The following is a 57671-nucleotide window of genomic DNA, read 5'->3' as shown; positions in this document are numbered from 1 at the left end:
TTCGTTTATGATGATTTAGAACAAACAATGGATGATCGACTCCCTAATGATACGACATTACGTAATTTTGATCGGACAGAGATTGTTCCTGGTTTGTTTTCTGAATATACTTATACGGGCACACGATCAATTGTGGTGTTGGGAGCAAGGGTAGATTATCACAATCTGTACGAATGGCAGTTTACACCTCGTGCGAATTATAAAGTTGACCTAACTGAAAACATGGATATACGATTGACCGCAGGACGTGGGTTTAGGGTTTCAAATTATGTAACGGACAACTTGTCGTTAATGGCAACAAACCTTCCATGGTATGTAGATAATGATATTCAACCTGAAGTTTCTTGGAACTTTGGAGGGAGTTGGATGTGGGACTTTAAGTTGTTTGACCGAAAGGCGACATGGACAGCAGACTTTTACCACACACTTTTTGAAAATCAGTTGGTAGTAGACAGGGACGAATCAAGTGAATATATTCGTATGGGGAATTTGGATGGTTCATCATTTTCAAATGTGTTTCAAACAGATATTAAATTCGAACCCATTACGCGATTCGAAATTAAAGCAGCGTATAAATTCTTAGATGTAAAGTCGACAACAGGAGGAGAGTTAGAGACAGTTTTAATGGTTCCTAAGCACAGAGGGTTTGTGAATCTTGCTTACGAGTCTAGAAACCGTAGATGGTCCTATGATTTAACACTTTCTGTTTTTGGTGCACAACGTTTGGCAAAAGTTAAACGTCCTGATGGTACTTTTACTGAAGATAACATGAGTGAAGTAGTGCCAATGCTTTCCGGGCAAATAACGCATCGTTTCAAGCATTTTGAAGTATACTTAGGAGGTGAAAACATGTTAGATTACAGGTTGAAAGATCCGATTATTGATGCGGCAAACCCTTTTGGGGAAAGATTTGACGCAACGCGAGTTTACTCTTCTATTTATGGTGTAAACGTTTATGCAGGATTTAGATTTAGTTTAGATAAAAAATAAAATAGTAAATTATGAAAATGAGATTAATGATGATGGCTGTGATTGCATTGGTGCTAACAGCATGTGCAACAGCAAAAGATGGTGAGCCAGTGAAAAGAACGGCTTTTATTCAGACCAATGCCCAGTGTGGAGATTGTAAAGAAAGAATGGAGAGTGTGTTGAATTTTGAATCAGGAATTATTTATTCAGATTTGAATATGGAGGACAAAAAGATGGAGGTGAAATATAATTCTAAGAAAATTTCTTTGGCAGAGATAAAAACAATTATCTCAAATATAGGCTATGACGCAGATGAGGTACAGGCTAATAAGTCTGCCCAAAGTAGTCTTCCTGCATGTTGTCAACCAGGTGGTCATGATTAATAAGAAAAGCGCTAGGGTCTAGTGTAAAATAGTAAGTAATTAACAATCAAATTCAATTTGTGGAAAAAATTAGCTTTTTATAAGTAGTTTAAGAAATAAATAAGCTATCTTTGCGCCCAAATTGAACATTTAAAAGGACAGGATAATGTCGGAAATCAAAGGACAAGTTTTACAGGTTATTGGACCTGTTGTTGATGTAAGCTTCGAGAAAGGAGTCGAGCTGCCAAATATTTACGATGCATTATATGTGTTGAAATCAGACGGTTCTAGAGTAGTTCTAGAAGTTCAGTCTCACGTAGGTGAAAATGCGGTAAGGACAATTTCAATGGATACCACTGATGGGTTTACTCGTGGAATGGAAGTGATTTCTACTGGAGATTCAATTCAAATGCCAGTGGGTGACCAAGTGAAAGGACGTTTGTTTAACGTTGTTGGTGATGCAATTGATGGTATAAAAGAAACTGACCGTACGGTAGGTGCTTCTATTCATAGAGATGCTCCTAAGTTTGAAGACTTATCAACTTCTTCTGAGGTTCTCTTCACAGGGATTAAAGTGATTGACTTGGTTGAGCCTTATTCTAAAGGAGGTAAGATTGGTCTATTTGGTGGTGCCGGTGTAGGTAAAACTGTATTGATTCAAGAGTTGATTAACAACATTGCAAAAGCGTATGACGGATTGTCTGTATTCGCTGGGGTTGGTGAGAGAACTCGTGAAGGGAATGACTTACTTCGTGAAATGCTTGAATCTGGAATTATTTGCTACGGTGAAGATTTCATGAAGTCAATGGAAGAAGGAAAGTGGGACCTTTCAAAAGTAGATGAAAATGAATTGAAAGAGTCTAAGGCTGCTTTCGTATATGGTCAGATGAATGAACCTCCAGGAGCTCGTGCTCGTGTTGCTTTGTCTGGATTGACTTTAGCTGAGTATTTTAGAGATGGTGACGGTGAAGGAACAGGTAGAGATATCTTATTCTTCGTAGATAATATCTTTAGATTTACACAGGCTGGTTCTGAGGTGTCTGCACTTCTAGGTCGTATGCCATCTGCTGTAGGTTACCAACCAACATTGGCTACTGAGATGGGGGCGATGCAAGAGCGTATTACTTCAACTAAGAATGGTTCGATTACTTCTGTACAGGCTGTATATGTTCCTGCGGATGACTTGACTGACCCTGCTCCAGCAAATACATTTGCTCACTTGGATGCAACTACAGTATTGTCTAGAAAAATTGCAGAGCAAGGAATTTATCCAGCAGTAGATCCATTGGATTCTACCTCTAGAATTCTTTCTGCTTCTATCTTAGGTGACGAGCACTACAATTGTGCACGTAGAGTTCAGTCAACTTTACAACGTTATAAAGAATTACAAGATATTATCGCGATTCTTGGTATGGACGAGCTTTCTGAAGAAGATAAGCTAGTCGTTCACCGTGCACGTCGTGTTCAACGTTTCTTATCTCAACCTTTCCATGTAGCTGAACAGTTTACGGGATTAAAAGGAGTGTTGGTAGATATTAAAGACACAATCAAAGGATTTAACATGATTCTTGATGGTGAATTAGATCAATACCCAGAAGCTGCTTTTAACTTAAAAGGAGATATTAACGATGTGATTGAAGCAGGAGAGAAAATGCTTGCTGAAGTTTAAAAAAGTATAAAATGAAGTTAGAGATAATTACTCCAGAGAAAAAAATGTTTGAAGGTGAGGTAGATGCTGTTCGATTCCCTGGAATCGATGGGTCTTTCCAAGTCCTTAGAGGTCACGCCCCAATCATTTCTGCACTTTCTGAAGGCAAGATAAAGGTTGATTTGTCAAATGATGATACCGATTTTGACGACTTCTCAGGGTCTATTGAACCAGATTCTACCAACTCTAGAGTCGTTCGTTTGTCTATCAAAGGCGGAGTAATGGAGATGCAAAATGATAAAATTATCGTACTTGCAGACTAATGAAATAATAAATTGAGAAAAAGGGAGTTGTATAAAGCAATTCCCTTTTTCTGTTAAACTACGTTAAGGTTATTCATAATTATAGGGCAAAAGTCTTTTTGTTATTGTAAATTCGTCGACTGATAAATTATAATGAGCCTGTTAAGTCAAATAAACCGTGAGAAGTGCCCCAAGCATATTGCCATCATTATGGATGGGAATGGACGTTGGGCAAAGCAACAAGGAGAAATGAGGCTCTTTGGTCACGCTATTGGTGTGGAAGCTGTTCGTGAAGTACTAAAAGCTTGTGTTGAATTAGGTGTTAGACACCTAACATTATACGCTTTTTCTACGGAGAACTGGAATAGACCTAAAGAAGAAGTTGACGGGTTGATGAACTTAATGGTTGAAACTATCGCAAATGAAATCTCAGAACTGGATGAGAATAATATTCGCTTGAGAAGTATTGGAGATCGTTCTGGTTTACCTGATGCTTGTAGAAATGAGTTAACTACGGCGATGGAGGCTACTAAGACCAATGATTCATTAGATTTGATCTTGGCACTCAACTATAGTGCGCGATGGGAAATCGTTGATGCTACTAAAAAAATTGCCAATAAGGTGAAAGCTGGAGAGTTAAATCCTTCCGATATTGATGATGAAACTTTTTCAAAAGCACTTTGCCTTGGTGATGTTCCTGATCCAGAACTCTTGATTAGGACCTCAGGCGAATGTAGAATTAGTAACTTTATGCTCTGGCAAATCGCTTATTCTGAATTGTATTTTACAGATAAATTGTGGCCAGACTTCAAAAGAGAAGACCTATACGAAGCGGTGATCGACTATCAAAATAGAGAAAGACGATTTGGTCAAGTATCAGAACAATTGAATGATTAATATGAGACAACTAACAATCATACTTTTAACTATTGCTATTGCGCATTTTTCTTTTGGGCAATCAATCGATTATGCTAATCCTAAGCAGTATGAGGTAGGGCCAATTACTATAAATGGAGCTGATAACTTCGACCACCAAGCCATTAAATTAATTGCTGGTTTGCGTCAAGGAAGTAAAATTAAAATTCCAGGTGAAGAAATTACTAAAGCCATTAAGAATTTATGGGACGAAGGATTGTTTTCTGATGTTCAAATAAAACTTGAAAAAACACTTGGCGATGTAGCTTACCTTTCTATTAATTTAAAACCTCGTCCTAAACTTTCACGTTTTAGATTTGAAGGTGCCAAGAAAAAAGATGCTGATAAAATTCGAGAGGAAATCAATTTGTTCTCAGGAAAAAACATTACTGAAAATCTTATTTTTAATACCCGTGCGAAAGTTGTAGGATACTATAGAGAAAAAGGATTCTATAATGTTAGTGTTGACATTCAACGTGTCAATGATACATTAATGAATAATTCTGAAATCTTCGTTATTTTCATCGATAAAGGAAAGCCAGTAAGAATACAAGAAATTAATTTCTATGGAGCTGAATCGGTTAAGCCTGGAAAGTTGCGCCGTAAAATGAAAGATACAAAACAAAAAGCTTTTTGGAGATTCTTCAAACGTTCTAAATTTACTGAATCCGCCTATGCTAGGGATAAAAAGTTGATGATGCAAGAATTCAAAGAAATTGGACTGCGAGATGCAACGATTATTCGAGATTCAGTATACCGAAAAGACGATAGAAATCTAATTGTTGATATTCATATCGATGAAGGTCAAAAATATTATTTTGGAAATATCTCATGGGTTGGAAATGCAAAGTATACTTCTGGATATTTGGATACGGTTCTAGGAATTAAGTATGGAGATCTGTATAATCAAACTTTATTGGAAACAAGATTATTCCAGAGTATGGATGGAAGAGATATTACTTCTTTATATATGGATAGAGGACATCTGTTCTTCCAAGCAACTCCTGTCGAAGTAAATGTTGAAAATCATCACATCGACTATGAAATTCGAATTATAGAAGGGAAGGAAGCTAGAATTAAAGACATCATTATTAAAGGGAATTATAAAACGAACGATTATGTAATTAGACGTGAAATCCGTACAAAACCAGGTGACTTATTCAATAGAAATGATATTATCCGAACACAGCGTGAGTTGGCTCAGTTAGGATATTTTGATGAACAAGCTTTTGAAATTAATCCACTGCCTAACCCTGCAGATGGTACTGTTGATATCGAATACGTTGTAACTGAAAAGTCATCAGATCAAATAGAACTCTCTGGAGGATATGGAGCAGGTAGAATTATAGGAACCCTAGGCTTAACTTTCAATAATTTTTCAATACAAAATTTGTTTAATAAACAAGCTTGGCAACCACTTCCTACTGGAGACGGACAAACTTTCTCTATTCGAGCGCAAACGAATGGTAAGTTTTATCAATCTTATAATTTATCATTTACCGAGCCATGGCTTGGAGGTAAAAAACCAAATGCTTTTTCAGTTTGGTTGAATCACTCTCAATTTGGAAATAACTTGAACAGATCTAATCCAGATTACCAAGGGGTATCAATTACAGGAACAGGGGTTGGATTGCAAAGAAGAAAGAAAGTCCCGGATGATTACTTTAGTGCTTACTACGAATTTTCTTACAATTATTATGATGTAACAAATTACGGAGATGTCTTTGACTTTGATAATGGATTTTCAAATAATATTGCATTCCAATACGTATTGTCGAGAAACTCTATTGACGCACCGATTTATCCAAGAAGTGGTTCCAGAATATCATTCACAGCGAAAGGAACATTACCGTATTCCCAATTTGATGGTATTTCAGATTATAGTTTAGTGGATGAACAAACAAGAAATAAATATGCTGAATACTATAAATTGAAATTGACAGGTGAGTGGTATTTACCTTTAACGCCAGACAGAAAGTTAATTCTTATGCCGAAAATTGGTTTTGGATTTATGGGAAGCTATTCCGCAGCCAAAGGACTGACGCCTTTCGAAAGATTCTATTTGGGAGGAAATGCCTTGACGGGGGTCGCTCGTTTAGATGGACGTGAATTGATTTCTTTGAGAGGTTACGAAGAACAAGAAGTGTCTTCTACTCTGGGAGATCCAATCATTACTCGTTACTCCTTAGAGTTAAGGTACCCCATTTCTTTGAACCCTTCTGCTACTTTCTTCGTTCTTGCATTTGCCGAAGCTGGAAATACTTATCCAACATTTGCTAAGTTTAACCCATTCAATGTTAAACGAAGCCTAGGAGGTGGAGTTAGGGTGTTCTTGCCTATGTTTGGTATGCTAGGGTTTGACTACGGTTGGGGATTCGATACGCTTGATCCGCACAGTAAAGGTGCAGGTAGCGGAAACGATATTTCTAGAATGGGAGGTAAGCCAGTTGGAGCATTTCAATTCATTATTGGTGCGAATTTAGGAGATTTATAATATTTTTGTTTAAAACGAGTTATCTACCTTTGACAAAGGTAAATAGAACAGTTTTATAAATATAAACAGATATGAAAAACATAATTTTTTTAGTAATCATTTTTTTTGGTACGGCATTTGCTTCTATGGGCCAGAAATACGCTTACATTGATTCAGACTACATTCTAGAAAGCATGCCTGAATATAATGATGCGAAAGCTGAATTAGATAAATACGCAACAAGATGGCAGAAAGAAATAGACGAATTGTATAAACAGATTGAAAAAAGAAAATCAGAATTCCTTAGGGTGGAAGCAATACTGCCGGCTGAAGAAAGAGAAAAACGCCAAGAAGAAATCAGCACTATGGAGTCTGAAGCTCTAGAAATGCAACAATTGAGATTTGGAGTAAGTGGCGATTTGTTTGCCAAAAGAAGGGAGTTGATAGAACCCATTCAAGACAAAGTTTTTGAAGCGCTCGGAAAAGTAGCCAGCAATAGAAATTTTGCCTTTGTTTTTGACAAGGCCAATCAATCAAATCTTATATTTGCTGATCCAAAATATGACATCAGTAAAATGGTGCTTCGAGAAATGGGAATTAGTGCCCGATAATTTAAAATAGAAAACAAAAAGAAAACAGAATCATGAAAAAATTAATGTTAATACTATTAGTAGCAGTTACAACACTAGGAGGTACTGCTTACGGACAAACTCCAGTTGCTCACGTAAATACACAGAAAGTATTGGATACGATGCCTTCACGTAAAAGTGCAATGACAGAACTCGAGAACTTTGAAAGAAGAGCTGTGAAGGAGTTACAAGAAACACAACAGCAACTCCAAGCTGATTATGAAAAGTTGCAACGAGAAAAAGCAACGATGAGCCCAACTGCTTATAAGTTTGAAGAAGAACGTTTAATGAAAAAGTCACAAGAATTCCAAACGCGTCAGCAAGAACTTGATCAACAAATTCAAATTCTAAGTCAAGACTTAAATGCGCCAATTTTAGATATGGTACAAAAAGCAGTGGCGAAAGTTTGTAAAGCAGAGAAAATCAGCTATGTTATTGATGAGTCTTCTCTTTTGTACAGCGGAGGTAGAGATATTACTGACCTGGTAGTGAAAGAAGTTTTAGTACTAGAAAAAGAAAAAGAAGCTGCAGCAGTGAAAGAAAGTAATTAATAAGAATTATACCTATATTAAAGCCGTTATGATTTTCATAACGGCTTTTTTTTATTTTTGTATATGCACAAATTATCCCCAATTGGTTTTTTTGACTCTGGTTACGGAGGGCTTACTGTCTTAAAGGAAGTTCAGCAATTGATGCCTCAATATGACTATTTATACCTAGGGGATAACGCACGTGCGCCATACGGAACCAAGTCCGTTGAAACGGTCTACGAGTACACTTGGGAATGTGTGAAAACATTATTTGATAAAGGATGTGACTTGGTAGTGTTGGCTTGTAATACTGCCTCAGCTAAAGCATTACGCAAAATACAACAGTTTAATTTAGTAAATTATCCAGGGAAAAGGGTGCTAGGAGTTATTCGGCCAAGTGCTGAAATTGTTGGAGATTTTAGTCAGAGCAACAAAATTGTTGTCCTGGGTACAGAAGGGACGATTTCTTCCAATACCTACATAGAAGAGTTTTCTTTCTTAAGCCCACAAACACAAGTGTTTCAATATGCATGCCCCCAATGGGTACCTTTAATTGAATCCCGAGATTATGAAAATGAAAAAGGAAAGGCTTTAATTAGAAAAGATATAGACAATATCTTGAACTTATATGATGATATTGATGTAATGTTGCTAGGATGTACACATTACCCTATTTTACAAAGACTCATTGAAGAGTATGTTCCAAGTACTATTCAAGTAATCAGTCAAGGAGAGATTGTGGCGGGTTCATTAGCATCATACCTAAATCGACATACGTGGATGAGGGATAAACTATCAGAAGGGAAAACAAGTTTGTATCTAACAACAGGGGACCCCAAAGAGTTTGAGGATATGGCATCTAAATTATTAGAAATCGAAGTAAATGTAGAATCTATCAAAATATAATAATGGCATTAATAAAAGAGTGTAGGGGGAAAAACCCTGAGTTTGGTGACAACTGTTGGTTGGCTGAAAACGCTACAGTGGTTGGAGATGTAAAGATGGGGAAGGATTGCTCTGTTTGGTTTTCAGCAGTAATTCGAGGAGATGTTAATAGCATTGAATTTGGAGATAACTGTAATGTGCAAGACGGTGCAGTAGTTCATTGTACTTATGAAAAAACAAAAACAAAACTTGGAAACAATGTTTCTATTGGTCATAATGCAATTGTACATGGATGTACCATAGAAGATAATGTTTTGGTTGGAATGGGTGCAATTGTTATGGATGATGTATATGTCCATGCCAATGTGTTGATCGCTGCTGGAGCTGTTGTTTTAGAAGGAGCAGTTCTCGAATCCAATTGTATATACGCTGGGGTTCCTGCAAAAAAAGTAAAGACACTTTCGGCAGATACATTCAAAGGAGAAGTATTAAGAATAGCAAAAAACTATGGAATGTATGCAAGTTGGTTTTCAGATCCGCATAAATAGACTTGTATATTTACAAACTACTTTACCAATTAACATATTTTATTAAACGGAAAATCGATTTACATTTGTTTGTAACAATTGTGTAATTGTGCATTAATTTTTAATGTTTGTTAAATTTTCTAAATGAAATTTTTCTATATTTACACTTTTTGAATAAATAAGTAAGAATAAATAAATAAATCTTATGATACGAAAACTCTACTTTTTGTTTTTAAGCATCACATTGTCAGTAGGTACTGCATTTGGTCAGGCTGGTAATGGTACGATAAAGGGATCTGTCCTGGACAGTGAATCAAATGAACCCATACCTTTTGTTTCGGTTGTTTTATACCAGGGGGGTATTATTAAAGGAGGAACTGACTCTGACTTTGATGGGAAATTTGAATTCCCTTCAATCACTTCAGGTACTTATGATGTTGAATTCCGTTCTCAGGAATATCAAGCAATGAAAATCGAGAATGTTTCTGTTTCTGCAGAAAGAATTACATTCCTTGACAAAATCAAGTTAACCAAACCTGAAGATGTTCAGCAAATGGAAGAAGTCCAAATTGTTGCTTATAAGGTCCCTCTTATTAATAAGGATGGTGGTGCTCAAGGGCAGACAGTAACAAGAGAAGATATCTCAAAGTTGCCTGTACGATCTGCTTCTGGTGTTGCTGCTACTGTTGGTGGAGTTAACGAATCAGAAGGTTCAGGAGAAATTAGTGTGAGAGGATCTCGTGAGGGTGCGTCTTATTACTATATCGATGGTATTAAAGTAAGAGGGTCTTCAAACCTTCCTAAATCTGCACTTGAAGAAGTACAGGTAATTACTGGAGGGGTTCCTGCAAACTACGGTGATGCAACAGGAGGTATTATTTCTGTAACTACTCGTGGACCATCTTCACGTTACTTTGGATCTCTTGAAGGAGTAACTTCAGGATTTTATTTTCATGGTAAAGATGATCTTGGTTATGATAGTAAAGTTATTGGTTTGGATCAGTTTGGATACAACCTTGTAGAAGGTATGGTTTCTGGTCCCCTTTTAATGAAAAAAGATTCGGCTGGAAATAAAACTGAACCATTATTGGGATTCTTGATCTCAGCTTCATTTAATGATCAAGCAGATTACAGACCATTTGCTGATGGGTCTTGGAGAATTACAAAGGAAGCACGTCAAAATCTTATTGATAATCCTTTGCGTCTTTCTTCTGATGGTCAATCAACTTCACCAAACTCTAACTTTTTGAGAGAGAGCGATTTTGAAAAGACAAATTATAGAATGAATTCACGCAGAACAACGCTTTCTGCTGCTGGAAAAATTGACGTGAATACAGGACCAACTGTAAACCTTTCTTTTGGAGGATCTATGAACTATAGTGGAGGTAAATTGTACAACCGTTATAATTCATTGTATAATTTTGAGAACTTTGGAAATAGAAATACACTAGACTGGAGAGTGTATGGTCGTTTCAGACAAAGTTTCAGAAATGATACTGAAGGGTCTAGTTCTAAGGTGAAAAGTTTTTACTATAACTTAATGGTTGACTATTCGAAAAGAAATGATAAGTATTTTGACGAGAACCATGAGTACAATATCTTTAACTATGGTCACGTTGGATACTACAATACAACTTGGAGACCAACCTATGGCTTCAATGGAGCAAATGATAGTTTAATTCATAACGGTTTTGAATCTGTTATCGTTGACTTCACTCCTTCAGATATTAATCCGACACTTTCTGCAATTACATCTCAGTACTATGAGCTTTATCCAAATCCACAAGGGAAGTATCAAAACTTAGACCAAATAAATACCTATGGTGCATTAAGAAACGGAGACCGTCCAGATAACGTTTATGGAATTTGGGGAAGTTTAGGAACACCTTACGAACAGTATTTCAAATCAGAAGCTGAGCAATTACGTATCACAGGTTCTGCTTCTATTGTTATTGGAGGACACAATATCTCTTTAGGTGTTGAGTACGAACAAAGATGGGACCGTGGATGGGGTGCTGGAAGTTTCTTCTCTAATGCTGGTGAAGGACCTGTTGGAATTTGGAGAGTTGCACGTCAGTATATGAACAACCATATTAGTGAATTAGATTTTAATTCTCCTAGTTATGATTTCTACGGGACATATCCGCGTGTTACTTATGAGCGTTTAAATACAGGTTATGCTGCAAATGCGGGTAATGGTGAATATGGAGGAGCTGTTAATAATGATGAACAGTACTTCTTTGACTATAACTTCAGAAAAGCATTAGGATTGAACCCTGCTGGAAATGACTATGTTAACATCGATGAGTACGATCCAAACATGTTTAGTCTTGATATGTTCTCACCAGATGAATTATTCAATCAAGGTCAAAGCTTTATTTCTTACTATGGTTACGACCATACTGGAGAGAGAGTAACAGGAACAACTGATATTAATTCATACTTTAATGATACAGACGAAAATGGTAACTACAAAAGATTTGTAGGTGCTTACCAACCAACTTACGTTTCTGGATACATTATGGATAAATTCTCTTTTGATGATATTGTATTCAACGTGGGGGTTCGTGTAGATGTTTTTGATGCGAATCAACCAGTTTTAAAGGATCAACACTTATTCTTTAATGCGCGTTCAGTTTCTGAAGCTAGAGCATTGAAAAATCAAGACCCAAATACTTATAGCTGGGTGAATATTCCTGAAAGTATGGGGGATGACTATGTAGTTTATGTAAACAACATAGAAAGTCCTACTCAAATTAATGGATTTAGAAAAGGTGAAGAGTGGTTTGATGCATCTGGTACAACAGTTCAAGATCCATCAACGCTACAAGGTAGTGCAGGTATCGCACCATGGTTGTTAAATCCTGGTCAAACAACGCCTACTGCTGATGCTTTTGAAGATTATAAAGTAGCAATTAACGTTATGCCACGTATTGCGTTCTCTTTCCCTATTTCAGATGAAGCAAGTTTCTTTGCTAACTACGATATCTTAACAAGAAGACCATCGGACGGTGTAAGATTTGACCCAATCGATTATCAATTTGTTACTTCTCGTACGAACAACACCATTAATAACGCAAACTTGCGTCCAGAGAAAACAATTGATTACTCTTTCGGTTTCCAACAAGTATTGACTCGTACCTCTTCATTGAAGTTGAGTGCTTTCTACCGTGAACAAAGAGATCAAGTTCAAATTCGTAACGTATTTGAAGCGTATCCTGCAACTTACAAAACTTATGGAAACCGTGACTTTGGTACTGTAAAAGGGTTGACAGTTGAATATGATTTAAGAAGAACAGGAAACCTAAGAATGACAGCTAACTATACATTGCAGTTTGCTGAAGGAACAGGTTCGGATGCTAACTCATCGTTGTCATTTGTTAACTCAAATCAACCAGATATGAGAACTGTATATCCATTCTCATACGATCAAAGACATTCATTCGCATTCACAGTTGACTACCGTTATGGTTCAGGAAAAGATTACAATGGTCCTGTGATTAAGGACGTTAATATTCTTGAAAATACAGGGATCAACATTGTAACTTTAGTAAATTCTGGAACGCCTTACTCTAAGCAAAAGAACATTACTGCTGCAGCGATGGGAGCAGGAAGTCCACAATTGACAGGAGCTTTAAATGGTTCTCGTAAACCATGGACGTATAGCTTAGATTTCCAGGTAGATAGATCTTTCGATTTAGTATTTGGTAAAGAAGATGAAAAACAAAAACGCGCTTACTTAAATGTTTATGTAAGAGTTACCAACCTTTTGAATCAATTTAACGTAATTAATGTATACAGAGCTACAGGTGTTGCAGATGACGACGGTTACCTAGCAGCAGCAGGTTCTCAAAATACGATTCAAAGTAAATTGGATGAGCAATCGTTTAGAGACCTGTACAGTATGGCAATGAATAACCCATTTAACATTAGTCGTCCAAGAACAATTAGGTTAGGTGTTAAATTCGACTTTTAATACATTAAAAAAAAACAATTAATTATGAGAGCACTTTTAATAATATTAATCGTATTAGGTTCAGTTTTTGAAGCTAATGCCCTTAGACCGCCTTCGTCTTCAAACGAAGCTCCTAAAGATAAACCACTTGGTGGTGGATCAGATGTTTATACAAAAGCAAACTGTCCTCCTTCTGATGCAAAGTTGTTTTTAGAATTTAATGATGTACGAGCTTTAGTAGAAGCGGGTGGATCCTTATGGCAAAACCGTCAAAATGGTTCAGCTTCTTACGAAGTTCCATTAGGTGGAGGTAACCATGTTATTTACTCTGGTTCTATTTGGATGGGAGGAAATGATGTTAATGGTCAGCTGAAATTAGCCGCAATTACTTTTAGACAAGGTAATGACTTTTGGACTGGTCCTTTATCGCAAACTGTTGGTTCTGGTTCGTACGATCCTTCTCAACCTGTTGGTGATGATGCAACAAGAGATTTCGGTGCAGCAACCATCGATCCTGATGTTTGTATTCAGTATGATAGATTCTTTACCATTGCTAAAGCTGAAGTAATTAACTATACTTTAGCTTGGGAATGTGATCAAAATCCTGAGTGTAATGATGAATTTCCTATTACTAATGATGCTATTCAAAGAATTAATAACTGGCCTGCACACGGTGATGTGTCTAGAGGGCAAGATTATTACTTAGCACCTTTTTATGACTACCCTTCTCAAGGTGGTGCTGGTGATGGTGTTTATGATCCTTCGCAAGGTGACATTCCTTGGTTTGATGATATCTTAGGTCGTGACGACGTTGTTTGTGGTTTTGATAGAAGAGTCACACTTTTTGGTGATCTAACGAACTGGTGGGTATTTAACGATAAAGGAAATATTCATACAGAAACAGGTGCCGATCCTATTGGAATGGAAATTCGTGCCCAAGCTTTCTCTTTCGCAACGAATGATGAAGTGAACCGTATGACATTTTATAACTATGAAATGATTAACCGTAGTACGCAAACTTTATATGATACTTACTTTACGCAATTTGTTGATCCTGATATTGGGAACTCAGAAGATGATTACGTAGGATGTGATGTTTCACGTGGTTTAGGATATGCTTATAACGGTCCTAACAATGATGATGGTCAAAGTGGTTCTCCAGGATATGGGGATAACCCACCTGCAGTTGGAGTCGATTTTTTCGAAGGACCTTATCAAGATGCTGATAACATTGATAACGTTGGACCAAGACTAGTTCAACAACAAGATGGGACTTATGAATATGTAGTGCCTACCGTAAATGAAGCAATCCAAGGAGATGGTATCGTTTATGAAGGTATCGGTATTGGTTATTCTGATGGAATAATTGATAACGAACGTTTTGGAATGCGTATATTCAATTACTTCAGTAGACCAGATTTAGCGAGTGTACCTGGTGTGACTGATGACCCGCAAACTGGAGGAGATTACTATAATTACATGACTGGATTCTGGAAAAATAATTCACCATTTGTTTACGGTGGAGATGGTTTCCCTGGAAGTTCAGGAGCAACATCTGTTCCTGCTGCTTATAGTTACCCTGGTGATTCAGACCCATTACATTTTGGAACTAATGGTCAAGATATGGGCTGGAACTGGTCTGAAAGAGATATTGACGGTAGTGGAAACTCTAATACAGCAAACGATAGAAGATTCTTGCAATCTGCTGGTCCTTTTACATTGACTCCTGGAGCAATTAATAACTTAACGGTTGGAGTTGTTTACGGACGTGCTTTTGAAGGTGACGCAGCAGCTTCGATTGAGGCGTTACGTACAAACGATACTAAAGCACAAGCTTTGTTTGATAACTGTTTCGAAATCATGGATCCACCAACAGCACCAGTGTTGGAGATTGTTGAATTAGAAAACGAATTGGTTCTTTTGATTGATAACCCTTATGGTAACAACGTAGATGAATCATTTGCTGAAGAAGACAATATCAATATTGTTGATCCTATTGATGGTTCACCAATTGATAAAGTGTACTCTTTTGAAGGTTACCAAATCTATCAAATGAAAAATAATGAAGCTGGTGTGAGTGATATTGGTGATAATGACTTCGCACGTTTAGTAGCACAATGTGATATCAAAAATGACATCACGCGTATAGTTAACTTTGAATTTGATGAAGAAATTGGATTCTCTGTACCATCGATTAAAGTTGAAGGTGAAAATAGGGGGATACGTCACTCTTTCAGAATTACGGAAGATGCATTTAGTGAAGGTGCTTTAGTAAACCATAAGACTTACTATTATATTGCTATCGCTTATGCTCACAACGAATATAAAGAGTATGATCCAAATGATTCTCAAAAATTAGATGGACAAAAGATTCCATATATTAGCTCTCGTCTAGCTGCTGATGGTAGTGCGATTAAAGCTGTAGCTGGAATTCCACATTCTCCAAAACCAAAGCATGACGGAACAATTGTAAAGCTTCCTTACGGATCTTCACCTGAGATTACAACACTTGATGGTAGAGGAAACGGAAATAGAGTGGTTGACTTAACTAAAGCAACAGAAGACTTTATCGTAGCAAATGGCTCTATTGATACTCCTACATACCAAAAAGGGAGAGGACCAATTGATGTTAAAGTAATTGATCCATTAAATTTAGTTGACGGTTATTTTGTGTTAAACTTTGATAGTTATTCAAAAATAGATACAGCAAGTTGGACATTAAGTCGTTATACAGAAAAAGGTGGAACTTTATTGGAATCTGTGACTTCTGATCGCACGGTAGATTACAACAACGAGCAACTGCTTCCAGATTGGGGTATTTCAGTAACTATTTTTAGAGACTTGTACCCTTGTGCATTAGGATCTTCTAATTGTTCATTCAGAGATAGACATGCAGTTCCTATTGAAGCAACACTTGATTTTTCTGATAGTTCTAAAGTTTGGCTGGGAGGAATTCAAGACATAGATTCCTATGATCCTCGAAACTGGATTGCTTCAGGAACTTATTCGCCAACAGCAGAAGAAGATGATCCTAATGCTGGAATTTTTAACCCTTCATGTTATAAAGACTTCGCAGATATCGATCCTGAAAAAGTGTTCAGTAACATCATTGATGGAACTGTTTCTTTAGGACAACTAGCGAGAAGAAATACATGTGGGTTCACACCAATCGGAGTGCCTGGAACCGGCGGAATCATGTTGCCTGGTGCTTTCTCTTCAATAGAAAGGTTAAAAATGCCTTCTGTTTTCCAAACGAGTGTTGATATTGTATACACAAGCGATAAATCAAAATGGACACGTTGTCCAGTGATTGAATTAGGTAACGATCCAAACTTAAACGTTAATGGTGGTAAACCTGGATTATTACGTCAAAGCCCTTCTATTGATAAAGAAGGTAGACAAGTTGGAATGCCCGGGTATAATGCTTCAGAAGCTAACCCAGATGGTACAACCCCTTATGGTATGGGATGGTTTCCTGGATATGCTATTGACGTTGAAACGGGTCGTAGATTGAACATGGCATACGGTGAAAACTCTTTCTTAATCGGTGAAAACGGTGGAGATATGATGTGGAATCCATCTTCAAATGAGATGTCTCAAACTAACGATGCATTATTAGGTGGACAACATGTTGTCTATGTGTTTGGACATATTGATGGTGTTGTTCCAAATTATGATGAAGGTGTATATGTACATACTCAATTAGACGCTGAGAACCTAAGTGGATATAGAAATGTTTATGGAGCTTTATCATGGGTTGTTAATCCTTTGTTAGTACCAGGTAGAACACTTCTTGAGACTGATGCTAGAATGAGGATTAGAATAAACCAAGAATATACAGAGTATACAAAAACTGGAATGTTCGGCGGTTCTCCAACGTATGAGTGGTCAATGGATGACTTTAAAACAATCAAGAATGACGAAGAGACTCTTGCAGACGCTCTTGATATGATTAATGTTGTACCCAACCCATATTACGCATACTCTGAATACGAAAGAGATAAACTAGATACTCGTGTAAAGATTACTAACCTTCCGGAAAGATGTAAGATTAGAATCTACAATACTTCTGGTAAATTAATCAGAGCATTTGATAAGGATAGTCCAATTACATCTATTGATTGGGACCTTAAAAATGGGGAGAACATTCCGGTTGCTGGTGGAGTTTACTTAATTCACGTAGATGTAGAAGGAATTGGACAACGTGTTGTTAAGTTCTTCGGAGGACTTCGTCAACCAGATTTAGAAAACTTATAAGAACGGACACTAAACTTTTGTAACAATGAATATGTTAAAAACGATTATAAAAGGATCAATGTTTGTGGGAGCTCTAGCTATGAGCTTCCCAACATTGGCCGGAAACGAAGACCGTATCGGTTCTGCTGGTGCAAGTGAAATGTTAGTAAATCCATGGGCCCGATCAACAGCGTTTGGTTCCGCTGGTGTAGCGTCAACAAATGGATTAGAAGCTCAGTTTTCAAACATTGCTGGATTAGCATTTACAGATAAAACTCAAATCAAATTCAACTATACTAACTGGTTAGGTGATGCCAACATTTCTTTAAACTCAGCAGGTATTGCTCAAAGGGTAGGAGATCAAACCGTAGTTGCGCTTTCACTTCAGGCTTTTGGTTATGGTGATATTGATATTACTACTGTAAATTTACCTGAAGGTGGTATTGGTCAATTCACTCCAAGAAAAAACATCATCAATATTGGTGTAGCTCGTGAGTTTTCAAACTCAATTTATGCAGGAATTAATGTGAAGTTACTTAACGAGAATATTGCTAACTTAAAAGCGACTGGATTTGCTTTTGATGCTGGTGTTAGATATGTAACTGGTGAACAAGACCACATTAAGTTCGGTATTACATTGAGAAACGTAGGAACTCCTATGAAGTATCAAGGAGATGGACTTTCTCAGGAAATTTTCTATCAAGGTACTGGTGGAAATGCTACTTTGGTCCAAAGATCGGCTTCTTTTGAATTGCCTTCTTTGTTGGCGCTTGGGTTTGCCTATGACTTCATCTTTGATGAAAACAATAAGTTAACTGCAGCTGCTGCTTTTCACGCTAATTCATTTACAAACGATCAATTCAATATTGGTTTAGATTATGGAATGGCTTTCTCTAAAGCAGCGGTTAATATTAGAGCTGGATTTGTTGGTGAAAAAGCTATTTTCAATAGAGATGAATCTACAACAAGCTTAACTGGTTTAACAGCAGGACTTTCTGTTGATGCATTACTAGGAGATAAAAAAATTCCTTTAGGGTTCGAATACGCAATGCGTTTATCTAACCCATTTGGAGTAATTAATACTTTTGGTGTGACACTTAGTTTGAAATAAGCTAAAAATTATATAACTTTGTTTACAACGAGAGGGTCATTTTGGCTCTCTTGTTTTTTGTTTACTAAACTTTGAACATGTCAAAAATCAATTATTATACAGAAAGTGGACTTCAAAAGCTGAAGGACGAACTCCAAGATATGGAGAGGGTACAACGCCCGCTTATCTCTGCTCAAATAGGTGAAGCTATAGATAAGGGTGATTTATCTGAAAATGCGGAATACGATGCTGCAAAAGAAGCACAAGGTATTCTTGAAATGAAGATTGCTAAATTGAAAGAGATTATATCTAACGCTAGATTAATCGATGAATCTACATTAGATACTTCTAAAGCTTTAATTCTATCTACTGTGAAGATTAAAAACCTTAGCAATAACGCTGAAGTTACTTACACCCTAGTTGCAGAAAATGAAGCTGATTTAAAAGCCAAAAAGATTTCTGTAGATTCACCTATCGGAAAAGGATTGTTAGGGAAATCAGTCGGTGATATTGCTGATGTGGAAACTCCTAGAGGTATTCTCCAATTTGAAATTTTAGAAATTACAAGATCATGAGTACTATCTTTACAAAAATAATTGAAGGCGAAATACCAAGTTATAAAGTTGCCGAAAATGAAAAGTTTTTAGCCTTTCTAGATATACAACCAATTGTTAAAGGACACGTTTTAGTTATTCCCAAAAAAGAAATAGACTATATCTTCGATATTGAGGATGATTTACTTGGTGAGTTTATGAGTTTTGCTAAATCTGTTGCCAAACAAATGAATAAAGTTTTCGATTGTAAAAGAATTGGAGTTACTGTTGTAGGACTTGAGGTTCCACATGCACATATTCATCTAATGCCAATCAATGGTATTGCAGATATGGATTTCAATAAAAAGAAACTCAGCTTCTCTCCAGAAGAAATGGAAAAAATCGCAAATTCAATAAGAGAAGCTTAATTACTTTTTTTTGTTTTCGGGACGCTTATCTCGATCAGGATTTTGATTAATAAAGGCTTTCCAATTGGAGGCCTTTATTTTATTGTGCTCACCTCTTCCTTTGGAATAATAATGACAAATTGCCGCCGCTAATCCATCTGTTGCGTCGAGTTGCTTCGGTATTTCCTTTAAACCTAACAGATGTTGAATCATTGAGGCAACCTGCTCTTTACTGGCCGATCCTTTGCCTGTTATGGCTTGTTTTATTCTTCTAGGTGCATACTCTTCAAAAGGAACGTTACGACTCAAAGATGCCGCTATACAAACTCCCTGCGCCCTTCCGAGCTTTAGCATCGATTGAACATTTTTTCCAAAGAAAGGAGCTTCAATGGCCATTTCATCTGGTTTGTATTCTTTGATAAGCGCATCTACACGCTCAAAGATCCTTTTAAGCTTGTCTGGATGGGTAGCAAGCTTTTGTAAGTGTATTACACCAAAAGTCACTAGGCTCATCTTTCTATTTTTAATGTGAATAATTCCATACCCCATAATGGTAGTACCTGGGTCTATTCCGAGAATTATTTTATCTTCAACCATTATTTGATGTAAGCGTGAATAAAAACATAAAGGTACAAAAGACTTTCGTCTGGACATTAAAAGGCATACTCTTTATTGGTGTATCGTATTTCTTTATTCAACAACTTCTAAAGTTGAAACTAAGTCAACTCCACGATTTGAATATTGAAAGTTTCTACTTTTTTATTTTAGTATTTTTTTTATTTCCACTTAATTGGGGGATAGAATTATTGAAGTGGCAGAGAATATTAAAAGTAAATAAAATATATATCGTTTCTAATACCCTTATACAATCTCTTTTTTCAGGAGTAACAACAGGTATTATAACACCAAATCGTATTGGCAACTTTATTGGTCGAATGTTATTCTTTAAAGGGAAGATAAGGGGACAATTGATCCTTGGAACACTTTATAGTAATTTCGCACAGTTTTTAAGTACCATAACTTTTGGTGCAATTAGCATTATCTGGTTTCATGAAGTTCTTTTTTCCACTTATGGCGAGTTGGCCACATATATTTCGTGTATTATTCTCCTAATAGGTTTGACATTTTATTTTATAATCCCTTATGTCTCACTGCCCAGTTTAAAATTTTTAAATAAAAAAGAGAATTTGCTTAAGCATTTCCAAGTGAATGCTAGACAACTCGTTTTTCCTTTGTTTTATCTTAGTTCTTTGCGTTACTTGATTTTTTCTTTTCAATTTTTATTAATGTTAATGGCTTTTGGTGAACCTTTTTCATTATTGCTGTTGGCTGGGGTGTTTTTTACCTACCTTGTCAGTACTTTAATTCCAAGCTTTGTCTTTGGAAAGCTTTTAATACGGGAAACTTCCGGATTGGTAATTCTTAGTTTTGTGGTTGAAAATGAAATGGTAATTATTGTTTCTTCACTATTACTGTGGTTGATTAATTTAGGAATCCCTTCCTTGATCGGAATGTTTTTTATCTTTAGAAAAAAGTTCCTTTTAAATGCATGAGCTATATCTTTTATTTTTATTGCTGTCATTGCTCTTGTTTTCAGGATTGAAATTGTTGTCTGCTTTTCGTAAAAAACAACATTGTCCTGACTTAAATTTAACGGATCTTAGTGCTGTTATTCCATTCCGAAATGAAGCATTAACACTGACCAAATTTTTAGCATCCTTAAAGATTCAATCTGTTCTTCCTGCAAAAATCATTTTCGTAAACGACCATTCAGAAGATGATTCTGTACAGATAATTGAACAGTTTATTAATAAATATGGTTTAGGAACTTTAATTCATCTCCCTCAAGGTGAGGCAGGAAAAAAAGCAGCTTTAAATCTAGGCATTACTAATGTTGAGACACCATTTGTATTGACTCTCGACGCAGATATTAATTTTAATGAAGATTATTTTGACTCTCTTTCTTCACTTCCTGCTGTTGGTCTACATTCCTTACCTGTTACAATGCAAGGGAAAGGTTTCCTGCAAAAATTATTTAGCACTGAATACTCTTTTTTTAACGCTTTTAATTTTTTGCTTTCATCAATACGACCTATTTCAGTAAGTGGTGCAAATTTACTTTTTGACCGTAATGCAATAAATTATCAAAAACAACTCAAAAAACATAAACACCTTGCTTCAGGAGATGATTATTTCTTGTTAAAAGAATTTCGTCGTAAGCACTTACCTGTATACATTAGTAACGAAACGAAACTTTGCGTAACAAGCTCCGCACCCGATTCTATTGCCTCATACCTAGACCAAAGGGTGAGGTGGTTAAGTAAAAGCAACCACCAGTTGACTGGGGTTGATGTATTGATAGGAGTATTTATTACTGTTTACTTTTTAGGTGGACTTATAGTGCTAGCTTACTCTGTATTGACCTGTTCTTGGATAGCTCTTTTAAGTACTTTCATTATTCGATTTATGATTGATGCTGTAGTTTACTTTAATTATGCCCAAGGTTTAGGTAAAACAAAAGGTGTTTTTATGCTCCCTTTTTTTCAATTGATATATCCCCTGTTATTCTTGACAGTTGCTACCCTGTCTCTCTTTTATAAACCTCGTTGGAAGGGGAGAAGTTAGTGTTTAGATGTATCCTTTAACGAATTTCCTTTTATTTGGAATAGCGTAATAGATGTGATGCTAATAACGAGCAACAAACTAGCAATAAACAACATCCAATTATAATTCGGAAGGAAAGGAAAATTCAATATGACTTCAGCTGGTTTGTAGAAGATTATAAATTCTGTAAAGATAAATCCGAGTAAATACAATCGCATCCCCGTTTTGTTTAAATGTATAAGTTTTGCATTCTCAAGTAAGGCAAATAATGCGATGGTTACTACCCCAAGAAAAACAAGATGTAAGAATCCAATAGTTAGATAAGTGTTGTTGGTTACCAATTCTGCCGTATACTGAAAGGAACCTAAAAGCTGCATAAGCATTTTAATCAAAAGCAGAAAAAAGGACCAACGCATTAATTGCCATCCCATTTTCCCAAAAACTAATCCTATAATCAAATAGTTCTTTCTTATAAATTTGAAGAGGAGAAGAAATGAGAAGAGTTGGATTATTCCTCCGATTACTGATAAACGATAAACCCATTGATGTGGTTCAGTAAAAAGTACGGATAAGAAAAAAGTAAGGACCATTCCGAAATTAAAAGTCGTCATAAATTGCTTAAAAAGTCGAGGGTCTATTCTGATGTCATGGTTTTCTAAAACCTTTAGGAATATTCCGATGACACCGAGTACCATCCATGCATTGTATTGGAAGTGAAGGTAGAAGTATATAGAGGTTCTATACCAAACAGAACCAGGACCTAAAGTCGCCATAACACCACCAATTGCCCAGGGCCCAATACTAGAAATTAGCATGAAAATTATTGCATATTTAGTCACGGTATAGGCGGGCGTATTCTTATGATATTTAGGAATATACTTGAAAAAAGCCCATGCATATAAATAACTCGCAATCAGAAAAGCAGTCGAAAATATGATCGAGAAAAGGGCGTAACCTGTAAAAGGAAAAGTAAGCAGCATTCCAATCACTGTGATGAGTGTGAACCAGAATATTCGGGCATATACTTTTTGGGGAATTATATCTTTAAGAAAGAAATGACCAATTAAAGTTGTAAGACTAAAATAAACCCAACCCAATAAAGCGACATGGGAGTGTGCATGAACAACATATCTGTAATCTATACCTATAGAAGCAATAGCAAAGTAGCGAAGCAATAAACCTAGTAAAGCGGCAATAAGAAACAGACTTAACGCAGTCTGTGCATGTCTTCTTAGGTGAATCATATACTTCTGCTCATTTTAATTAATTTCCCGTGATTTAGTAGGGTGGGTAGTCTTAGGAAAATTGGATTGGAAAAAACAAATGGCAGAAGGCAACTCATCAATTAGCAAATGCTACTGCAGAGCACCTTCATTACCATTATGTTTAAGAATAATTAACGTCTCAAACTAGTGTTTTATTAGGACTAGAATGTTCTGATGTATTCTAAAATAGCACGTGCATCTTCCTCAGAAAGGTTGTAGTTTGTCATTGCAGCACCTTTGTATTCTTCAAATAATGCTTTTGCTAAAGGATCTTCTTTAACCATTACGTCAGGATTGATGATCATATTCAATACCCATTCTGGTGTTCTACGCTCAAGAATATCTTTTTGAGGTGGTCCAACAAAACGTTCATCTGGTTTATGACAAGCCGTACATTGTTGATCGTATAATGTTTTTCCTTTAGCGGCCATTTCTTCATCAATAGCCTCGTCAATGGTTACACTTTTAACAGGTCCAACTCCTTTATTTACGAGGTCAATGCGTTGAGAAGGAAGAACTTCATCAGTCGCTTCTTCTTCGGCAGGTTTATCTGCAGCAGAGTTGTTTGGATTGTTAGGGTTGTTTGGGTTAACAAGAGCAGACTCCTCTTCTTTAGTTTCTGTCTCTGCTTCTCCACCTCCACAACTGTATAATGATACAGCAAGTACAAGTAGCCCAAGTTTAAAATAATTCTTCATAACTGGTTTTTTAATTTAATTAATTAATACAAAAATAGACGTTCTTTATTCGTTTGACTGCAAAATAGTAAAAAAAAGAATGTAAATGTGATTAAAGTCATAAAAAGACAATCAGGTCTTCTATTTGCTGTCTAATGCTTACTAGAATTCCTTCTTGCTTAGCCATGAAAATCTAAGCTTTCGTTCAATTTCAAGCTAGGCAAAACAACTTGGTTTATACAATATCCTGTCTAAAGTTGTTCATGATTAGTCGCATAAAGTAATTGTGAATTACCTTCTTATTTTCACTTCGTTTAACGAAGGAAAGCACTAATTTTGCTTTATTAAAATTGCGTAATGAATAAACTGTTTCAATCTTATAAATCTTCCTTTCAGGGACTGTCTTCAGAATCTTGGATGTTGTCTTTAGTGATGTTATTGAATCGCGTAGGAGGAATGGTCATTCCTTTTCTTACCGTTTATTTAATTACTGAGTTAAACTTCGAAACTGATGAAGCAGGTATTGTTATGAGTTGTTTTGGAATTGGAGGTTTATTGGGGTCTATTGTTGGAGGCTGGTTAACGGATAAAATAGGATCATTCTATATTCAGTTTTTAAGCTTGTTATTGGCTTCACCAATTTTCATTGTACTTTCTACTCTAGAAACAGTTTTAGAAATGTCTCTATTTGTCCTTTTATTAAGTTTTATCAACGAATGCTTTCGTCCTGCCAATTCTGCTTCTATTGCTTTGTATGCCAAAAAAGAGAATTTGACCCGGTCTTTTTCCCTCAATAGACTAGCAGTTAATTTAGGATTTTCATTTGGTCCAGCACTGGGTGGTTTCTTAGCAGCAATTTCTTATGCTTGGCTTTTTTATGGAAATTCAATTGCAAGTCTCATCGCTGCTTTTGTTTTCTTTTGGTACTTTTTTAAAAGAGAAAAACGCAATAAAAAACGAGTAATAGAGCCTGAAGAGCTTACTGGACTTGAAAATACAAGTTCTCCTTACCGAGATAAATGGTTCATTTTCTTTAGTTTGTTTTGTTTCTTATATGCTTGTGTTTTCTTTCAATTATTCACAATAATGCCCATGTTCTATGAAGATAGTTTAGGGTTTAACAATGTGACTATAGGATTATTGCTTGCTTTTAATGGCTTCTTCGTTTTTGCTACTGAGATGCCTATGGTTCAGTTTGCTGACCGTAAATTCAATGTCTATATCAATATTGTTTTGGGCGCTGTTCTCCTTTTTATCGCTTTCGCATGGTTATTAGTTGATGATTCATTGTTCTCCTGCTTTATGTCAATGATGTTTCTTAGCTTATCTGAATTGTTGGTGCTCCCATTTATTGCAACCGTCGCTGCAAAGCGGTCAACAGAAAAGAACAGAGGTTCCTATATGGGATTACAAGGGTTAAGTATTTCAATGGCCTTTGTGGTGATGCCGATCTTGGCTACAAGGCTAGTTCAAGAATATTCCTTTAGTTATTTGTGGTGGGCCAACATCATTGTTTTAATCATTGTTATCTTCGGTTTTTACGGTGTTAAAAACAAAATGCCCGTCAGTATAAAATCATGAATTTCTCGTTATTCTACAGGCTAAGGAATGGCTCTGTTTTTCAATAAAAATATGAAGCCATACATAATAAGATAAAAAAGTCTTTTATATTTGAATTCGAAACTCCTATAATTACATTATGGATAATATATTAGACCAAAAAGTTAAAGATTTAGCAATTGAGAATGACGCATATATTGAGTTTTTCCATCACCATAATGTAGACTTTTACTGTAATGGCAAACTCACTTTAAAACAGGCTTTGCAGAATGCCAATGTTGAAACCGAAGTGTTTTTAGATTATGCCCAATCCATCCTTAACGAAAAACCAAGAAAATATGGAGTTAAAATAGAGGAGTGGCCACTCGATTTGTTAGCAGATTACATTCATAAAACACATCATCAGTATACTGAGCAGACTTTAGTTGAATTGAAATCAGAGGTCAAAACCTTTCTAAAAGATCATGAAAATCAAAAACTAACAGAATTTCAAACCCTGCTAGAACGATTGGCTAAGGAGTTAGGAGGACATATGAAAAAGGAAGAGCTCATTTTGTTTCCACACATCAGAAAACTCATGTTAGCCAAAGGTGAACTGTCGAGCTTTCAATTTAAAACGGTGGTAAATCCAATCAATTTAATGATTCATGAGCACACAAGCGCTTTTGAGTTATTGCAAAGTATTCGTTCAATTTTTGAAGGATATAAATATTCCGAGGAAAATTTTCTTGAAGTAAAAAAGATCATTCAAAAGATGGAGGAATTAGATAGAGATTTGACACTTCATTTGCACTTAGAAAACAATATCCTTTTTCCAAAAGTAGTGATGTTTGAGAAAAATAGATTAAATTTATAGCTTTTAACCTTCTAAATAATGACTAAATAATGTTTTCAAAAGCGTGTGAATACGGGATTAAAGCAACACTCTATATTGCCGAACAGGCACTAAATAGTGATAAAAAAACGGGAGTTAAGGATATTGCTAAAGAAATCGATTCACCCGAAGCTTTCACAGCTAAGATTATGCAGATTCTTTCCAGAAATAAAATCGTCCGTTCTTTAAAGGGTCCTTCAGGTGGTTTTTATATTCCAAAGGAAGATTTAGCTGAAATTAAATTAAGTCAGATTGTAGAGGCTATTGACGGTGATCAAATTTATCGCGGATGCGGATTGGGATTAGCACAGTGTAATGCAGAAAAACCTTGCCCTGTTCATGATAAATTCAAACTAATTCGTGACGAATTAGCCAAAATGCTAACTGAAACGTCTTTATTGGAATTGGCCAATGGCTTGGATTCGGGCTTAACTTTCTTGAAAAGATAATTCAAAATTTTTCTTGTCACATATTTTAAAATATATATATTAGCACTACAGAAGATAAAAAGGTCTTAATATATTCTAATTAAAATTTGAGATATGGGGTGGTTAACCAAACAAGAAGCGAAATTTGAAGAGAACAGATTTGGAGCAATGACTGTCATGCTTACTTTCCAAAGTTGTTTAGGATCGGTAGCAGCAATGCTGGCAATTCAAGATGGAATTTGGGCATTAGTGAGTGTCGTTGCAGTTTTAACAATGTCTTCTAATTCGATGTTTATCGCACAAGCGGAGGCTAAACCGTGTATTGTTACATTTTACTTAAGTGTAGTGGTAAATACTTTAATTATTTTATTCACTGCATTTTATTAGGCAACAATTATGGTTGAACTAGCAATCGTTTCGGTCTACATTTGGATAGGCTTTGTCGGAGCAATTAGTTTTATGGAAGCATGGTTGAAATTTAGAGCTCCAGGTGTTGATCTAAAAATAGGACTAAGTATAGGTCAATTGGTTTTTTCAGCTTTGAATCGTGTGGAATGGACACTTGCATTTTTATTATTAGGCGCATTGCTCTTAAATATTGAAAGTGTACCGAATTATTTTTGGGGAATAATTCTGCTTCCTATTTCTTTTTTATTCATTCAATCGATGGTGTTATTACCCAGGTTAAAAGTACAAGCGCAAGAGAAAATTCGAGGGAATTCCTCCCAAAAGTCATCAATTCACATTTATTACATTATTTTTGAATTGATTAAAGTTGTTACTTTAGCAGGTATAGGATACATGCTTTTTAAATTTTAAATACACTATGGGTCAGGAAGATAAAAACAAAGATTTGATCAGTAAAATCAATAAGAAATATGAAGATTTAGGCGAGAATCCGAACACCTATCTGGAAGGACTATTACAGGCAAAACCGATTACCTACTGGGACTATATAGAAGTGGATACTCTTTTTTCATTGCAGAAACCAAGAACAGATTTTAAAGATGAAAAAATCTTTATTATGTACCACCAGGTTACGGAATTAGTGCTGGGGATGATGATGCACGAATTAAAACAATTGGTCAATGAAGAGCTCTCTGAAGAAGTATGGATAGACAAAATCAATAGGTTGAATCGTTATACTTCCATGTTAATTACGTCCTTTAGTGTAATGAGTCACGGTATGAATTATGACGACTATAATGTTTTCCGTAAAACATTGGCTCCTGCAAGTGGATTCCAAAGTGTTTCCTTTAGGTACATCGAAATTTACTGTACGCCTTTAAAGAACCTTCTTAATGAAAAAGGAAAAGCCAGAATTCCTGAAAATCCAACAACTGAAGATTATTTCGAACATATTTATTGGAAAGATGCAGGAATGGATAGAAAAACAGGGAAGAAGACCCTTACCCTGCGAATGTTTGAAGATAAATACCAAGACAAATTAATTGATAAAGCAAATGAATTAAAAGGGAAGACCCTTGAAGAAAAATTTTTGAAAATGAAAAATCCATCCAAAGAACTGGTGGAAATCCTTCAAGAGTTTGACCAATTATATAATGTTAAATGGCCAATGGTTCACTTGGAGACAGCACAGCATTACCTCGATAAAAAAGGTGAAAATAAAGCCGCAACCGGAGGAAGTGAATGGAAGAAATACCTACATCCGAAACATCAACAACGTAAATTTTTCCCTGAGATATGGGAGGATAATTATGAAGACTAATTATGAATGATGAATGGGGTTGAATGATGCGAATAAATTGTAAGGTGTTTTACTGATTCGAGAAAATGGTGTTATTTTTCAATTAGAATAGTATCAATCCAATTCCAAAAATTAGCACACCAACTAGGAATAGCAAAAATGTATAGGGGAGCAATTGTTGTGGTTTTAGCTGAGTAATTCCCAATAGAGGCAGCGCCCAAAAAGGTTGTAGCATGTTGGTCAGTTGATCACCATAAGCCATGGCTAAAATTGTTTTGGGTAAGTCAGCGCCTAATTGTTGCGCCGTTTCAATAATTATTGGACCCTGAATCGCCCATTGACCACCACCACTCGGGACAAAAAAGTTGACTGCTCCAGCACTAAAAAAGGTGAATAAAGGCAGGGTGTACGCATTGGCAATTGATGTAATTGAATCTGAAAAAAGTACAATAAGCCCACTGCTTTTCATTAAAGCTAAAATTCCAAAATAGAAAGGGAATTGAATTAATATTCCTGAAATGTCACCAATTGCTTCTTGTAAAGCAAGCGTGAAATTGTTAATCGTTTTGTGAAGTGTTAAGGATAATCCTAAAAACATGAGGTTAATAAAATTTAGTTGAATAAAACCAAGGCTGCTTTGACCATCGTAAGCAATTGCTTTGTATATCCCAATAAGCAAAATGGAAAGTCCTAAGCCAATTCCAAGGATTTTACTGTGGTCTAGTCGTTCTGCGCCTTTGTATTGAACTTGTGTTGCTTCTATTTGCGCAGCATTTGTTTTTTTTAATTGTGGGACTGACTCAATTTTGGTTTTCTTGGCAAAGATGTACAAGAATGTAGGGACAATGATTACACAAGCGAGGGTTAAAACAATATTCATTGAAGATCCGATGGTTTGCTCAAAAGGAATACTCGTTGGAAATTCACCAGCAATATTCATTTGCTGCATTAATGCAGGAATATAGCCCTCTTCCATAGATTTAGTTGTTGCACTTCCAGACAAGCCACCATGCCATACCATCATGGTAACATAACCTGCTGCACCTATCAACCCATAATTAACAGCTTTGTTTTCTAGCGCAAATTTCTCACCGACTTTTCTAGCAATTATTGCCCCGAAAATCAAACCTAAACCCCAATTCAATAAGCCCATCGAAATTGCACCGATTGAAACAACGACTACACTAGATGCGGTAGTGGTACAATATTTTAGTAAGGCGTTTATAATTCTTTCAATGGCTGGAGAAAGGGCCAATATGTGACCCAATACCAAAATCAGCATCATTTGAAAGGCAAAATATAATCCACCTCCTGAATTGTCCCACAAACCTTCTTCCCAAGAACCGATTAAGGTTAAAAAGTATTGTCCATGCGAAGTCCCCGCAGGTTTGGTCAAAAATTGAGCGATGATTAATGTTAAAACGGTCAATAAAATAGCAATAGTAAACGGACTTGGTAGGACACGTTTAAAGATCTCAATTGCTTTTTTCGATTGTTTCTCTGATTTTTTCATGGGTATGATTTCGAAGTATAAGCGCCAGGTGAAAGTAATGAAAAAATTGGAAGTTTTTTAGATGATAGGGAAGAGAAAAAAGTGTGATTAGTATGGAGATAATTTACTTTGAGAGGTCGAAATGTTGTGTAAAATTGTTAAGTTAGCTGTGAAATAATTCCACCTAAAGGTGTACAAAATCAATAAATGATTGTAAGGCTTGTAGTCTGATGGTGGGGTTGTGGGTAAGTTGGCGGTAACTTTAGGGCAATTACACCCGTAGTCACAATAAATTAGGACGTGAAAAATTTCAATGATTGGTTTTCATACAGGGTCAACAAGGTTTCATTCTTGATAGCTTTAATATACTGGATATTTGCGAGTATGGCGTTATATGAACTAGCTTATGTAAGATTCAATGATTTGAAAGAACCATTTTTAAATTTCCCAGAATGGCTGTACGGATTTTTATCACCAGGCTATGTAATTGGAGTAATCAGTGTATTTTATGGTGGATATTTATTAGTGATTCCTTTACAATTAGTTACGTTAATTCTACTCGTATTATTTATACGAATTATTATGATATTCTTTTTTGCTTTATTTGGGTGGGATAAAGATTGACTGACTTTTTCAATACTCCTAACATCTAAAAAATACTACAATATACTTCCTTCGAATAATAACACATCTTCAGCTCATTTACTCTCATTTCAAATTATTGCTTAACTTTATGGATAGCAACGAAATTTTAGCTGTGGAACGTTAGCGATAACTATGAAGAAGATAATAATCGTACTAATAAGTTTATTTATTTTTTTGAGTTCTAACGCTCAAGAGGAAACGATTAAGGACAAACTGTATACTTGTATGGTAAATCATTATCATGGCAACAATATAGATTTAAACGCTTCTCTTGATACTTTAGAAAACTATCTAATTTTAAATGATATTTTAAAGTCTAACGATGGAAATGGTAAGGTTCAGTATTACCAAACTATAATTAAAACTGGTGTTATTCAAGGTGTCGAGAGAACTAGTTTAATGGACAGTTTGGCACTTTATTACCCTAGAACCGATTTTATTAATAATTGCATTTTTGTGGTTAATGATTTAGATTCTTCACAGTTTATAAAATCACAATTCTATCAGACAACTGAAAAGGTCAAAAATGATGCGGAAGGATTGATTGATCTTGTAAGTGTCTCAAAGTTAATACTGTCCAATCTATCAGCTAAGGACTTTGAACACCCTTATTATAGAGCAAATATGTTGCTTTCTTTTGTTATGACTTCGGATAGAGAGCAAGCATATATTCGGGCAATCCCAAGTGCAGATAAAGTCACTAGACCCAAAAAGAAGGATGGATTTATAATTGATATAACGAATAATAGCAAACTCCTGGTCAATGATGAAGACATAGATTTAAAAAAATTAGAATTAAGTTTACTAGAATATCTAAACTCAAATAATAAAAAAAGTCATATTCTTTTGATTATTAACACGAAAACAGAGTATGATTACTATTTAGAAATACATTCTTTCGTTGAAAATGTTTACACTAAATTTTGGGACCAAATATCGATAAAAAAGCATAATCTAGAATTCAGGCAACTTGTGGAGAAGGAACAAAATGAAATACAAAGTAGATATCCATTACGGATATTTGAAATATCAGACAAGTAATACCGCTAACACAGCCTTTGCCGTCAGTCTATAAAAACCTTCGATTTTTAAATTACTGAAAAGAGATTGAAAACATCGTTGTGAAATCAGAAGGTGAATTGAGTGAGGTTGGGGTTAAAGGATTGACCTCAATCTAAGAGCTAAGTTTATTTATTTTTACATTCTTGAGAAACTCCCAACCTCATTCCAGGAAAACTCCAATAATCAATTGCGAATTAACGATTATCAATTGCGAAATAGTTACTTTTGTGAAAAATCATTTACGTGGAGAATCAAGTATACGACATCGCAATTATAGGAGGAGGAATCGTTGGAGCAGCGACTTTTTATAAGTTACAAAAACGTAATCCTGAATTGAACATCATTTTGATTGAAAAGGAAAAGCGTTTTGCCGATCACCAAACAGGAAACAATTCCGGTGTGATTCACTCGGGACTATACTATCAACCGGGTTCCCTAAAAGCAGAAAACTGTGTCAAAGGACGTCATGAATTGGTGGCTTTTGCACAAGAGAATAAGGTGCCTCACGATGTTTGTGGAAAAGTGGTTGTGGCAACAAAAAAAGAAGAACTTCCATTTATGGATAAAATCTTCGAGAATGGAATCGCCAATAACACTGAAGGAATTGAAAAAATTAGTGCCGAACAAATTAAAGAGCATGAACCTTATGTTGAAGGAATCGCTGGAATTTGGGTCCCTTGTACTGGAATTATAGATTACCGTGATGCTACTGAAAAAATGATTGCGAATGCTGAAGGAATGAACTCCAATTCTAAAACGGTACTCGGTGAAGAGGTGATAGGTGTGGAAAAACACGACGATTATTCTACAGTTGTTGGAGCTACAAAAAAGTTTAAGGCGAAGCACTTGATTTTTTGTGCAGGATTACAAGCCGATCGATTAGCACGTAAAGATGGTGTTCAATTAAAAGAACAGGTGGTTGGTTTCAGAGGAGATTATTATGAATTAACAGACCAAGCGAAAGACAAAGTGAAAAACTTGATCTACCCTGTGCCGAATCCAGCATTTCCATTTTTAGGAGTACACTTTACACGAATGACAAATGGAGAAACTGAATGCGGACCTAATGCTGTTTTTACTTTTAAAAGAGAAGGGTATGGGAAGACAGACTTCAGTATGAAAGATACCTTTGATGCACTTGCTTATTCAGGAACATGGAAGTTATTCATGAACAATATGAAGTTTGGAATCAATGAATACCGTAGGGCCTTTTCAAAGAAGTTATTCTTAAAAACCTTACAAGGCTTGATTCCTTCACTTGAAATGGACGATCTCAAACCTGGACGATCAGGTGTTAGGGCATTGTTGTTGAATAAAGATGGTGACACCAAAGATGATTTTAGAATTGAATACCATGGACATTCTATTCATGTTTTGAATGCACCTTCTCCAGCAGCTACGGCATCATTAGCCATCGGTGGACAAATTGCAGAAAAAGCAGAAAAACATTTTGCCTTGAAGTAGCGAGGCTTTTTTTGAAAGCATTTTACGTGTGACTTCAACAGGTGTAGCGGTCGAAAAGGTATTACCGTTGACTGAGCTTGATTCGCGGTGAGCCAGTCGAATGGATCGAAGGCAACAATCCATCAACTACATTCGAGGAGTCTTCCTTCAAGTAACAAATGTTACATCCTACTTCTTCAAAATCTGATATATTGAGCGATTAATCGTAAACTTTGTATAGAGATGAAAAAAACAGTTCAAATTTTAAGTTTGGTAGGTGCCATGTTATTCACAGTGTCAGGATTTGCCCAAGATTCTCCTCAGAAAATTCATGAATCAGTTGTGAAGACCTTAAATAAAACACCTAATTTAGGGTTTGGAGTTTCTGCTGAAAGGCCTTTACGTTCTGCATTCATGATGTATGAACAACTAAAAGCGAGTGGAGTAGAATTCGAGAATTATGAAATCGTTATCTGGAGTAAAGTAGTCCAAGACATCAAAGAAAATAAATTGCTCTTTGATTTTATAACAGAACATATGGACGAAAACATTACCGTTTCTGTATGTGCAGTGGCCATGGATAGATTAGGTGTGAGCAAAGATGATTTACCCAAAGGAATTCAAGTTGTAGACAATGCTTATGTTAGAATTTTTGAACTTCAGGCTTTGGGTTATAACTTTTTGATTCCTTAAAATGAATAAAGTCGGGTGTGAGGTTTTATTCGATTTCATACCCGATTAGGCCTATTTATTTCTTTGCGTTCTCCAAACACTTTTTCACTTTCTTTTCATGAGCATACCTGTCTTCAGGAGTAGAGTTCGGTTGAATCAATAAACCTTTACATTTTTGATCTATAAAATCAGAACGCTCCATTACAAGGTCGAATTCATCGTCATCAGCCTCCATTAAAGCAGTGTTTACGGAGTCACTTTTGACAATACATGTACAGAAGTCCCATTGTACTCCATATTTTTTTACAATGGCAACATGAGCTTCCTGAACTTCAGGATTGTCATATACTTTCTCTAATGTATCAACAATTTCAATAGTTGATGAGGTATCCACTTCGACGGTAGTGGTGCTATCTATTGTAGAAATAGTATCTAATTCTGCGTCAGTTTCTTCTGGTAAATCACTTTTACATGAGAAAGCCAAGATTCCTAAAGCCAATATAGCAGTGATGTAGTAGTGTTTTGTATTCATGGCAAAATATTTGTAAATTACTATTCGTTATTAAATATACTTTAAATAATCTCTTATTTCCAAATGTCAAAGGCACTTATTTTAATCTTCCTTGTTTTTACCGGATTTCTTTTTTCCCAAGAAGAAGCTGAAGATACCCTCGTAGAGAGGCTTCAGGTCTATGATGGCTTCGATTTGCCGAGTAACTTTAAAGAGCAATATAGAGTCACTCTTCGTAAAGTGAGACGTGTATATCCATTGGCTTTAGAAGCCGCAAGAGTCATTGACTCACTAGACCGTGAATTGGAAAGCATTAATAAAAATAGACTTCAGAAAAAGTTGATGCGTAAAACCCACGCTTCTTTAAAAAGTGATTTTAAATTTTTGCTTAAGGATTTATATGTTTCTGAAGGTGTCATTCTAACCAAACTCATTCACCGAGAAACAGGAATGACTGTAAGGGAAATCATCTCTATGTATAAAAGTGGAATGCAAGCTTCTATTTATAATGGACTTGCTGGTGTTTTTGACCAAGATTTAGACGCGACCTACAAGCCAGATACAGAAGACTTTGTTATTGAATGTGTTGTCCAAGACATCAAGAAGGGAAAAGTAGCCTTTGATCCTACTTTTGAAATTTTAAACAAACAAGAGTATAAGGAAAGTAAAAAAGAATACAGGCAAAATAGAAGGAAAAGTAGAAAAAGAATCAAAGCACTAGAGAAAGAAGAAAGAAAAGCAAAAAAAGAAAAGCCTCAAAAATAGATTTCTGAGGCTTTTCTTTTGCTATAGCTTCCCACTTGTGGAAAACCAATGCGTTTTAATGTTTGTTATTTGTTTGACTGTGCAATTTGTTGCTCATCCATTCCTGTAGAAACTGCTGATTTCTCAACGCGGATTTTAGCACTTCCTTCACAGCTTAATAAAATATTCGTATCGTTGATTTCTAATACTTTCCCATGAATTCCACCAATAGTTACAACTTTGTCTCCTACAGCTAAACTCTCACGAAACTTCTTCAACTCTTTTTGTCTTTTCATCTGTGGACGGATCATAAAAAAATAAAACACCCCTAAGATGAGTAATAACATAACTAATTGCATTCCTCCTTCACCCATTACTTACTTTTTTTAATTATTAATATTTATTCGTAATTTACTTAATCAATTACATTTGCTTGAATAGTAACTGTTGTTGTTGACGGACGCGTATTGGCCGATATGGTAATCGGTTTATTCACTAATCCTTTTCCTGTTGCATCAGTGTCCAAGGTAGCTTTTACTATCGTGGTTTCACCTGGTGCAATCGGTTCTCTGTCATATTCTGAAACTGTACAGTTACATGCAGGTTTGATATCAGCAATAACTAGAGGATAGTCCCCTGTATTTTTAATTTCAATTTTTGCATTTACAATTTCTCCCTTTACTACAGATCCCGCGTTGTAAACCTTCTCAACTTCTATGGTTGTGTACTGTCCAATTTGGGCTTCTGTTTGTTGATTTCCTCCACACGAGAAAAGCAAAAAAGAAATAGTTGCTAAACTTAATATTCGTTTCATGTTTTTAAATTTACTTCATTAAACCGCGACCAATTTTATTGATCTTTCCTTCACTTTCTAATTTTGCGATGGCTTTATCCAACACTCCATTGATGAACTGATTACTTTTAGGAGTACTGTAGAATTTAGAAATCTCAATGTACTCGTTAAGCGTAACTTTTGTAGGAATATTACTAAATGTTACCAATTCTGTAATGGCTAACTCCATAAGAAGCACATCCATTTTGGCAATACGATCCAATTCCCAGTTATCTGTTAACACATCAATTAACTTTAAGTTCTCTGGACGAAGTTTGATGGCTTGCCTCAACAAATCAGCAAGGAATTCTTCCTCGTCATCGTTTGGCTTGTACAAAGGCAGAATACTGTTCTTAACCTCGCCAGCTTTCTCTTCGCTTTCCGTTTCAACTTCTGTGTCCTCAGACTTAAGTTCTACTTCTTTAAAGCTCTTAATGGTTTTAATTACCATAGAACAAGCTAAGTCTATATCGTCCATCCAGTATACGCTTCTTTCCTCAAGGTTGTCAAACAACAATGGGAAATTAGCAATCTCTGTTTTGAACAGCTGAACCATAAATTCTTTGTCCTCCTCAAATCCACTTTTTTCATTATTCATGAATTCAAAGTAAATTTCAGATTGACGAATGTGGTTATACATTTTACGTATCAACTCTTGTTTTTCATCTCCCATCCAATTCGCTTTTAAATCTTCAGATTGATGACGTAACTCAGCACTTTCCTCCAGTATTCTAATAATTTGATTGTCATAGAACTTCAGGTTCGGATTTAAGTCCTCCTCTGATGGAAGCATTTTCTTTTTATTCTCTTCTATTCGGTGTTCGGCTTTGTGTTTTAGCTCAGGGAATATCATCAGCAGTGAAATGTACAATTCATACATTTGATTCACTGACTTGAATAATTCCTTTTTCGCCCACAAAAACTCTTTGTCTTCATGCTGAGAAAAAGCATAAAGCGTTTGTAGCACCTTAATACGTAAGTGTCTTCTGTTTAACATCGATATTAATAAGATAATTTTACTTTACCAACAGCTGCAATTCTTTCTTCAGCTACTTTATTTGCAATAGCGTATGCAGGAATGTTTTCATTCGCTGAACGTGCTATAATTTCATAGATAGTATCGTAAATTCCTTCTGCTTTTTGTAATGCCCAAGCTGCTGAGTTGTCAGTCAATTCTGCATATACATTAATTACCCCTCCAGCATTCAATGCGAAGTCTGGTGCGTAAATAATTCCTTTGTCTAATACGACTTGACCATGTTTTACTTCATCTGCCAATTGGTTGTTTGCCGATCCTGCGATGATTGAACATTTCAAACGTTGTAATGTATCGTCGTTTACCGTTGCTCCTAAAGCACATGGTGCGTAAATGTCCATGTCGATGTCATAGATTTCATCTAATCCAACAACCTTAGCTCCGTAAGTCTCAGAAACATGCTTTAAAGTATCTTGGTCAATATCGGTAATATAAACCTCTGCATTTTCTTCACGTAAGTGCTTCACTAAATATTCTCCAACATGTCCAACTCCTTGAACAGCTACTTTTTTACCTGCTAAACTATCGTTTCCAAATTGCTTTTTAGCACATGCTTTCATTCCAACGTATGTTCCCAATGCTGTAATTGGAGATGGGTCACCACTTTTTCCAGGTAAACCTACTACGTGATCCGTTTCCATGTTCACATAGGTCATGTCGATTGGAGAAATCCCAACATCTTCAGCAGTAATGTACTTACCTCCTAAACTGTTGACAAACTTTCCAAATCTACGGAATAATGCTTCCGACTTCATTGTTTTAGAATCTCCAATGATGACCGCTTTACCTCCTCCAAGATTTAATCCTGAAATAGAGTTTTTGTAAGTCATTCCACGAGATAAACGCATAACATCGTTTAATGCTTCAACTTCGTTGTTGTACATCCACATTCTAGTTCCTCCTAAAGCAGGTCCTAAAGTTGTGTTGTGCATCGCAATAATGGCTTTTAATCCAGTTGCGTTATCATTACAAAATAAAATTTGTTCATGATCGTACTCGCCCATTGCGGCAATGACAGGATTGTCTTTCAAATCCTCAGCATTTAATTTTCTTGTTTCTATCATTGTATTAAGCTTTTTTACACTTTCATTAAAATCAAATGGCTACTTTTGTAGTATTATACAAAAGTAAGCACATTCTCGTGTGCAAAAATAGGAAATTAATAGATGAAGTCTCTAAGCTATCTCAACAAATATTTTCTTAAATACAAATGGAGGTTACTCCTCGGTATTCTCTTTATCGTAGGCTCAAACTTCCTTTATGTGAATATGCCCCTGATTGTAGGTGATGCAGTTGAACAATTTGAAACTGGATTTGATCCTGAAAATGGACTGAAAATGGCCTTGTATTTGGGTGGAGTGTACATCTTGTTGTCTCTAGGGAAAGGACTGTTCCTCTTTATGCAAAGGCAAACAATTATTATTGTTTCTAGGTACATTGAATTTGATTTGAAAAATGAAATCTATGCCCACTATCAAAAACTTTCGTACAACTTTTATAAAGGAAAGAATACTGGAGATTTAATGAATAGAATTTCTGAAGATGTGTCCTATGTGAGACAATATTTAGGGCCTGGAATCATGTACACCATCAGTACAACTATTCTTTTTGCATTCACTTTAACTTATATGTTGAATATTAGTGTCGAATTAACACTGTATACATTAGCGCCTTTGCCTTTGATGACCTTTATTATTTATAAAGTCTCAAGTATTGTCAATAAACAAAGTGTAAAAGTTCAAGAACAACAATCGAAAATATCAACAATCGTTCAGGAATCTTTTTCAGGAATTACCGTGTTGAAAGCCTATAGCGCTGAAGAAAAGTTCCAAAATGACTTTAATTCAGATGTTAAAGATTACCTAAAACGTCATATGGCACTCGTGAAAACAAATGCATTCTTTATGCCTACGATTACTTTTCTAATCGGTATAAGTACAATTCTAACTATTTACTATGGAGGAATTCTTTCTTTTGAAACGCAAAATGAATTATCATCCAGAAATATTGTTGAGTTTATTTTTTATGTAAATATGCTGACATGGCCGTTTGCAAGTGTAGGTTGGGTGACTTCTATGATTCAACGGGCAGCGGCAAGCCAAGAAAGAATTAATGAGTTTTTAAGTCAAGAGCCTGAAGTGAAGAACACCGAAGAAGCTCCTTTCGATTTTAAAGGTGATGTGGCCTTCAAAGATGTGAGCTATACTTTCCCAACTTCTGGAATTCAAGCGGTAAAAAACTTGAGTTTTACTATAAAAAAAGGCGAAACCTTGGCCATTATTGGAAGAACTGGCTCTGGAAAAACAACAGTTATTAATCTATTGATGCGTCAGTTCGATCCGACTTCCGGGAAGATTGAAATTGATCATCAAGACTTGCGTTCAATTAACGTAAATGATTTCCGTAAACAATCTGGTGTCGTGCCTCAAGGTGTCTTCCTGTTTTCTGATTCAATCAGGAATAATGTAATGTTTGGATTGGCAGAAGATCAAGAAGCTTCAGATGAAGAAATTATTGATGTGCTGAAAACAACGCATGTATGGCACAATATTAAAGATTTTAAAGAGGGACTAGATACTGTGTTGGGCGAACGTGGAGTGAACTTGAGTGGAGGACAAAAACAAAGAATTAGTATTGCTAGGGCTTTGATTAGAAAACCTAAATTGTTGATCCTAGATGATTGCTTGTCAGCAGTTGATACAGAAACTGAGGAGGTTATTTTAAATAATTTAAAAGAAACCATTGAAAATAATACGACCCTTATTGTGAGTCACAGGGTTTCTTCTATTCGAAATGCAGATAGAATTCTTGTTTTGGAAGATGGAGGAAAGATAGAAGAAGGAACACATGACGAACTTTTAGCACTTGGAGGTGTTTATTCCGAAATATTCAACAAGCAATTGCTAGAAGAACAGAAAGATTAAAGGATAATTTGAAGGGTTAAATCGTAATTGGCATTGCGTATTTTAGAAAAAAAATGAAGAACGAGTTTATTCATATTAAAGGGGCAAAAGAGCATAACCTGAAAGATGTTGAGGTTAAAATTCCACATGGGAAAATGACCGTAATTACCGGTTTGTCTGGTTCAGGAAAATCTTCTTTAGCTTTCGATACACTTTACGCTGAAGGACAAAGAAGGTATATTGAAAGTCTGTCGGCTTATGCACGACAATTCCTTGGTAAACTCGATAAACCGAAGGTCGATTTCATAAAAGGTGTAGCCCCTGCAATTGCCATTCAACAGAAAGTGACTTCTACAAATCCCCGTTCTACTGTGGGTACAGTTACCGAAATATACGATTATTTAAAGGTGCTTTTTGCTCGTGTTGGTAAAACCTATTCTCCCATTAGTGGAAATGAAGTGAAAAAACACGATGTCACCGATGTGGTTGATTTAATCAATTCAAGGAAGGAAGGAGAAAAGTTTATGGTGCTTGCTCCAGTGAAGAATTATCAGCGGTATGGAATTGAACGCCAATTAACGATTTTTAAAGAGCAAGGTTTTGCGCGTGTTAGAATTGATGAAAAAGTATTGAGGGTAGATGAACTTATTGAAAATCCACCTCAAAAAATAAAATCTTTAGAGTTGGTGATTGATCGTTTAGGCGTTAGACACAATGACGAAGACCATCAATCGAGAATTGCAGACTCTATTCAATTGTGTTTTGCAGAAGGTGATGGAGAATGCTGGATTTATTTCCCGAAAGGAGAAGAAATAATTCCCTTTTCAAATAGATTTGAGCTGGATGGAATGCAGTTTTCTGAACCCAACCTACATTTCTTTACTTTTAATAATCCATACGGAGCGTGCGGAACTTGTGAAGGTTTCGGTTCTGTGATTGGTGTAGACGAAGACTTGGTGATTCCAGATCGTTCTCGTTCTCTTTACGATGAAGCGGTGGTGCCATGGAAAGGTGAAAAGATGAGTCGCTATTTGGACCAGTTTATTGTAGATTCAGCTTCTATTCAATTTCCAATTCACCGACCAATTAAGGATTTGACCGATGAGGAATACGATATTCTTTGGAATGGAAAAGGGAAGATCAAAGGGATTAATGATTTCTTTGATTACCTGAATACCAAAAAATATAAAATTCATGTTCGCGTGATGTTGGCACGTTACCGTGGTAAAACAAAATGTCCTGATTGTAAAGGTACGCACTTAAGAAAAGATGCAAACTACGTAAAAGTGGGAGGGAGGTCAGTTTCTGAAATTATTTTGACATCAGTTGAAGATAACCTTACTTTTTTTAAAAATATAGAACTCGATCAGCAGCAATTGGAAATAGGAAAACGTATTCTTGTTGAAATTCAAAACCGATTAGAGTGGCTGAATGAAGTGGGATTAGGTTACCTGACATTGAATCGACAAGCCAATACTTTGTCTGGAGGTGAATCTCAGCGCATCAACCTAGCAACTTCTTTAGGGAGTAGTCTGGTGGGTTCTATGTATATTCTTGATGAACCAAGTATTGGATTGCACCCAAAAGATACCGAACGATTGGTTGGGGTTTTGAAAGCGCTGAAGGACATTGGAAATACAGTGGTGATTGTTGAGCATGAGGAAGCTGTTATGCAAGCTGCTGACGAAATCCTAGATATTGGTCCACGTGCAGGTGTGAATGGTGGAGAACTTGTTTTTCAAGGTACGCATAAGGAGTTGATTGATGCACAAGGAAGTCTTACTGCTGATTATTTAACGGGAAGGAAAGAAATTCCTGTTCCAGCAAAAAGAAGAAAGTTAAAAGATGCTATTCACATAATTGAGGCCGCAGAAAATAACCTGAAAAAGATCAGTGTGAAAATCCCTTTGCATGGAATGGTTTGCGTAACAGGAGTGAGTGGTTCTGGTAAATCAACTTTGATTAAGGATATACTGTATCCTGCACTGGCGAAACAGTTAGGGATTCATGGGAATCCAATCGGTAAACATTCAGAGTTAACAGGAGACTTCTCACAAATAGAAGCTGTAGAATTTGTAGATCAAAACCCGATAGGGCGTTCTTCCCGAAGTAATCCTGTTACTTACGTGAAGGCATTTGACGAGATAAGAACGCTGTTTTCCCGATTGAAACTGGCTAAAATGAGAAACCTCAAGCCAGGTTATTTTAGTTTTAATGTTCCTGGGGGAAGGTGCGAAGTTTGTGAAGGAGAAGGGTTAATTACAGTTTCTATGCAGTTCATGGCAGATATTCAATTGACCTGTGAAGCGTGTAATGGTTCTCGTTATAAGAGTGATGCTTTGGAGATAAAGTATGAAGACCGATCTATCGCAGACCTTTTAGCAATGGATATTGATGAAGCGCTAAACTTCTTTAAATCCAAAGAAGGAGCATTGGAAAAGAAAATTGCAGATAAAATTCAACCTTTGGTGGATGTTGGATTAGGATATTTGACAATGGGGCAGTCTTCCTCAACTTTATCAGGTGGAGAAGCGCAACGCATTAAACTGGCTTCATTTCTTGTGAAGGCCAAGAATCCGACAAAAACAATGTTTATATTTGATGAGCCAACGACAGGATTGCATTTCGATGATGTCAATAAGCTGTTGGTCTCTTTAAACCGATTGATTGAAATAGGTCATTCTGTTGTAATCATAGAACATGATATGGATGTTATAAAAAATGCAGACTGGGTAATTGATTTAGGTCCAGAGGGTGGAGTCCATGGCGGAACTCTTGTGGCGCAAGGAACTCCAGAGGAGATTTCTAAAGTGAAAGAAAGTTATACAGGTAGATTTCTAAAAGAAAAATTACTTTAAAATGGTGCGCTCCCAATAATAAATGCCTGTTTTTTTGCGGAATAGAAAAGAATATACCCTAATTTTGGGGTGAAATAATAATCAATTAATCAAGTATTATGAAAAACAACATTAAACTATTGTTCTCAGTATTGAGTCTAGTCTTTATTTTTACAGCTTGTAATAAGTATGAAGAAGGACCTAAGTTCAGTTTGTTGACTAAAAAAGCAAGAATTTCAGGGACTTGGAAACTGGAAAAAACAATTGATGCAGATGGAACTGTGGAGTATCACAACGATACAGAGAGAATGACCATTGAAAAAGATGGAACTGTGAAATTCACAGAAGATGGCTTTTCAATTAATGGAAGATGGGAATTTATCAGTGATAAAGAAGCGATTTCTTTTATTATTAGTGTTTTCGGTGAGTCTGTTGTAGAAAACTTTACAATACTTCGCTTGAAGAATAAAGAACTTTGGCTTAAAGATTCTGACGGTACACAGAGCCATTTCGCAGCAGTTTAAAAGTAGCGACTTAAGAAATACTAGAAATCACCCTGCAATTTGTAGGGTGATTTTTTTATTGAGTAAATTGTTTATTATTGCTCAAGCATCTCGTCTATTCTGTCTTGAAAACTCTGACTAAACCAATCGTGAGCGCCAACTTCTTCCATGATTATTTTTCCTTCTTGGTTCAAAACATAAGTGGTCGGCAAGCTATTTGAGTCAAATTCCTTAGGGTAGTTACTGGCCGGTAAATAAACAGGAAAACTATAGTTCTTAGCTTTTAAAAAGCGATCTAAAGTCTCTGGTTTCTCATTGCTAACGAAATAAAATGCCAATTGGTCACCGTATTGATCATAGAGCTTTTGAAAAGAGGGCATTTCTGCAACACAAGGAGGACACCAGGTTGCCCATAGATTAACGATTGTGATTTTGCCATGCGAAGCTGAAAAGTTAACCTGATTTCCTTCTAAGTCAAATAAAACCCAATCCAACGAACTGATTGTTTTTTGTTCTTCAACCGCAATCTCAGAGGGTGACCCAGCAAATATTCTTTGTACAAATGACATGACTGGCATTCTTACACTAGGGATAAACATCAACCCAATAAATAAGGTGAATAACAAATCCCATTTTCTCTTTTTAATCCAAGCTTTGATGTCCATATTAATATACTCCTGTGCTAAGTAAGACCAAGGTGCAAGCAACTTCGGGCTTGATTCCGTTTTCTTGTAATCGAGCTTCAAATGCTGGATTCTCAGTTCCTGGGTTGAAGATTACTCGTTTTGGTTTTAATTCAATAATAGAATCGTAATATTCATTTTGATTCTTTGCCGAAAGATAAAGGCTGATAGAATGTATGTCTTGGTCTGAAGGAAATTCTGTAGATATTTTGGTGTCGTTGATTTGACCTGCTTTATTTCCAAAAGCCAGTACAGGAACGTCGTGGTCTTGTAACATTCGAACCGCTTTGTTGGCATATCGTTCTGTTTTTTCACTCGCTCCTATAACTAATGTTTTCTTTGTTTTCATAATAACAAATATACGGAAAGTCTATGAAGGATTGAAGACCAAATCCATTGAAAAAGTTGAGCGTAACAAATGTTACAACTTAAATGTGTACAGATTTAAGCAATCTTTAAAGAAAGGAAAGGAAAAGCCTAAAAAAGTTTTAAATTTGTCGGTAAATAAAAATAGAACTCAGATGCTAAAGTTTTCAGATCGTGTATTGTCAATGGAGGAATCAGCAACCTTGGCCATGTCACGAAAAAGCCGTGAATTAAAAAGTCAAGGACTTGACATTATCTCTTTAAGTTTAGGAGAACCAGACTTTCATACCCCTGACTTCATCAAAGAAGCAGCAGTTGAAGCAATGGAACAGAATTTTACGACCTATACTCCTGTTCCAGGTTATGATGATTTACGTCAAGCGATCGTAGACAAGTTCAAAAGAGACAATGGGTTGGATTATGAAAAAGACCAAATCGTAGTTTCGACTGGTGCTAAACAATCTATTGCCAATTTAATGATGAGTTTAGTAAATCCTGGAGATGAGGTTTTAATTCCTGCTCCATACTGGGTTTCTTATATTGAAATTGTAAAAGTTGCAGGAGGGATTCCTGTCATTATTGAGTCGTCTATTGACACAGATTTCAAAGTGAATGGCGCAGCGATAAAAGCAAAAATCACAGATAAAACGAAAGCCATTATTTTTTCTTCTCCATGTAACCCAACAGGATCCGTTTATTCAGAAGAAGAACTGAAAGATATAGCTAAAGCATTTGCCGACCGTAAAGACATTGTCATTATTTCAGATGAAATTTATGAGCACATTAATTTTGTGGGAGGACATACGAGTATTGGAACCATCAAAGAAGTTTATGACCAAACAGTAACCATCAACGGATTGTCTAAAGCTTGGGCTATGACAGGATGGAGAATTGGTTACATTGGAGCTCCAAAAGCAATTGCGGCAGCTTGCAACAAAGTTCAAGGTCAATTCACGAGTGGTGCAAATTCGATTGCTCAACGTGCTTCGATCGCGGCATTGAAAAAAGACCCTTCTTACTTAAGTGAAATGTTAGGTGCTTTTAAAAATCGTCGAACATTGGTTTTGAATGCTTTAAGAGGGATGGAAGGTGTTGAGGTGAACGAACCAGAAGGAGCGTTCTACTTTTTTCCCGATGTTTCAAGTTTCTTTGGTAAGTCCCACGATGGAAAAGTAATCAAAGATGCCAATGATTTATCCTTATATTTGTTGGAAGAAGCATTAGTTGCAGTAGTTACAGGAGACGCGTTTGGAGATCCGAATTGCATTAGAATTTCTTACGCTACAGATGAAGCAACGTTAACGAAAGCTATGAACCGTATTGAGACGGCTTTACAAAAATTAAAATAATGACACTTGAAACGCTCTTTGAGGAGTTTAAGAAAAAGAAAATTATTGTTTTAGGAGACGTCATGATTGACGCTTATCTATCGGGTAAGGTTGATCGTGTAAGCCCAGAAGCCCCGGTGCCTATCGTGAACTTCTCGAAAAGAGAAGAGCGTTTGGGTGGCGCTGCGAATGTAGCCTTGAATCTAATTAGTTTAGGTGCTCAGGTAGCTATGGCAAGTGTAATTGGTGAAGATCAAGATGCCCAAACAATGGTGCGCCTTTTTGATGAAAAATCCATTTCAACTTCGGGGTTGATTCGCTCAAAAGATCGTCAAACAACGGTTAAAACTCGCGTAATTGGAAATCATCAGCAGTTGTTGCGTGTTGACCAAGAGCAAACCAATGATATTTCAAAGGCGGAAGAAGAACTGCTCATTGAAAAAGTAGAAGCATTGTTGAAAGAAGGTTATGATGCTTTAATTTTTCAAGATTATAACAAAGGAGTGCTAACTGAGAAAATCATTGAGCGTGTTATTGAAATAACTAAAAAGTATGATGTTTTAACAACGGTAGACCCGAAACTTAAAAACTTTTTAGCCTACAAAGGAGTAACTCTTTTCAAGCCCAACCTTAAAGAATTAAGCGAAGGGGTTCAAGTAAAAATTGATTTTGCAAATGACCGCTCTCAATTTGATCAAGCGGTTAAGACCTTAAATAATACCCTTCAGCCGAAGATTGTTTTTGTAACGCTTAGCGAGCATGGTGTGTTCATTCAAAATGAAAACGAAAGCTATCATATTGAGGCACACGAAAGAACTATTTCTGATGTCTCTGGCGCTGGAGATACTGTGATTAGTGTTGCCACCCTGTGTTTGGCTGCGGGTATTCGTATTGAAGCACTCGCTGCGATGGCCAATTTAGCCGGAGGAATAGTGTGTGAATACAGAGGGGTGGTTGCCATAAAAGCAAATGAATTGTTTGACGAAGCTAAAAAACTTGACATTAAATGTGGTTAGGCGATTTTAGAGAAAGGGTTAACCTTAGCCTGTATAATTCTAAAAATGCTGTTCTAGGACTTTTCAGGTGGAGTCATATCGTTGTGGCACTCTCCATGATTGGGGTGTTGATCTATTATTATGGCTTTCCACAAACTCCAGAATCTAAGGATTTCCTTATTCGCCTCATTGAGTTTAGCTTCCTGTTCTACATTATTCGTTACTTCGTAAAAATTGTATACGATTATAATCCACTGCAATACATGCGGAAAAACTGGGTGGAAACCATCATTGTTTTTCTGCTGATAATTGAAGGAGTCACATACAATATTTTTGGTGTCATTCTTGCCTCAAAGTTTTTTGAATCGATTGGTATAGAGGGGTTTTCAGATTTTTCTAACCTGACCATTCAACTCTTCTTTGTGGCCTATGTCTTTATGGAAATGTTTAAAAAGCGTGACTTTAGACAGTATGTTAAAATTCATCCAGGCCTCTTGTTTACCATTTCTATTTTTGGAATTATCATTGTAGGTACAGGACTCTTGATGTTACCAGAAATGACCCAACCCGAATATACTTTGTCATTTATAGACAGTTTATTCGTGGCGACATCTTCAACAAGTGTTACGGGCTTGACCACTTTGGATATTAGCAGTGTCCTCACCACAAAAGGTCAGATTGTAGTGTTGGTATTAATTCAAATTGGAGCGTTAAATACAATTGCTTTTGCGGCTTTATATTTACTTATAGCTAAGTTTGGTATAGGTTTAAAACAACATGATGTTATTGAAGATTTCGTTAATGATTCTTCATTCCTAGATACTGAGAAAATGTTCTATCGCATTGTAAAATGGACCTTGTTTATAGAAGTCGTAGGGTTTATTCTGATTTTCCTTTTAATTGAACCCAAAGGAATGTTTGAAGATACTACAGATCGTTTGTATCATTCTTTGTTCCATTCTATTTCAAGCTTTTGTAATGCAGGACTCTCAACTATACCTAATGGATTGATGAATGCCCTAGTGGTCGATAACTACCTTTTGCACTTGGTCACTTTAGGGATGTTCTTCCTCGGTGGTTTTGGAATGGTTTATTTGTTCGATATTTTTGGGGTAAGAAGTTTGCGAAACCGCATGAAGTATCCTTGGAAAACTTTGCGTTTTGATACTAAAATAACTTTGTACACCACCTTGTTCTTGTTGGTGTTAGGGGCTATAATTTTCTATATATTTGAATACGATAAAAGCCTTGATGATAAATCTGGTTTTGGTGCATTAATTACGACCTTATTTAATTCAATGACCACAAGGAATGCCGGATTTAGTACGGTAGACATTCCCGGTCTGAGTTTGCCAGTTTTGGTTTTCTTCCTCTTTTTAATGTTTGTAGGAGCAAGTTCAGGTTCTTCTGGAGGGGGGATTCGTGTTTCTACCTTTGCAATCATGATGAGTTCTGTAATTTCTACGATAAAAAGAAAGCCTCATGTTGAGCTATTTAAGCGCACAATTGACAATGAATTGGTTTTAAAAGCATATTCTATCTTCGTATTTTTTATAGTCGGAAACTTAATTGGTATTTTTGCACTTTTAGTGACCGAAATTGAAGCAATTGAAGCTGGGCAATTTCAATTGTTGGACATTATTTTTGAACATGTATCGGCAATGAGTACTGTGGGACTTTCGACAGGAATTACAGCTGAATTGTCTGAAGGGGGTAAAATAGTGTTAATAATTGCAATGTTTATTGGTCGTGTTGGAACATTAACAGTAGCTTATTTGTTTGGTAAGCAAGTAATGAGTAGAAGATATAAATACCCGAAAGGGCATACAATGATTGGTTAGTTATGACAGAAGATAAAGTTGTTAAACCGTATAATAAAGGAGATAAATCCAAAAAAGAAGAAGTCGCAGAGATGTTTGATAATATTTCAGGAAGATACGACTTCTTAAATCACTTTCTATCTTTAGGAATTGACCATTTATGGCGAAAAAGAGCCATTAAGATGTTGAAAGAGCATCAGCCGAAAAAAATCATCGACTTGGCAACTGGTACAGGAGACTTTGCGATTGCAGCCTTGAAGTTGAATCCGGAAAAGGTTGTGGGGGTAGATATTTCCAAAGGAATGCTCGAAAAAGGACGAGAAAAAATCAAGAAAAAAGGGAAGGAGAATATCATTTCCATGGTATATGGAGATTCTGAAGATTTGCCTTTTGAAGACAATGAATTTGACGCCTTAACTGTGGGATTCGGAGTGAGAAACTACGAGAACCTCGAAAAAGGACTTGCTGAAATGTTACGGGTTATCGCTCCTGGTGGAAAAGCCGTTATTCTTGAATTCTCGAAACCAAAGAAATTCCCCGTTAAGCAATCTTTCGGATTTTATTCAAAGTACATTATTCCAATGCTTGGGAAATCTATTTCTAAAGACAGTTCAGCATACGAATATTTACCAGAATCTGTAGCTGCTTTTCCTGAAGGACAAGATTTTTTAGATATCCTCGAAAAAGTAGGTTATAAAAACACTTCTGCACGATTGGTTTCAGGTGGTATCGCAACGATTTATACTGGAGTAAAATAAAAGGTGTTTAATTAGCGTTTGTATAAGTCAGAGTGAGAAAACTTGTTCCTATATTCGTTTTTATGGTCCTAATGTCAAGCATTGGGTATGCGCAACGTTCTCCAGTAACTCAGAACTATAGAAAGTTTGACCGTAAGCTTGTGCATTTTGGATTCATGTTGGGCGTAAATACTTCTGACTTTTCAGTACAGTATAAACCCAATATGCTAAATGATTACAATGTTTATTCAATTAGCAATAAAAGTCAACCTGGTTTTCAATTGGGAATCATTAGTTCACTAAAATTAGGTACCCCATTACTGCGTTTACGTTTTATTCCTTCCTTGTCCTTTCAAGAACGTGTGCTGAATTACACGTTTCTTTCTGAAGATCAAGACAAGGATTTTGACACCTATGAGGAACGTGTGGGGTCAACAAACCTCGACTTCCCTTTGTTGTTGAAGTTTAGAACTGCACGTTACAATAACTTTGCTGCATATATCATCGGTGGAGCGCAATATACACTCGACTTACAGTCTAAAGAGAAGTCTGCACAAAAGTATGGCGACCCTTTTATTAAAATTTATAGAGACGATTTCCAAGCCCAAATTGGGGCAGGAGCAGATTTCTTTTTACCTTTCTTTAAATTCGGAATTGAAATAAAGCTTTCACACGGAATAAAGAATGCATTAATCCAAGATAACACGCGACTTTCAAACCCAGTGAATGCACTGTATAATCGTGTGTGGTGGATTTCCTTAACTTTTGAAGGATAATGGAAAATATGGTTCAGATTCAGGTTTTGCCTGAACAATTGCACGATGAGGAATTCATCCTGAAAACGGCAAACAAGAAAAATAGAGGAAACAAAGAGGATTTTCCTTACTTCTATATTAGGAAACGTTCAATTGATGCCCGAAAAAAACCTGTAAAATATAACCTTCAAGTTGTATTGTCTCTTGAAAAACCAGAGTTGTCCGTCCCTTTTATTGCGTATGGAAATGTAGCTGATAAACCGTCGATTCATATTATTGGAGCGGGTCCAGCTGGATTATATGCTGCGCTTGAAGCCATTGAGTTAGGTTACAAGCCAGTGGTCTATGAACGGGGTAAAGATGTACGTGAACGCAGAAGAGATTTGGCTGCAATCAACAAAGAACATATTGTTAATCCTGAATCTAACTATTGCTATGGTGAAGGAGGGGCAGGAACTTATTCTGACGGTAAACTATATACCCGTTCGAAAAAGAGGGGGAATGTGTTGAAAGTCCTTGAACTTTTTGTGCAATTCGGATCTCCGTATGATATTTTGGTGGATGCCCATCCGCACATTGGAACCAATAAGTTGCCGAAAATTATCACAGCAATGCGAGAGCAAATCATTGCTTCTGGTGGTGAAGTTCATTTCAATACAAAGGTTACTGATTTCTTTATCGAAAATAAAAAGATTGTTGGGCTAGAACTAGATCATGAAAACAAAGTTGATGTTGAACATGTTGTGCTTGCCACAGGACATTCTGCCCGTGATATATTTGATTTGCTAAAATCGAAAAATGTCAAGATGGAGGCCAAAGGTTTTGCCTTGGGGGTGCGCATAGAGCATCCTCAAGAGTTGATTGATAAAATCCAATACCACGGTCGTGTGAATGATGAGTTTTTGCCGCCTGCAACTTATAGCTTGGTGACGCAGGTCAAAGATACTGGAGTTTACTCGTTTTGTATGTGTCCAGGAGGAATTGTAGCCCCTTGCGCAACTTCTCCAGGAGAAGTAGTAACCAATGGTTGGTCTCCCTCAAAAAGAAATAACCCTTATTCAAACTCAGGAATAGTCGTAGAAGTGGACCCAAAACTTTTACCGAACTATAGTCCAGATAATCCTTTTGTAGGTTTAGAGTTTCAAGCATCTGTTGAAAAAGCATGTTGGATAGCAGGAGGAAAGACTCAAGCTGTTCCAGCTCAGCGAATGTTGGATTTTGTGAACCGAAGAGTTTCAAAGGACCTTCCAAAAAGTAGTCATCAACCAGGTATGGTGAGTGTCGATTTGAATAAAGTTTTACCACCATTTATTGCGAATGCCTTGCGTAAAGCGTTTAAAGATTTCGGGAAGAAAATGGAAGGTTACTTGACCAATGATGCTGTTTTAATGGCGCCAGAATCCAGAACTTCTTCACCTGTTTCTATTCCAAGAGATCCTGAAACCTTGCAGCATGTTGAAATTGCAGGACTATATCCATGTGGAGAGGGAGCAGGGTATGCAGGAGGTATTGCTTCCGCTGCGGTAGATGGTGTAAATTGTGTTCAAGCCATTGTAAAGTCAATCGAGAAAGCTTAAACTTCCTTCTTACGTGATCTATTAAAACTTCAATTTAAGTTGTACATAACTTATGTTACATTTTATTCGTTCTTTAGCCAGTATCTTTGGAGGTGAATTAAAGAGAGAAAGCAATGAAGAATTTTTGGAATGAAAGGTATTCATCGATTGAATTTGCATACGGTGAAGAACCGAATGAATATTTTAAAGAACAACTGTCCAAATTAGAACCCGGACGAATTTTACTTCCAGGAGATGGAGAAGGACGTAATGGAATTTGTGCCGCAAAACAAGGTTGGGACGTAGAAGCTTTTGACATCAGTAGTGAAGGCAAGAAAAAAGCAGATCAACTTGCAGAAAAGTACAATCTGAATATTAATTATCAAGTGGGTGGGTTAGAAGATTTAGAATACGAAGCGAATTCTTTTGATGCAATAGCATTGATATTTACTCATTTTGACACCGAAGTTCGTGCACAGTACAGAAAGAAATTTATAGAACTATTGAAGCCAGGTGGAGTCATTATCACAGAGTTATTCAGTACAAAACACCTTGAATACAATACGAAAAATCCAAAAGTAGGAGGACCTAAAAAACTGGATTTACTTGCTTCAATGAAACAAATTAGGGCAGAATATCCGGGAATTGAAATTGTTGAACTTTATCAAATTGAAGCAATATTCAATGAAGGAACTTTTCATGTTGGTAAAGGAGATGTGGTACGTTTTCTGGGTAGAAAACCATTATAAACTACCTTGGTCTAGAAAATTCCGAAAGAAAAACAGAAGTCGCCATAGCTACATTTAGCGATTCTCCTTTTCCAAACTTTGGGATGGTAATTGGGTCTGTTATGAGGGGCAATAAGTCACTACTGATTCCATTGCCCTCATTACCCATGACCAAGATGCCTTTCTTTTGAATGTTTTTTGTGTAAATGTTCTCTCCTTCAAGTAATGAACCAAATAAGGGAAGGTTGGTGTTTTCAAATTCTTCCTTGAGATCAACATATTCAATATTCACATTGAAAATAGCCCCCATAGATGCTTGAACAACTTTTGGATTGTAGCAGTCCACGGTCTCCTTTGAAGCAATGATGTGCTCCACACCAAACCACGAAGCAAGTCGTAAAATTGTCCCCAAATTTCCAGGGTCTTGAATGGTGTCTAGTGCAATATAAAAATCAGGACGAGTAGTGTGCTGCGGGAGGTAAGTACATACAGCTACTTGTTTTTGCGGGTGCTTTAAGGTTGAAATTTGTCCCAAGGCTTTTGTATCAATCTCTTCAAATTCAACATGCTCAGGGAGCTGTTCTTGAACGGATTCTGTTCCGTAAATCTTCTGTAAACAATCAGGAGCGTATTGAATAGCTTCGGTAATCATTTTCGGGCCTTCAATAATGAATTGCTGGTGGAGATCGCGAAATTTCTTTCTGTGAAGGGAACGGATATATTTGATTTGTTCTTTTGAAATCATGTGATTTGTCTTGGCTTGTAAAAATAGAAAATGTTTGTGGATTTTGCGATTTTAATTCGCCAAGCAGCTTATTTATTTAAAGCACAATTACTTTAAATATTTCGACTTCAATAGTGATTAGAAAAAGCAGCGAGAAAGTTTGAAATCTGATCAAAACAATTGCAACATTTAAACTTGTGGCGTAGAATTGAAAAATATATGTAACTTAGTGCTTTATTGGGGCTGGAGCTCAGTTGGCAGAGCGCTTGCATGGCATGCAAGAGGTCCGCGGTTCGATTCCGCGTAGCTCCACTTAGACTATTGCAAGGAAGAGCAGCGGATATAGTCTTTTACACCTCAATCAAGTTTGCTGCATATAACCTATTGCTGGCAGCTTTCTGCCTACCGATCCAAAATTCCTAAAAGATGTTACATAAAGACAATTTATATTCTCTTGATTCGTATTTTTGTTAGTTGTGAAGCAAATATACCGCTATATCATTTTTTTATTATTCACCTGTTTCATTGCAGCGTGTAATATCAAACGTCATGTACCAGATGGTCGTCACCTTTTGGTAGACAATACTGTGCATTTACCCAAAGACACAAGGGTGGATAAGAGTGCCGTTGAAAATGTAATACGTCAGCGTCCAAACCATAGGACTTTAGGATTTAGATTGAAGTTAAGGGCCTTTAACGCTATTGATTCAACAAAAACAGAACAAGACAGAATTGATCGATTAAATCGTTTTAAGAAAAAGAATAATAAACGTTTGGCCCGCCAAAAGAAAATTAATGAAAGACGTATTGAAAAAGCTTTAAAGAAAGGGAAGACCACTTACAGACCTAAAAGAATTGAACTGAAAGACACCTTGGATCCAAGGCATACCTTGCGAGAACGTATTAAATATGACTATGGTGAAGCACCTGTGATTTACGATTCCTCATTGATGGAAACCTCAAAAGACCAGATTAAACTTTTTATGCAAAGAAAAGGGTACTTCAATGCTACGGTAGAAACTAAAACAAAATTCAAAGACAAGAAAAAAACGGTCAAAGTGGATTACACTATTGCTCCAGGTGAACTTTATTTTGTTGATTCTATGTACCTGAGAACGAGTAATAGTTCTGTTAGAGCAAGCTATGAAAAGTATTTAAAAAATGGAGAAAATGTCTTGAAACCTCCGTTTCGTTTTGATTCTGATGCCTTGGCGAAAATGAGGAAATCTATGTCCGACTTCATGAAAAATAACGCACTGTATGGATTCAAAGAAAGTTATGTGAGCTATGAAGTAGATACTTTGTCACCAGGGAAAAACATCCAAATTGCTGTTGATGTATCTAAACGAGTGATTGAAAAAGATGGAAAAGAAATCGTTAAACCTTTTGCTTCAACTAAAGTGAGAAATGTAACCTTCCATTTGCTAGATACCATTACTTATCAAGGAAACTTTAAGCGAGAACAATTGGATCAACGTGGAATCGTTTTGGGACCGTATGAGCAAATCCCAACCTTTGATACCCTGCGTTATGATTGGTATGACGGACGAAATGCTCAATTTCGTACAGCAACTTTCCTCTACAATGGAGAATTAACCACTAAAGCAGAGTTGGTTGAATTTCAGAATTACTTAGAAGAAACAAACTATTACAAAGGAGACTTTCTACCGCAGTCCTATAATCGATTGATGAACCTCAGCATTTTTAAAACGGTGAAACCCGAAATTATAGAAAATGAAGACAACAGTATTGATGTTCATTATTACCTTACCCCATTAGAGCAAAGGACTTTTAGTTTTGAACCTAAAGGAACCCATGCCAACAGTTACTTGGGGGTTTCTACTTCTTTGAATTATACGAATCGTAACCTTTTTAGAAAAGGACAAAAGTTGAAAATTAGTTTTAGTGGTGGTTTTGAATCTCAGCCTGAAATATTTGCCACCAATGATGAATCTACAGTACTTCAAGATGGAACACGTAGTTTTAATACCTTGGAGTTTGGTCCTTCTATTCAATTAGATGTTCCTGGATTATTCCCGATCTCAACCGACCGTCTGTCTAAAAATCAAAACCCAATCACCACTTTTTCGGCAGCCTATAATTTTCAGCAACGACCTGACTTCAAACGGCAGATTATTCAATTAAATTACTTGTGGAAGTTTTATGACATCTTCCGTACTCAAGTATTTACTGTAGGTATTCCTGTAATCGGTGGAATTCAATTTGTACGAATAGGTAAAACAGAAGAGTTTGCACAACGATTAGAAGAACAAAACGATTTGTTTCTAATTAATGCCTACAGTAATCAAGCAGTATACAAAGATGCAGCGGTCACCTACACTTTTACAAATCCAGACCTGAAAGATGGGTTGATCACCTTTAGCTATGGATTTAATTTTGACATGGCGGGAATGATTATTGGGTTAATTACAGACAAGAAAACACCAAACGCTGATGGGTATAAAGAGTTTCTTGGACAAAGGTATTCTCAATTTATTCGATTAGACAATCAGTTTATTTTAAACCACCAATTAAAGAAGCAGTCTTTGCATTATCGTTTGCAAATTGGAGCAGGAGTTCCATTGAAGAACAATGGGCCTAGTTTACCTTTCGATTATAGTTTTTTTGGTGGTGGTTCAAACGATAACAGAGGGTTTAGAGCAAGATCATTAGGACCAGGTGTGTATAAATATTACTTAGATTCTAATCGAACAGTTACCCAAATGGGGGACATGAGGTTGGGCGCTTCTTTTGAATACCGTTTTAGAATCACCAGTCTTTTTGAAGGTGCCTTTTTCGCGGATGCTGGAAATGTTTGGGCTTATAATGAAGACCCGAATCGTCCAGGAGGTCAAATCACTAAAGATTTTTACAAGCAATTAAGCCTTTCTAGTGGAATTGGGTTACGATTAGACTTCTCTTTTTTAATTGTGCGTTTGGATTTGGGTATTCCTTTAAGAAACCCAGCTCTGCCCGATAATGCCAAATGGATTTTCCAAGATCGAAGTCCGTTTATACAAGAAGCAAAAGACGAATGGGGAATTAATCCAGATACTGGAGATTATTACTATAAAGAAAACAATATGTTGCCCAACCCTTTCCAACCGCAATTCCATATTGCCATCGGTTATCCTTTTTAATCAAATCATTTTTTATGCTTTTTCTTGGTCTAGAAAATAGCAATAACCCTCTAAAGTTCTCCATAAACAAGTCTGATTAGCGTCTTGAAAAAAGGACCTTAATAATTAGGTTCAGCTTTCTTAAAAATACCAAAGACTTTATTCGATAAACACTCTAATTTCTGCTAACTTTGTCTGTCTTAAAAATAGACAATAACTCATTAAAATAGAATTATGAATAATTGGTTTACAGTAAAGGTTAAATACACAAAGCAGTTGGAAGACGGAAGGCTTAAGCGTGTTACTGAGCCTTATTTAGTAGATTCTGTTTCTTTTACAGATGCAGAAGCTCGAATTTATGAAGAAGTAGGACAAAGTGTACAAGGTGAGTTTTTGATCACTGGAATCTCTAAAACAGAATACGCTGATATTTTTTATTATGATGATTCGGACGTTTGGTACAAATGTAAATTGACCTATGTTTCTATTGATGGAGATGAAGGAAAAGAAAAGAAAATATCAAATAACTTCTTGGTTACAGCAAGTAACGTAAAAGAAGCATACGATCGTATTCAGGAAAGTTTAAGTGACATGACGGTTACTTTTGAAGTACCTTCGATCATGATTACTCCGATTGTAGAGGTATTGCCTTACAATCCAGATTTGGATGTTGAACTTGGTAGAAGACCTCTTGAAGAAGGGGAAGAACTTGTAAATACTTCTGCTGAGGAGGAATATGAAGAAGACGAAGCACTAGCCGAATCAGAAGATTTAGAAGAAGAAGTTGAATCGAATGAAGATGAAGACAATGTATCTTTTAAAGACGAAACAAACTAAATGAAATGAAAGAGTTTCTTGATATTTTACGCAATGACCATACAGATTTCGATAAGGGAACTTTGGATGATCGTTTAAAAAACATCTCACCCATGGAGCTGTTTAAAAGGTGGTATCAAGAAGCTTTTGAACAGCAGTGCATTTCTCCAAATGCGATGACCGTTAGCACTGTTGGGAAAAACCTTATGCCTTCCTCAAGGGTTGTATACATGAAAGAGCTTTTAGAGGAAGGTTTGGTTTTTTATACCAATTACGAGAGTAAAAAAGGAAAAGACATTGCTGAAAATCCACAAATTTCTGCCATTTTTTATTGGGAATGCTTATCGCGTCAGATTCGTGTGCAAGGAAAGGTGGAAAAAGCACCAGATTTCATGGCCGATGATTATTTTGCATCTCGACCAAGAGGAAGTCAGCTGGGAGCCTGGGCATCCAAACAAAGTGATGTCATTGCAGACCGTGCAGAACTTGAACAAGAGTTAAAGAAAATTGAAAAGCGCTTTGAAAAACAAGAAGTGCCTAGACCTCCTTTTTGGGGAGGATACCTAATACGTCCAACGTATTTAGAGTTTTGGCAAGGACGTCCGAGTCGTTTACATGACCGAATTTGTTTTGAACGAGAAGATGTAAAAAAGGATTCTTGGAAGGTTTCTCGTCGTAATCCTTAATGTTTTTTTCATGAATGTAGAGCCAACAATATATCATTTAGATAACGGAATGCGTGTGGTTTATTTGCACGACCCATCCATTGTTGCCCATCTTGGGGTGA

The 57671-nt window shown here is 36.3% G+C and carries 53 protein-coding genes and 1 tRNA gene (2 of these 54 cut by a window edge); 42 read left to right on the top strand and 12 right to left on the bottom strand.

Translation table 11 applies throughout. The features are described from left to right. The 15 genes from ACN0U3_RS07695 to ACN0U3_RS07625 all read left to right on the top strand — a co-directional run. Nucleotides 1-990: the final stretch of a TonB-dependent receptor gene (locus ACN0U3_RS07695; RefSeq protein WP_417265746.1), read on the top strand. Its footprint begins 1254 nt before the window's first position; the window shows 990 of its 2244 coding nt (coding positions 1255-2244); the start codon falls outside the window, past its left edge; its stop codon occupies nucleotides 988-990. A gap of 11 nt (nucleotides 991-1001) precedes the next feature. Continuing rightward, nucleotides 1002-1352 carry a cation transporter gene (locus ACN0U3_RS07690; RefSeq protein ID WP_417265745.1) on the top strand — a complete coding sequence of 117 codons (351 nt, stop codon included), beginning with the start codon at nucleotides 1002-1004 and terminating at the stop codon, nucleotides 1350-1352. Nucleotides 1353-1497: 145 nt separating this feature from the next. Then, complete coding sequence (gene atpD / locus ACN0U3_RS07685) at nucleotides 1498-3000, top strand: F0F1 ATP synthase subunit beta (protein WP_299205141.1); 1503 nt, start codon at nucleotides 1498-1500, stop codon at nucleotides 2998-3000. An 11-nt stretch (nucleotides 3001-3011) separates the two neighbouring features. Beyond that, nucleotides 3012-3302, top strand: a complete 291-nt coding sequence (locus tag ACN0U3_RS07680; protein ID WP_417265744.1) for a F0F1 ATP synthase subunit epsilon — start codon at nucleotides 3012-3014, stop codon at nucleotides 3300-3302. 132 nt (nucleotides 3303-3434) lie between these two features. Further along, complete coding sequence (locus ACN0U3_RS07675; RefSeq protein WP_299205146.1) at nucleotides 3435-4178, top strand: isoprenyl transferase; 744 nt, start codon at nucleotides 3435-3437, stop codon at nucleotides 4176-4178. A 1-nt stretch (nucleotide 4179) separates the two neighbouring features. After that, entirely contained in the window at nucleotides 4180-6690 is a 2511-nt protein-coding gene (gene bamA, locus ACN0U3_RS07670; protein ID WP_299205150.1) for an outer membrane protein assembly factor BamA, read from the top strand. Nucleotides 6691-6761: 71 nt separating this feature from the next. After that, nucleotides 6762-7280, top strand: coding sequence for an OmpH family outer membrane protein (locus ACN0U3_RS07665; RefSeq protein ID WP_299205153.1), 519 nt, complete (start codon nucleotides 6762-6764; stop codon nucleotides 7278-7280). A 44-nt stretch (nucleotides 7281-7324) separates the two neighbouring features. Next, complete coding sequence (locus ACN0U3_RS07660) at nucleotides 7325-7849, top strand: OmpH family outer membrane protein (RefSeq protein WP_417265743.1); 525 nt, start codon at nucleotides 7325-7327, stop codon at nucleotides 7847-7849. A 63-nt stretch (nucleotides 7850-7912) separates the two neighbouring features. Next, complete coding sequence (gene murI / locus ACN0U3_RS07655) at nucleotides 7913-8734, top strand: glutamate racemase (protein ID WP_417265742.1); 822 nt, start codon at nucleotides 7913-7915, stop codon at nucleotides 8732-8734. A gap of 2 nt (nucleotides 8735-8736) precedes the next feature. Next, on the top strand, nucleotides 8737-9261 hold the full coding sequence (locus ACN0U3_RS07650) for a gamma carbonic anhydrase family protein (RefSeq protein ID WP_417265741.1): 525 nt from the start codon (nucleotides 8737-8739) through the stop codon (nucleotides 9259-9261). A gap of 184 nt (nucleotides 9262-9445) precedes the next feature. After that, on the top strand, nucleotides 9446-13216 hold the full coding sequence (locus ACN0U3_RS07645; protein WP_417265740.1) for a carboxypeptidase regulatory-like domain-containing protein: 3771 nt from the start codon (nucleotides 9446-9448) through the stop codon (nucleotides 13214-13216). Nucleotides 13217-13240: 24 nt separating this feature from the next. After that, nucleotides 13241-17452, top strand: coding sequence for a T9SS type A sorting domain-containing protein (locus tag ACN0U3_RS07640; RefSeq protein WP_417265739.1), 4212 nt, complete (start codon nucleotides 13241-13243; stop codon nucleotides 17450-17452). A gap of 25 nt (nucleotides 17453-17477) precedes the next feature. Continuing rightward, nucleotides 17478-18542, top strand: coding sequence for a PorV/PorQ family protein (locus ACN0U3_RS07635; protein WP_417265738.1), 1065 nt, complete (start codon nucleotides 17478-17480; stop codon nucleotides 18540-18542). 77 nt (nucleotides 18543-18619) lie between these two features. Beyond that, a complete protein-coding gene (gene greA, locus ACN0U3_RS07630; RefSeq protein ID WP_299205178.1) occupies nucleotides 18620-19096 on the top strand; it encodes a transcription elongation factor GreA in 477 nt (158 codons plus the stop codon). Then, complete coding sequence (locus ACN0U3_RS07625; protein WP_417265737.1) at nucleotides 19093-19482, top strand: HIT family protein; 390 nt, start codon at nucleotides 19093-19095, stop codon at nucleotides 19480-19482. Before greA ends, ACN0U3_RS07625 begins: the two co-directional genes overlap by 4 nt. Here ACN0U3_RS07625 and ruvC read toward each other — a convergent pair whose 3' ends face one another. Beyond that, nucleotides 19483-20058: a crossover junction endodeoxyribonuclease RuvC gene (ruvC, locus tag ACN0U3_RS07620; RefSeq protein WP_417265736.1), complete on the bottom strand. Its 576-nt coding sequence runs from the start codon at nucleotides 20056-20058 to the stop codon at nucleotides 19483-19485. 137 nt (nucleotides 20059-20195) lie between these two features. Between ruvC and ACN0U3_RS07615 the strand changes: the two genes are divergently transcribed. Together ACN0U3_RS07615 and ACN0U3_RS07610 are read left to right on the top strand one after the other, a co-directional pair. Then, nucleotides 20196-21014 carry a hypothetical protein gene (locus tag ACN0U3_RS07615; protein WP_417265735.1) on the top strand — a complete coding sequence of 273 codons (819 nt, stop codon included), beginning with the start codon at nucleotides 20196-20198 and terminating at the stop codon, nucleotides 21012-21014. Then, entirely contained in the window at nucleotides 21007-22086 is a 1080-nt protein-coding gene (locus ACN0U3_RS07610) for a glycosyltransferase (RefSeq protein ID WP_417265734.1), read from the top strand. Before ACN0U3_RS07615 ends, ACN0U3_RS07610 begins: the two co-directional genes overlap by 8 nt. Here the strand turns inward: ACN0U3_RS07610 and ACN0U3_RS07605 are convergent. Both ACN0U3_RS07605 and ACN0U3_RS07600 read right to left on the bottom strand, forming a co-directional pair. After that, nucleotides 22083-23309: a hypothetical protein gene (locus ACN0U3_RS07605; RefSeq protein WP_417265733.1), complete on the bottom strand. Its 1227-nt coding sequence runs from the start codon at nucleotides 23307-23309 to the stop codon at nucleotides 22083-22085. The two genes, ACN0U3_RS07610 and ACN0U3_RS07605, sit on opposite strands and share 4 nt — an antisense overlap. A gap of 182 nt (nucleotides 23310-23491) precedes the next feature. Further along, on the bottom strand, nucleotides 23492-24028 hold the full coding sequence (locus ACN0U3_RS07600; RefSeq protein ID WP_417265732.1) for a c-type cytochrome: 537 nt from the start codon (nucleotides 24026-24028) through the stop codon (nucleotides 23492-23494). Between the two features lie 336 nt (nucleotides 24029-24364). On the opposite strand from ACN0U3_RS07600, the gene ACN0U3_RS07595 reads away from it, so the two are divergent. The 6 genes from ACN0U3_RS07595 to ACN0U3_RS07570 all read left to right on the top strand — a co-directional run bounded on the left by ACN0U3_RS07595 (nucleotide 24365) and on the right by ACN0U3_RS07570 (nucleotide 28598). Further along, on the top strand, nucleotides 24365-25588 hold the full coding sequence (locus tag ACN0U3_RS07595) for an MFS transporter (protein ID WP_417265731.1): 1224 nt from the start codon (nucleotides 24365-24367) through the stop codon (nucleotides 25586-25588). A gap of 118 nt (nucleotides 25589-25706) precedes the next feature. Continuing rightward, complete coding sequence (locus ACN0U3_RS07590; protein WP_417265730.1) at nucleotides 25707-26423, top strand: hemerythrin domain-containing protein; 717 nt, start codon at nucleotides 25707-25709, stop codon at nucleotides 26421-26423. 29 nt (nucleotides 26424-26452) lie between these two features. Then, nucleotides 26453-26890 carry an RrF2 family transcriptional regulator gene (locus ACN0U3_RS07585; RefSeq protein WP_299205206.1) on the top strand — a complete coding sequence of 146 codons (438 nt, stop codon included), beginning with the start codon at nucleotides 26453-26455 and terminating at the stop codon, nucleotides 26888-26890. A 93-nt stretch (nucleotides 26891-26983) separates the two neighbouring features. Then, a complete protein-coding gene (locus ACN0U3_RS07580) occupies nucleotides 26984-27256 on the top strand; it encodes a hypothetical protein (protein ID WP_417265729.1) in 273 nt (90 codons plus the stop codon). Nucleotides 27257-27265: 9 nt separating this feature from the next. After that, nucleotides 27266-27688 (top strand): hypothetical protein, encoded by a 423-nt coding sequence (locus tag ACN0U3_RS07575; protein WP_417265728.1) that lies wholly within the window; start codon nucleotides 27266-27268, stop codon nucleotides 27686-27688. A 7-nt stretch (nucleotides 27689-27695) separates the two neighbouring features. After that, nucleotides 27696-28598: a tryptophan 2,3-dioxygenase family protein gene (locus ACN0U3_RS07570; RefSeq protein WP_299205215.1), complete on the top strand. Its 903-nt coding sequence runs from the start codon at nucleotides 27696-27698 to the stop codon at nucleotides 28596-28598. 82 nt (nucleotides 28599-28680) lie between these two features. On the opposite strand, the gene ACN0U3_RS07565 is transcribed toward ACN0U3_RS07570, so the two are convergent. Further along, a complete protein-coding gene (locus ACN0U3_RS07565; protein WP_417265727.1) occupies nucleotides 28681-30090 on the bottom strand; it encodes a TIGR00366 family protein in 1410 nt (469 codons plus the stop codon). Between the two features lie 756 nt (nucleotides 30091-30846). Between ACN0U3_RS07565 and ACN0U3_RS07560 the strand changes: the two genes are divergently transcribed. From ACN0U3_RS07560 to ACN0U3_RS07550, 3 genes are all read left to right on the top strand, one after another. Then, the gene (locus tag ACN0U3_RS07560; protein WP_417265726.1) at nucleotides 30847-31755 is read left to right on the top strand and encodes a biopolymer transporter ExbD; all 909 of its coding nucleotides are present in this window, start codon (nucleotides 30847-30849) and stop codon (nucleotides 31753-31755) included. 264 nt (nucleotides 31756-32019) lie between these two features. Further along, complete coding sequence (lhgO, locus tag ACN0U3_RS07555) at nucleotides 32020-33240, top strand: L-2-hydroxyglutarate oxidase (protein WP_417265725.1); 1221 nt, start codon at nucleotides 32020-32022, stop codon at nucleotides 33238-33240. Nucleotides 33241-33462: 222 nt separating this feature from the next. Continuing rightward, nucleotides 33463-33912 carry a hypothetical protein gene (locus ACN0U3_RS07550; RefSeq protein ID WP_417265724.1) on the top strand — a complete coding sequence of 150 codons (450 nt, stop codon included), beginning with the start codon at nucleotides 33463-33465 and terminating at the stop codon, nucleotides 33910-33912. 55 nt (nucleotides 33913-33967) lie between these two features. Here ACN0U3_RS07550 and ACN0U3_RS07545 read toward each other — a convergent pair whose 3' ends face one another. Further along, nucleotides 33968-34423, bottom strand: coding sequence for a hypothetical protein (locus tag ACN0U3_RS07545; protein ID WP_299205237.1), 456 nt, complete (start codon nucleotides 34421-34423; stop codon nucleotides 33968-33970). A gap of 63 nt (nucleotides 34424-34486) precedes the next feature. Here ACN0U3_RS07545 and ACN0U3_RS07540 point away from each other — a divergent pair, with 63 nt between their 5' ends. Then, the gene (locus tag ACN0U3_RS07540; protein WP_417265723.1) at nucleotides 34487-35167 is read left to right on the top strand and encodes a DUF4294 domain-containing protein; all 681 of its coding nucleotides are present in this window, start codon (nucleotides 34487-34489) and stop codon (nucleotides 35165-35167) included. Nucleotides 35168-35232: 65 nt separating this feature from the next. Here the strand turns inward: ACN0U3_RS07540 and yajC are convergent, their stop codons facing one another. Genes yajC through ACN0U3_RS07520 form a run of 4 tightly spaced genes read right to left on the bottom strand, consistent with a single transcriptional unit; the run spans nucleotide 35233 to nucleotide 38078 of the window. Beyond that, nucleotides 35233-35520, bottom strand: a complete 288-nt coding sequence (gene yajC, locus ACN0U3_RS07535) for a preprotein translocase subunit YajC (protein ID WP_299205243.1) — start codon at nucleotides 35518-35520, stop codon at nucleotides 35233-35235. 41 nt (nucleotides 35521-35561) lie between these two features. After that, entirely contained in the window at nucleotides 35562-35960 is a 399-nt protein-coding gene (locus ACN0U3_RS07530) for a DUF1573 domain-containing protein (RefSeq protein WP_417265722.1), read from the bottom strand. 10 nt (nucleotides 35961-35970) lie between these two features. Continuing rightward, nucleotides 35971-36975: a transcription antitermination protein NusB gene (locus ACN0U3_RS07525; RefSeq protein WP_417265721.1), complete on the bottom strand. Its 1005-nt coding sequence runs from the start codon at nucleotides 36973-36975 to the stop codon at nucleotides 35971-35973. 5 nt (nucleotides 36976-36980) lie between these two features. Beyond that, nucleotides 36981-38078: a Glu/Leu/Phe/Val dehydrogenase dimerization domain-containing protein gene (locus tag ACN0U3_RS07520; RefSeq protein WP_417265720.1), complete on the bottom strand. Its 1098-nt coding sequence runs from the start codon at nucleotides 38076-38078 to the stop codon at nucleotides 36981-36983. A gap of 102 nt (nucleotides 38079-38180) precedes the next feature. On the opposite strand from ACN0U3_RS07520, the gene ACN0U3_RS07515 reads away from it, so the two are divergent. From ACN0U3_RS07515 to ACN0U3_RS07505, 3 genes are all read left to right on the top strand, one after another. Further along, nucleotides 38181-39938 (top strand): ABC transporter ATP-binding protein, encoded by a 1758-nt coding sequence (locus ACN0U3_RS07515; RefSeq protein WP_417265719.1) that lies wholly within the window; start codon nucleotides 38181-38183, stop codon nucleotides 39936-39938. A 53-nt stretch (nucleotides 39939-39991) separates the two neighbouring features. Next, nucleotides 39992-42775, top strand: a complete 2784-nt coding sequence (gene uvrA, locus ACN0U3_RS07510; protein ID WP_417265718.1) for an excinuclease ABC subunit UvrA — start codon at nucleotides 39992-39994, stop codon at nucleotides 42773-42775. Nucleotides 42776-42873: 98 nt separating this feature from the next. After that, on the top strand, nucleotides 42874-43278 hold the full coding sequence (locus ACN0U3_RS07505) for a hypothetical protein (RefSeq protein WP_417265717.1): 405 nt from the start codon (nucleotides 42874-42876) through the stop codon (nucleotides 43276-43278). A 74-nt stretch (nucleotides 43279-43352) separates the two neighbouring features. On the opposite strand, the gene ACN0U3_RS07500 is transcribed toward ACN0U3_RS07505, so the two are convergent. Together ACN0U3_RS07500 and ACN0U3_RS07495 are read right to left on the bottom strand one after the other, a co-directional pair. Next, a complete protein-coding gene (locus ACN0U3_RS07500; protein WP_417265716.1) occupies nucleotides 43353-43922 on the bottom strand; it encodes a TlpA family protein disulfide reductase in 570 nt (189 codons plus the stop codon). Between the two features lies 1 nt (nucleotide 43923). Continuing rightward, on the bottom strand, nucleotides 43924-44289 hold the full coding sequence (locus tag ACN0U3_RS07495) for a CoA-binding protein (protein ID WP_299205266.1): 366 nt from the start codon (nucleotides 44287-44289) through the stop codon (nucleotides 43924-43926). A 172-nt stretch (nucleotides 44290-44461) separates the two neighbouring features. On the opposite strand from ACN0U3_RS07495, the gene ACN0U3_RS07490 reads away from it, so the two are divergent. The 7 genes from ACN0U3_RS07490 to ACN0U3_RS07460 all read left to right on the top strand — a co-directional run bounded on the left by ACN0U3_RS07490 (nucleotide 44462) and on the right by ACN0U3_RS07460 (nucleotide 52246). Further along, a complete protein-coding gene (locus tag ACN0U3_RS07490) occupies nucleotides 44462-45655 on the top strand; it encodes a pyridoxal phosphate-dependent aminotransferase (protein WP_417265715.1) in 1194 nt (397 codons plus the stop codon). Further along, entirely contained in the window at nucleotides 45655-46650 is a 996-nt protein-coding gene (locus tag ACN0U3_RS07485; protein WP_417265714.1) for a bifunctional heptose 7-phosphate kinase/heptose 1-phosphate adenyltransferase, read from the top strand. Before ACN0U3_RS07490 ends, ACN0U3_RS07485 begins: the two co-directional genes overlap by 1 nt. Then, nucleotides 46641-48470: a TrkH family potassium uptake protein gene (locus tag ACN0U3_RS07480; protein ID WP_417265713.1), complete on the top strand. Its 1830-nt coding sequence runs from the start codon at nucleotides 46641-46643 to the stop codon at nucleotides 48468-48470. The genes ACN0U3_RS07485 and ACN0U3_RS07480 overlap by 10 nt, the downstream gene beginning before the upstream one ends. Nucleotides 48471-48472: 2 nt before the next feature. Then, nucleotides 48473-49207, top strand: a complete 735-nt coding sequence (gene ubiE / locus ACN0U3_RS07475) for a bifunctional demethylmenaquinone methyltransferase/2-methoxy-6-polyprenyl-1,4-benzoquinol methylase UbiE (protein ID WP_299205277.1) — start codon at nucleotides 48473-48475, stop codon at nucleotides 49205-49207. Nucleotides 49208-49239: 32 nt separating this feature from the next. Next, nucleotides 49240-49962, top strand: a complete 723-nt coding sequence (locus ACN0U3_RS07470; protein WP_299205280.1) for a porin family protein — start codon at nucleotides 49240-49242, stop codon at nucleotides 49960-49962. Further along, a complete protein-coding gene (locus ACN0U3_RS07465; RefSeq protein WP_417265712.1) occupies nucleotides 49962-51518 on the top strand; it encodes an NAD(P)/FAD-dependent oxidoreductase in 1557 nt (518 codons plus the stop codon). The genes ACN0U3_RS07470 and ACN0U3_RS07465 overlap by 1 nt, the downstream gene beginning before the upstream one ends. Nucleotides 51519-51631: 113 nt before the next feature. Then, nucleotides 51632-52246, top strand: a complete 615-nt coding sequence (locus tag ACN0U3_RS07460) for a class I SAM-dependent methyltransferase (protein ID WP_417265711.1) — start codon at nucleotides 51632-51634, stop codon at nucleotides 52244-52246. Between the two features lies 1 nt (nucleotide 52247). Here ACN0U3_RS07460 and ACN0U3_RS07455 read toward each other — a convergent pair whose 3' ends face one another. Then, entirely contained in the window at nucleotides 52248-52970 is a 723-nt protein-coding gene (locus tag ACN0U3_RS07455; RefSeq protein WP_417265710.1) for a TrmH family RNA methyltransferase, read from the bottom strand. Nucleotides 52971-53188: 218 nt separating this feature from the next. On the opposite strand from ACN0U3_RS07455, the gene ACN0U3_RS07450 reads away from it, so the two are divergent. The 5 genes from ACN0U3_RS07450 to ACN0U3_RS07430 all read left to right on the top strand — a co-directional run. After that, nucleotides 53189-53261: transfer RNA gene (locus ACN0U3_RS07450), tRNA-Ala, on the top strand. Nucleotides 53262-53425: 164 nt separating this feature from the next. Next, entirely contained in the window at nucleotides 53426-56089 is a 2664-nt protein-coding gene (locus ACN0U3_RS07445) for a BamA/TamA family outer membrane protein (RefSeq protein ID WP_417265709.1), read from the top strand. Between the two features lie 213 nt (nucleotides 56090-56302). Continuing rightward, entirely contained in the window at nucleotides 56303-56905 is a 603-nt protein-coding gene (locus ACN0U3_RS07440; RefSeq protein ID WP_417265708.1) for a DUF4494 domain-containing protein, read from the top strand. 5 nt (nucleotides 56906-56910) lie between these two features. Continuing rightward, the gene (pdxH, locus tag ACN0U3_RS07435; RefSeq protein ID WP_417265707.1) at nucleotides 56911-57570 is read left to right on the top strand and encodes a pyridoxamine 5'-phosphate oxidase; all 660 of its coding nucleotides are present in this window, start codon (nucleotides 56911-56913) and stop codon (nucleotides 57568-57570) included. 10 nt (nucleotides 57571-57580) lie between these two features. Beyond that, a protein-coding gene (locus ACN0U3_RS07430) for a M16 family metallopeptidase (RefSeq protein ID WP_417265706.1) crosses the window boundary here: on the top strand, nucleotides 57581-57671 show its beginning. 1160 nt of this gene lie beyond the right edge of the window; 91 of the gene's 1251 nt are visible here — the first part of the coding sequence; it begins with the start codon at nucleotides 57581-57583; the stop codon falls past the right edge of the window.

It is taken from the genome of Brumimicrobium sp. (genome assembly GCF_048268645.1).
GTDB classification, from domain to species: domain Bacteria; phylum Bacteroidota; class Bacteroidia; order Flavobacteriales_D; family Crocinitomicaceae; genus Brumimicrobium; species Brumimicrobium ulvae.
This window is presented reverse-complemented; position numbering and strand designations above follow the sequence as displayed.

Coding starts and splice junctions, on each gene's coding strand:
- ACN0U3_RS07690 (WP_417265745.1), top strand. CDS start 1,002: ATGAAAATGAGATTAATGATGATGGCTGTGATTGCATTGGTGCTAACA.
- atpD (WP_299205141.1), top strand. CDS start 1,498: ATGTCGGAAATCAAAGGACAAGTTTTACAGGTTATTGGACCTGTTGTT.
- ACN0U3_RS07680 (WP_417265744.1), top strand. CDS start 3,012: ATGAAGTTAGAGATAATTACTCCAGAGAAAAAAATGTTTGAAGGTGAG.
- ACN0U3_RS07675 (WP_299205146.1), top strand. CDS start 3,435: ATGAGCCTGTTAAGTCAAATAAACCGTGAGAAGTGCCCCAAGCATATT.
- bamA (WP_299205150.1), top strand. CDS start 4,180: ATGAGACAACTAACAATCATACTTTTAACTATTGCTATTGCGCATTTT.
- ACN0U3_RS07665 (WP_299205153.1), top strand. CDS start 6,762: ATGAAAAACATAATTTTTTTAGTAATCATTTTTTTTGGTACGGCATTT.
- ACN0U3_RS07660 (WP_417265743.1), top strand. CDS start 7,325: ATGTTAATACTATTAGTAGCAGTTACAACACTAGGAGGTACTGCTTAC.
- murI (WP_417265742.1), top strand. CDS start 7,913: ATGCACAAATTATCCCCAATTGGTTTTTTTGACTCTGGTTACGGAGGG.
- ACN0U3_RS07650 (WP_417265741.1), top strand. CDS start 8,737: ATGGCATTAATAAAAGAGTGTAGGGGGAAAAACCCTGAGTTTGGTGAC.
- ACN0U3_RS07645 (WP_417265740.1), top strand. CDS start 9,446: ATGATACGAAAACTCTACTTTTTGTTTTTAAGCATCACATTGTCAGTA.
- ACN0U3_RS07640 (WP_417265739.1), top strand. CDS start 13,241: ATGAGAGCACTTTTAATAATATTAATCGTATTAGGTTCAGTTTTTGAA.
- ACN0U3_RS07635 (WP_417265738.1), top strand. CDS start 17,478: ATGAATATGTTAAAAACGATTATAAAAGGATCAATGTTTGTGGGAGCT.
- greA (WP_299205178.1), top strand. CDS start 18,620: ATGTCAAAAATCAATTATTATACAGAAAGTGGACTTCAAAAGCTGAAG.
- ACN0U3_RS07625 (WP_417265737.1), top strand. CDS start 19,093: ATGAGTACTATCTTTACAAAAATAATTGAAGGCGAAATACCAAGTTAT.
- ruvC (WP_417265736.1), bottom strand. CDS start 20,058: ATGGTTGAAGATAAAATAATTCTCGGAATAGACCCAGGTACTACCATT.
- ACN0U3_RS07610 (WP_417265734.1), top strand. CDS start 21,007: ATGCATGAGCTATATCTTTTATTTTTATTGCTGTCATTGCTCTTGTTT.
- ACN0U3_RS07605 (WP_417265733.1), bottom strand. CDS start 23,309: ATGATTCACCTAAGAAGACATGCACAGACTGCGTTAAGTCTGTTTCTT.
- ACN0U3_RS07600 (WP_417265732.1), bottom strand. CDS start 24,028: ATGAAGAATTATTTTAAACTTGGGCTACTTGTACTTGCTGTATCATTA.
- ACN0U3_RS07595 (WP_417265731.1), top strand. CDS start 24,365: ATGAATAAACTGTTTCAATCTTATAAATCTTCCTTTCAGGGACTGTCT.
- ACN0U3_RS07590 (WP_417265730.1), top strand. CDS start 25,707: ATGGATAATATATTAGACCAAAAAGTTAAAGATTTAGCAATTGAGAAT.
- ACN0U3_RS07585 (WP_299205206.1), top strand. CDS start 26,453: ATGTTTTCAAAAGCGTGTGAATACGGGATTAAAGCAACACTCTATATT.
- ACN0U3_RS07580 (WP_417265729.1), top strand. CDS start 26,984: ATGGGGTGGTTAACCAAACAAGAAGCGAAATTTGAAGAGAACAGATTT.
- ACN0U3_RS07575 (WP_417265728.1), top strand. CDS start 27,266: ATGGTTGAACTAGCAATCGTTTCGGTCTACATTTGGATAGGCTTTGTC.
- ACN0U3_RS07570 (WP_299205215.1), top strand. CDS start 27,696: ATGGGTCAGGAAGATAAAAACAAAGATTTGATCAGTAAAATCAATAAG.
- ACN0U3_RS07565 (WP_417265727.1), bottom strand. CDS start 30,090: ATGAAAAAATCAGAGAAACAATCGAAAAAAGCAATTGAGATCTTTAAA.
- ACN0U3_RS07560 (WP_417265726.1), top strand. CDS start 30,847: ATGAAGAAGATAATAATCGTACTAATAAGTTTATTTATTTTTTTGAGT.
- ACN0U3_RS07550 (WP_417265724.1), top strand. CDS start 33,463: ATGAAAAAAACAGTTCAAATTTTAAGTTTGGTAGGTGCCATGTTATTC.
- ACN0U3_RS07545 (WP_299205237.1), bottom strand. CDS start 34,423: ATGAATACAAAACACTACTACATCACTGCTATATTGGCTTTAGGAATC.
- ACN0U3_RS07540 (WP_417265723.1), top strand. CDS start 34,487: ATGTCAAAGGCACTTATTTTAATCTTCCTTGTTTTTACCGGATTTCTT.
- yajC (WP_299205243.1), bottom strand. CDS start 35,520: ATGGGTGAAGGAGGAATGCAATTAGTTATGTTATTACTCATCTTAGGG.
- ACN0U3_RS07530 (WP_417265722.1), bottom strand. CDS start 35,960: ATGAAACGAATATTAAGTTTAGCAACTATTTCTTTTTTGCTTTTCTCG.
- ACN0U3_RS07525 (WP_417265721.1), bottom strand. CDS start 36,975: ATGTTAAACAGAAGACACTTACGTATTAAGGTGCTACAAACGCTTTAT.
- ACN0U3_RS07520 (WP_417265720.1), bottom strand. CDS start 38,078: ATGATAGAAACAAGAAAATTAAATGCTGAGGATTTGAAAGACAATCCT.
- ACN0U3_RS07515 (WP_417265719.1), top strand. CDS start 38,181: ATGAAGTCTCTAAGCTATCTCAACAAATATTTTCTTAAATACAAATGG.
- uvrA (WP_417265718.1), top strand. CDS start 39,992: ATGAAGAACGAGTTTATTCATATTAAAGGGGCAAAAGAGCATAACCTG.
- ACN0U3_RS07505 (WP_417265717.1), top strand. CDS start 42,874: ATGAAAAACAACATTAAACTATTGTTCTCAGTATTGAGTCTAGTCTTT.
- ACN0U3_RS07500 (WP_417265716.1), bottom strand. CDS start 43,922: ATGGACATCAAAGCTTGGATTAAAAAGAGAAAATGGGATTTGTTATTC.
- ACN0U3_RS07495 (WP_299205266.1), bottom strand. CDS start 44,289: ATGAAAACAAAGAAAACATTAGTTATAGGAGCGAGTGAAAAAACAGAA.
- ACN0U3_RS07490 (WP_417265715.1), top strand. CDS start 44,462: ATGCTAAAGTTTTCAGATCGTGTATTGTCAATGGAGGAATCAGCAACC.
- ACN0U3_RS07485 (WP_417265714.1), top strand. CDS start 45,655: ATGACACTTGAAACGCTCTTTGAGGAGTTTAAGAAAAAGAAAATTATT.
- ACN0U3_RS07480 (WP_417265713.1), top strand. CDS start 46,641: ATGTGGTTAGGCGATTTTAGAGAAAGGGTTAACCTTAGCCTGTATAAT.
- ubiE (WP_299205277.1), top strand. CDS start 48,473: ATGACAGAAGATAAAGTTGTTAAACCGTATAATAAAGGAGATAAATCC.
- ACN0U3_RS07465 (WP_417265712.1), top strand. CDS start 49,962: ATGGAAAATATGGTTCAGATTCAGGTTTTGCCTGAACAATTGCACGAT.
- ACN0U3_RS07460 (WP_417265711.1), top strand. CDS start 51,632: ATGAAGAATTTTTGGAATGAAAGGTATTCATCGATTGAATTTGCATAC.
- ACN0U3_RS07455 (WP_417265710.1), bottom strand. CDS start 52,970: ATGATTTCAAAAGAACAAATCAAATATATCCGTTCCCTTCACAGAAAG.
- ACN0U3_RS07440 (WP_417265708.1), top strand. CDS start 56,303: ATGAATAATTGGTTTACAGTAAAGGTTAAATACACAAAGCAGTTGGAA.
- pdxH (WP_417265707.1), top strand. CDS start 56,911: ATGAAAGAGTTTCTTGATATTTTACGCAATGACCATACAGATTTCGAT.